General features: G+C 30.1%; 55 protein-coding genes and 3 pseudogenes (1 of these 58 running past the window's edge). 38 read left to right on the top strand and 20 right to left on the bottom strand.

The window, feature by feature from the left end:
- Positions 1-272 (top strand): annotated as a pseudogene (locus AJN60_RS00625) (autotransporter outer membrane beta-barrel domain-containing protein); the annotation flags it as partial.
- Positions 273-503: 231 nt separating this feature from the next.
- Here AJN60_RS00625 and AJN60_RS00630 read toward each other — a convergent pair.
- The gene (locus AJN60_RS00630; RefSeq protein WP_070285678.1) at positions 504-1469 is read right to left on the bottom strand and encodes a DNA polymerase III subunit delta; all 966 of its coding nucleotides are present in this window, start codon (positions 1467-1469) and stop codon (positions 504-506) included.
- Positions 1462-3396, bottom strand: a complete 1935-nt coding sequence (locus AJN60_RS00635) for an RNB domain-containing ribonuclease (RefSeq protein ID WP_070285679.1) — start codon at positions 3394-3396, stop codon at positions 1462-1464. The genes AJN60_RS00630 and AJN60_RS00635 overlap by 8 nt, the downstream gene beginning before the upstream one ends.
- A gap of 118 nt (positions 3397-3514) precedes the next feature.
- On the opposite strand from AJN60_RS00635, the gene ilvC reads away from it, so the two are divergent.
- From ilvC to AJN60_RS00660, 5 genes are read left to right on the top strand one after another with little or no spacing between them, the layout of a single operon-like run.
- A complete protein-coding gene (gene ilvC / locus AJN60_RS00640; protein ID WP_002871355.1) occupies positions 3515-4537 on the top strand; it encodes a ketol-acid reductoisomerase in 1023 nt (340 codons plus the stop codon).
- Between the two features lie 3 nt (positions 4538-4540).
- Positions 4541-5623 (top strand): divergent polysaccharide deacetylase family protein, encoded by a 1083-nt coding sequence (locus AJN60_RS00645; protein WP_070276223.1) that lies wholly within the window; start codon positions 4541-4543, stop codon positions 5621-5623.
- Positions 5613-6386: a DNA-processing protein DprA gene (locus tag AJN60_RS00650; RefSeq protein WP_070285712.1), complete on the top strand. Its 774-nt coding sequence runs from the start codon at positions 5613-5615 to the stop codon at positions 6384-6386. The genes AJN60_RS00645 and AJN60_RS00650 overlap by 11 nt, the downstream gene beginning before the upstream one ends.
- Positions 6383-6766: a Holliday junction resolvase RuvX gene (gene ruvX / locus AJN60_RS00655; protein ID WP_070243497.1), complete on the top strand. Its 384-nt coding sequence runs from the start codon at positions 6383-6385 to the stop codon at positions 6764-6766. Before AJN60_RS00650 ends, ruvX begins: the two co-directional genes overlap by 4 nt.
- Positions 6767-6794: 28 nt before the next feature.
- The gene (locus tag AJN60_RS00660; RefSeq protein ID WP_079861543.1) at positions 6795-7634 is read left to right on the top strand and encodes an RsmB/NOP family class I SAM-dependent RNA methyltransferase; all 840 of its coding nucleotides are present in this window, start codon (positions 6795-6797) and stop codon (positions 7632-7634) included.
- Between the two features lie 175 nt (positions 7635-7809).
- Here the strand turns inward: AJN60_RS00660 and msrA are convergent, their stop codons facing one another.
- Genes msrA through aspS form a run of 4 tightly spaced genes read right to left on the bottom strand, consistent with a single transcriptional unit; the run spans position 7810 to position 11202 of the window.
- Entirely contained in the window at positions 7810-8307 is a 498-nt protein-coding gene (gene msrA / locus AJN60_RS00665) for a peptide-methionine (S)-S-oxide reductase MsrA (RefSeq protein WP_070285681.1), read from the bottom strand.
- Between the two features lie 40 nt (positions 8308-8347).
- Positions 8348-8866 (bottom strand): inorganic diphosphatase, encoded by a 519-nt coding sequence (gene ppa, locus AJN60_RS00670; RefSeq protein WP_002871349.1) that lies wholly within the window; start codon positions 8864-8866, stop codon positions 8348-8350.
- A 9-nt stretch (positions 8867-8875) separates the two neighbouring features.
- On the bottom strand, positions 8876-9454 hold the full coding sequence (locus AJN60_RS00675; protein WP_002855137.1) for an adenylate kinase: 579 nt from the start codon (positions 9452-9454) through the stop codon (positions 8876-8878).
- On the bottom strand, positions 9451-11202 hold the full coding sequence (aspS, locus tag AJN60_RS00680; protein ID WP_070285713.1) for an aspartate--tRNA ligase: 1752 nt from the start codon (positions 11200-11202) through the stop codon (positions 9451-9453). Before aspS ends, AJN60_RS00675 begins: the two co-directional genes overlap by 4 nt.
- 90 nt (positions 11203-11292) lie before the next feature.
- On the opposite strand from aspS, the gene AJN60_RS00685 reads away from it, so the two are divergent.
- The 12 genes from AJN60_RS00685 to mrdA all read left to right on the top strand — a co-directional run bounded on the left by AJN60_RS00685 (position 11293) and on the right by mrdA (position 22068).
- Entirely contained in the window at positions 11293-12153 is an 861-nt protein-coding gene (locus tag AJN60_RS00685) for an NAD(+) kinase (RefSeq protein WP_070285682.1), read from the top strand.
- The gene (locus AJN60_RS00690) at positions 12153-13676 is read left to right on the top strand and encodes an AAA family ATPase (protein WP_070285683.1); all 1524 of its coding nucleotides are present in this window, start codon (positions 12153-12155) and stop codon (positions 13674-13676) included. Before AJN60_RS00685 ends, AJN60_RS00690 begins: the two co-directional genes overlap by 1 nt.
- Before the next feature lie 103 nt (positions 13677-13779).
- Complete coding sequence (gene cbrR, locus AJN60_RS00695) at positions 13780-15024, top strand: bile resistance response regulator CbrR (RefSeq protein WP_070285684.1); 1245 nt, start codon at positions 13780-13782, stop codon at positions 15022-15024.
- On the top strand, positions 15015-15830 hold the full coding sequence (locus AJN60_RS00700) for a TatD family hydrolase (RefSeq protein ID WP_070285685.1): 816 nt from the start codon (positions 15015-15017) through the stop codon (positions 15828-15830). Before cbrR ends, AJN60_RS00700 begins: the two co-directional genes overlap by 10 nt.
- Positions 15830-16948, top strand: coding sequence for a lytic transglycosylase domain-containing protein (locus AJN60_RS00705; protein WP_052858977.1), 1119 nt, complete (start codon positions 15830-15832; stop codon positions 16946-16948). Before AJN60_RS00700 ends, AJN60_RS00705 begins: the two co-directional genes overlap by 1 nt.
- On the top strand, positions 16908-17735 hold the full coding sequence (locus AJN60_RS00710; protein ID WP_070274940.1) for a septal ring lytic transglycosylase RlpA family protein: 828 nt from the start codon (positions 16908-16910) through the stop codon (positions 17733-17735). The genes AJN60_RS00705 and AJN60_RS00710 overlap by 41 nt, the downstream gene beginning before the upstream one ends.
- Positions 17736-17740: 5 nt before the next feature.
- Positions 17741-18229, top strand: coding sequence for an HAD-IIIA family hydrolase (locus AJN60_RS00715; protein WP_070285686.1), 489 nt, complete (start codon positions 17741-17743; stop codon positions 18227-18229).
- Positions 18220-18735: a hypothetical protein gene (locus AJN60_RS00720; protein WP_070285687.1), complete on the top strand. Its 516-nt coding sequence runs from the start codon at positions 18220-18222 to the stop codon at positions 18733-18735. The genes AJN60_RS00715 and AJN60_RS00720 overlap by 10 nt, the downstream gene beginning before the upstream one ends.
- The gene (locus AJN60_RS00725) at positions 18717-19178 is read left to right on the top strand and encodes an LptA/OstA family protein (protein WP_002871339.1); all 462 of its coding nucleotides are present in this window, start codon (positions 18717-18719) and stop codon (positions 19176-19178) included. Before AJN60_RS00720 ends, AJN60_RS00725 begins: the two co-directional genes overlap by 19 nt.
- The gene (gene yihA, locus AJN60_RS00730; RefSeq protein ID WP_004305491.1) at positions 19175-19771 is read left to right on the top strand and encodes a ribosome biogenesis GTP-binding protein YihA/YsxC; all 597 of its coding nucleotides are present in this window, start codon (positions 19175-19177) and stop codon (positions 19769-19771) included. The genes AJN60_RS00725 and yihA overlap by 4 nt, the downstream gene beginning before the upstream one ends.
- Positions 19768-20262 (top strand): hypothetical protein, encoded by a 495-nt coding sequence (locus tag AJN60_RS00735; protein ID WP_070274111.1) that lies wholly within the window; start codon positions 19768-19770, stop codon positions 20260-20262. Before yihA ends, AJN60_RS00735 begins: the two co-directional genes overlap by 4 nt.
- Positions 20263-22068: a penicillin-binding protein 2 gene (gene mrdA / locus AJN60_RS00740; RefSeq protein ID WP_070285688.1), complete on the top strand. Its 1806-nt coding sequence runs from the start codon at positions 20263-20265 to the stop codon at positions 22066-22068.
- A 119-nt stretch (positions 22069-22187) separates the two neighbouring features.
- On the opposite strand, the gene AJN60_RS00745 is transcribed toward mrdA, so the two are convergent.
- The 9 genes and pseudogenes from AJN60_RS00745 to AJN60_RS00795 all read right to left on the bottom strand — a co-directional run bounded on the left by AJN60_RS00745 (position 22188) and on the right by AJN60_RS00795 (position 31593).
- Entirely contained in the window at positions 22188-23978 is a 1791-nt protein-coding gene (locus AJN60_RS00745) for an aminopeptidase P family protein (RefSeq protein ID WP_070285689.1), read from the bottom strand.
- A 15-nt stretch (positions 23979-23993) separates the two neighbouring features.
- A pseudogene (locus AJN60_RS10125) lies at positions 23994-25354 on the bottom strand (peptide MFS transporter).
- A 198-nt stretch (positions 25355-25552) separates the two neighbouring features.
- Positions 25553-26101 (bottom strand): hypothetical protein, encoded by a 549-nt coding sequence (locus tag AJN60_RS00765; protein WP_052853827.1) that lies wholly within the window; start codon positions 26099-26101, stop codon positions 25553-25555.
- Positions 26094-27200, bottom strand: coding sequence for a hypothetical protein (locus tag AJN60_RS00770; RefSeq protein ID WP_079860896.1), 1107 nt, complete (start codon positions 27198-27200; stop codon positions 26094-26096). The genes AJN60_RS00765 and AJN60_RS00770 overlap by 8 nt, the downstream gene beginning before the upstream one ends.
- Positions 27187-28062: a GTPase Era gene (era, locus tag AJN60_RS00775; protein ID WP_070285691.1), complete on the bottom strand. Its 876-nt coding sequence runs from the start codon at positions 28060-28062 to the stop codon at positions 27187-27189. Before era ends, AJN60_RS00770 begins: the two co-directional genes overlap by 14 nt.
- On the bottom strand, positions 28059-29378 hold the full coding sequence (hslU, locus tag AJN60_RS00780) for an ATP-dependent protease ATPase subunit HslU (RefSeq protein ID WP_070261149.1): 1320 nt from the start codon (positions 29376-29378) through the stop codon (positions 28059-28061). The genes era and hslU overlap by 4 nt, the downstream gene beginning before the upstream one ends.
- Entirely contained in the window at positions 29375-29917 is a 543-nt protein-coding gene (gene hslV, locus AJN60_RS00785; protein WP_002776411.1) for an ATP-dependent protease subunit HslV, read from the bottom strand. The genes hslU and hslV overlap by 4 nt, the downstream gene beginning before the upstream one ends.
- Entirely contained in the window at positions 29917-30360 is a 444-nt protein-coding gene (gene rplI / locus AJN60_RS00790) for a 50S ribosomal protein L9 (protein WP_002871329.1), read from the bottom strand. The genes hslV and rplI overlap by 1 nt, the downstream gene beginning before the upstream one ends.
- Before the next feature lie 12 nt (positions 30361-30372).
- Positions 30373-31593: an argininosuccinate synthase gene (locus tag AJN60_RS00795; RefSeq protein WP_002871328.1), complete on the bottom strand. Its 1221-nt coding sequence runs from the start codon at positions 31591-31593 to the stop codon at positions 30373-30375.
- Between the two features lie 154 nt (positions 31594-31747).
- Between AJN60_RS00795 and AJN60_RS00800 the strand changes: the two genes are divergently transcribed.
- The 10 genes and pseudogenes from AJN60_RS00800 to AJN60_RS00840 all read left to right on the top strand — a co-directional run bounded on the left by AJN60_RS00800 (position 31748) and on the right by AJN60_RS00840 (position 42586).
- Complete coding sequence (locus AJN60_RS00800) at positions 31748-31993, top strand: RNA-binding S4 domain-containing protein (protein WP_002864726.1); 246 nt, start codon at positions 31748-31750, stop codon at positions 31991-31993.
- The gene (gene tsaE / locus AJN60_RS00805) at positions 31990-32397 is read left to right on the top strand and encodes a tRNA (adenosine(37)-N6)-threonylcarbamoyltransferase complex ATPase subunit type 1 TsaE (protein WP_070240536.1); all 408 of its coding nucleotides are present in this window, start codon (positions 31990-31992) and stop codon (positions 32395-32397) included. The genes AJN60_RS00800 and tsaE overlap by 4 nt, the downstream gene beginning before the upstream one ends.
- Positions 32390-33118 carry an LPS export ABC transporter ATP-binding protein gene (lptB, locus tag AJN60_RS00810; protein ID WP_002855252.1) on the top strand — a complete coding sequence of 243 codons (729 nt, stop codon included), beginning with the start codon at positions 32390-32392 and terminating at the stop codon, positions 33116-33118. The genes tsaE and lptB overlap by 8 nt, the downstream gene beginning before the upstream one ends.
- The gene (locus AJN60_RS00815) at positions 33118-34368 is read left to right on the top strand and encodes an RNA polymerase factor sigma-54 (RefSeq protein WP_044778953.1); all 1251 of its coding nucleotides are present in this window, start codon (positions 33118-33120) and stop codon (positions 34366-34368) included. Before lptB ends, AJN60_RS00815 begins: the two co-directional genes overlap by 1 nt.
- A gap of 164 nt (positions 34369-34532) precedes the next feature.
- Positions 34533-35957, top strand: a complete 1425-nt coding sequence (locus AJN60_RS00820; protein ID WP_052817342.1) for an anaerobic C4-dicarboxylate transporter — start codon at positions 34533-34535, stop codon at positions 35955-35957.
- A 141-nt stretch (positions 35958-36098) separates the two neighbouring features.
- Positions 36099-36286 (top strand): annotated as a pseudogene (kdpF, locus tag AJN60_RS09270) (K(+)-transporting ATPase subunit F).
- A 9-nt stretch (positions 36287-36295) separates the two neighbouring features.
- Positions 36296-37981, top strand: a complete 1686-nt coding sequence (gene kdpA / locus AJN60_RS00825) for a potassium-transporting ATPase subunit KdpA (RefSeq protein WP_070285692.1) — start codon at positions 36296-36298, stop codon at positions 37979-37981.
- Positions 37982-37996: 15 nt separating this feature from the next.
- Positions 37997-40042, top strand: a complete 2046-nt coding sequence (kdpB, locus tag AJN60_RS00830) for a potassium-transporting ATPase subunit KdpB (protein WP_070285693.1) — start codon at positions 37997-37999, stop codon at positions 40040-40042.
- A gap of 1 nt (position 40043) precedes the next feature.
- On the top strand, positions 40044-40652 hold the full coding sequence (kdpC, locus tag AJN60_RS00835) for a potassium-transporting ATPase subunit KdpC (RefSeq protein ID WP_052859002.1): 609 nt from the start codon (positions 40044-40046) through the stop codon (positions 40650-40652).
- A gap of 2 nt (positions 40653-40654) precedes the next feature.
- Positions 40655-42586: a sensor histidine kinase gene (locus tag AJN60_RS00840; RefSeq protein WP_070285694.1), complete on the top strand. Its 1932-nt coding sequence runs from the start codon at positions 40655-40657 to the stop codon at positions 42584-42586.
- Here AJN60_RS00840 and uvrB read toward each other — a convergent pair.
- Complete coding sequence (uvrB, locus tag AJN60_RS00845) at positions 42581-44554, bottom strand: excinuclease ABC subunit UvrB (protein WP_070285695.1); 1974 nt, start codon at positions 44552-44554, stop codon at positions 42581-42583. The two genes, AJN60_RS00840 and uvrB, sit on opposite strands and share 6 nt — an antisense overlap.
- Positions 44555-44707: 153 nt before the next feature.
- On the opposite strand from uvrB, the gene AJN60_RS00850 reads away from it, so the two are divergent.
- The 4 genes from AJN60_RS00850 to AJN60_RS00865 are packed head-to-tail and all read left to right on the top strand — an operon-like array spanning position 44708 to position 47439.
- A complete protein-coding gene (locus AJN60_RS00850; RefSeq protein ID WP_002852327.1) occupies positions 44708-44938 on the top strand; it encodes a hypothetical protein in 231 nt (76 codons plus the stop codon).
- A complete protein-coding gene (locus tag AJN60_RS00855) occupies positions 44928-45170 on the top strand; it encodes a hypothetical protein (RefSeq protein WP_002854947.1) in 243 nt (80 codons plus the stop codon). Before AJN60_RS00850 ends, AJN60_RS00855 begins: the two co-directional genes overlap by 11 nt.
- Positions 45167-45604 (top strand): prepilin-type N-terminal cleavage/methylation domain-containing protein, encoded by a 438-nt coding sequence (locus AJN60_RS00860; protein ID WP_070285696.1) that lies wholly within the window; start codon positions 45167-45169, stop codon positions 45602-45604. Before AJN60_RS00855 ends, AJN60_RS00860 begins: the two co-directional genes overlap by 4 nt.
- Entirely contained in the window at positions 45586-47439 is a 1854-nt protein-coding gene (locus AJN60_RS00865) for a primosomal protein N' (RefSeq protein WP_079861542.1), read from the top strand. The genes AJN60_RS00860 and AJN60_RS00865 overlap by 19 nt, the downstream gene beginning before the upstream one ends.
- Before the next feature lie 9 nt (positions 47440-47448).
- Here AJN60_RS00865 and AJN60_RS00870 read toward each other — a convergent pair whose 3' ends face one another.
- The gene (locus tag AJN60_RS00870) at positions 47449-48843 is read right to left on the bottom strand and encodes a DUF2972 domain-containing protein (protein WP_070285697.1); all 1395 of its coding nucleotides are present in this window, start codon (positions 48841-48843) and stop codon (positions 47449-47451) included.
- A gap of 145 nt (positions 48844-48988) precedes the next feature.
- On the opposite strand from AJN60_RS00870, the gene ispG reads away from it, so the two are divergent.
- Positions 48989-50062: a flavodoxin-dependent (E)-4-hydroxy-3-methylbut-2-enyl-diphosphate synthase gene (gene ispG / locus AJN60_RS00875; RefSeq protein WP_070285698.1), complete on the top strand. Its 1074-nt coding sequence runs from the start codon at positions 48989-48991 to the stop codon at positions 50060-50062.
- A gap of 29 nt (positions 50063-50091) precedes the next feature.
- Here ispG and flgH read toward each other — a convergent pair whose 3' ends face one another.
- Positions 50092-50790 (bottom strand): flagellar basal body L-ring protein FlgH, encoded by a 699-nt coding sequence (flgH, locus tag AJN60_RS00880; RefSeq protein WP_002861373.1) that lies wholly within the window; start codon positions 50788-50790, stop codon positions 50092-50094.
- Between the two features lie 89 nt (positions 50791-50879).
- On the opposite strand from flgH, the gene pta reads away from it, so the two are divergent.
- The 3 genes from pta (at position 50880) to AJN60_RS00895 (ending at position 54148) form a co-directional block, all read left to right on the top strand.
- Positions 50880-52385, top strand: coding sequence for a phosphate acetyltransferase (gene pta, locus AJN60_RS00885; RefSeq protein ID WP_079861541.1), 1506 nt, complete (start codon positions 50880-50882; stop codon positions 52383-52385).
- Positions 52386-52398: 13 nt separating this feature from the next.
- Complete coding sequence (locus tag AJN60_RS00890) at positions 52399-53586, top strand: acetate kinase (RefSeq protein WP_070285700.1); 1188 nt, start codon at positions 52399-52401, stop codon at positions 53584-53586.
- 70 nt (positions 53587-53656) lie between these two features.
- Complete coding sequence (locus tag AJN60_RS00895; RefSeq protein WP_002855147.1) at positions 53657-54148, top strand: hypothetical protein; 492 nt, start codon at positions 53657-53659, stop codon at positions 54146-54148.
- Here the strand turns inward: AJN60_RS00895 and AJN60_RS00900 are convergent.
- Positions 54136-55056 (bottom strand): hypothetical protein, encoded by a 921-nt coding sequence (locus AJN60_RS00900; protein WP_052949662.1) that lies wholly within the window; start codon positions 55054-55056, stop codon positions 54136-54138. The two genes, AJN60_RS00895 and AJN60_RS00900, sit on opposite strands and share 13 nt — an antisense overlap.
- Positions 55056-55994: a 16S rRNA (cytosine(1402)-N(4))-methyltransferase RsmH gene (gene rsmH, locus AJN60_RS00905; RefSeq protein ID WP_079396835.1), complete on the bottom strand. Its 939-nt coding sequence runs from the start codon at positions 55992-55994 to the stop codon at positions 55056-55058. The genes AJN60_RS00900 and rsmH overlap by 1 nt, the downstream gene beginning before the upstream one ends.
- A 158-nt stretch (positions 55995-56152) precedes the next feature.
- Here rsmH and AJN60_RS00910 point away from each other — a divergent pair, with 158 nt between their 5' ends.
- Together AJN60_RS00910 and ftsA are read left to right on the top strand one after the other, a co-directional pair.
- Entirely contained in the window at positions 56153-57643 is a 1491-nt protein-coding gene (locus tag AJN60_RS00910) for a peptidylprolyl isomerase (RefSeq protein ID WP_070285701.1), read from the top strand.
- Positions 57640-57671, top strand: the 5' portion of a protein-coding gene (gene ftsA / locus AJN60_RS00915; protein ID WP_079861540.1) for a cell division protein FtsA. The gene runs 1357 nt beyond the window's last position; the window shows 32 of its 1389 coding nt (coding positions 1-32); the start codon lies at positions 57640-57642; its stop codon lies beyond the right edge, outside the window. The genes AJN60_RS00910 and ftsA overlap by 4 nt, the downstream gene beginning before the upstream one ends.

Here is a 57671-nt window from a genome sequence, read left to right on the forward strand (position 1 = left end):
TTACTTGGTTTAGAGATTGGTTGCCTAATTTAAAAACTTCAGTAGAACTTGGAGCTAAGTTTAATATCAATCCTAAAGTAGAAGCTGAGGCTAGATTTGGAAATATAAAAGTAAGTGATGAGTTTGATTTACCAAGAATACAAAAATTTGTAAGCACTTCTTTTATCGTTCCTGTTAATGAAGCTTTCTATTTTAGTTTAAACTATAATGGAATGTTTGATAAAGATGGCAATACCCATACAGGATTTGCTCAGTTTAATTATCTTTGGTAATCTTATAAAAGATCATACCTTAGTTTAATTAGTTTACTCTCCTACTTGTTAAAAATTTCATCCTGATAATTTTAAAATTATTAGGATGGATGTTTTTAAGGTTGTTAAACTCTTTTTAGATTACAATCATTCTTTTAAAGTATTTTAAAAACTCAGCTAAGATTAACAATAAATCATTTTAAATTATTTTAAGACGATTAAAAAGAAGTGAAGAGGATTGAAGATTAAAAATTAACTTTTTAAAATCCTTGCAAGTTTAAGTAAATTTGAAATCAAAAATTCTTTTTTTACGAGTTTAGGATTGGTTTTAAGCTCGTATTCGCTTTTAAGTAAAAGAATGAAAATTTCTTTATATTGTTCGATTTTTAAACTAAAGGCTTGAGAGCTTAAATTTTGTCCCACTTGAGGGGGTGGAGTGTAGCCTAAAAGCTCTTTAAAATCAATTTTGCCATTGACTTTAGCATAAAGTGCGATTTTAAATAAACGATAAAAAGAATTATATAAAGAGTTGATTAAAGCAATTTCATTAAAATTATCTAAAATTTTTTCAAGTTCGCTTTTAAAGTCTTGTTTTTTTAAAATTTTATCAAAAAAGCTTTCAAAACTTCCTGTATTTAAACTATAGCAGTATTGTTCTATGGTTTTTTCATCTACTCTTAAACCGCTAAATTTATTAAGTTCGCTTGCAGCAAGATACAAGTTTTCATCAAAACTTGTAAAAAGAGTAAATAAAGCATTTTGAGTGATTTCAACCCTTAGTTGTTTTGCTTTTATGCTTAAAAGCTCCACGCCTTCTTTAGCTCCGTTAGCTTTAAAAAATCTTACAAAATGAGGAGAGAAAATTTTTTCTATGTCACTTTGCTTTGAACTTTCATCATAAAATTCTAAAAGAAAGAAATTGTCCGCATTGTTTTTGCAAAGTTCGACTAAAATTTTAAGATCTTTTATTGGAATTTTTTTAGAGGTTTTAATTTCTAATAATTTTTTTTCGCTAAAAAGCGATCCTGCGCTTAAAAAATCACTCGCACGAGTGAAGTTGTATTCTTCAAAAAAAAGTTTTAAAGTTTCATCGGGTTTATATTTTTCTTTTATAAATTCAGCATAAAGTTCGCTTTGAAAATTATCTGCTCCATAAAGAAAGAAAAAATTAGGTATTGAATCTTTAGAAAGCAGGGTTTGAAGCTCTTTTCTATACATTTTCTTCCTTTATAAGTCTTTGGGTGATTTTAGCATAAATTTTTGCCATAACTATATCCGCTTCCATGATTTGCACTTCAACACTTTCTAGTAAATTTACACGCGTATCATAAAGGATTATATCCGCTCCTTTGATTTCATCATCTAGTTTAGCTATGCAAACTCCATCATTTTGCACAATCAAAGCTTTAAATTTTTTGCCTATATTTTTAGCTGCCCATCTAGTAAATTTTCTATCCATAAAATCAAAAGCAACCTTATCCGCCTCTCTTTCAAGCGTACTAAGACTCTCGCAAGTGTTTTCTATGTTTAAAAGCAGATAATTAAAAAGTTTTTCATCGTTTTTTTGTTTGGCTTTTAAAAGTCTGTGTAAAATAAGATCAGAATACCTTCTTATAGGGCTTGTAAAATGTGAGTATTTATCAAAACCTAAGCCAAAATGTCCCGCATTTACGCTAGAATATTCCGCTTTTTTTTGTGCTTTGATGATGAGTTTATCTACTTCTGCTCTTAAATTTAACTCATCGGCTAAAGCTTGTATGTCGCGTATGAGCTCAGGAAGATTGGGCTTAAAATTTACATCGATGCCTAGTTCGCGTAATTCATTTAAAAGTTTATCGATTTTTCTTACATCAGCACTTAAGTGATTTCTAAAAATACCTATATCTATGAGTTTTGCTGCGGCTTTATTGGCTAAAAGCATACAATCTTCGATCAAATTATGCGAAGGCGTGTCTTTTTCAAAAACTGTGCTTTTTAGACTTAAATTTTCATCTAAATTCATTCTTAATTCTTCGGTGCGAAATTCAAAGGCATTTTTAAGACGCATTTTGCGTAAATTTTTTGTGATTTCAAAAAGCTCATAAAGCCATGAAAGTTCTTTTAAATCAGGTTTTTGTACCAAAATTTCATCAACTTCATCGTAATTAAAACGGCGTTTTGAGTTGATAATACCTTCAAAAAGTTCTTCTTTGATGACTTTATTTTCATGATTGAGCGTGATTTTAAAACAATACGCTAAGCGATCTAAATGAGGTTTTAAAGAACAGATATTTTCACTTAAAGGACGAGGTAACATAGGTATAGCAATATGTGGAAAATAAATAGAAAATCCACGATTTCTTGCTTCTTTATCTATAGCACTATAAGCATAAACATATTCGCTAACATCAGCAATAGCTACATAAATTTCTCGTTTTTGAGTGTCAAAATAAATCGCATCATCAAAATCTTTTGCATGTATAGGATCTATAGTGCAAAAAGGCAGGGCTCTTAAATCCATGCGATTTTCATACATACTCGCATCAACACTATCGCCGTTTGCTAGGGCTTCTTTGATACAAGCGTCGCTAAATTCGTTATTTTTATTAAAAAGAGCTAAGGAGATTTTTTCATCTATACTTTCATCATCAATATGCCCTAAAACTTCTATGATATTGTTATTTTCATTTTCTATTTTTAAAACTGTTCCTAAAGGTAGCGATTTTAAGGATTTTTGAGAAGCTTTTAAGGCAGTGCTTAATCCTGTTTTGATATTCATTCCAAGTACGGCTTCGCCATACCTTTTGGTGATTACTAAAGAGGTTTCATTGGCTATTTTTAGAACCAAAATTACCTTTGCACTAGGGCGTTTTTTCTTTAAAGGTAGAAGTTTTACCGCAACTATATCTTTATAGTTTGCACCTTTTAGGTTTTTGTTTTCTATCAAAAGATCTTTTTTGAAACTTTCATCAAAGCATTGTAAAAAACCTGTGCCTTTGCTCGAAATATCAAGCACCCCAAAGGCAAAACCATTGTTAAGATAGTATTTGTTTTTGTGTTCTTTGATGATGTGATTGGCTAAAAGTTCTCTTAAAATTTGTTTAAATTCATTGCTTACTTCGTGAGAGCCAATGCCATAACTAAGACTGTTTAAAAATTCTTTCACTTTTGATACTTTATGATTTTTTGTAAAATTCTTACATAAAGTTTATAAAAAAAATATGAAATTTATACTTTAATTGCTATAATAATACCTTTAATTTTTGAATTTTTAAGGAGTGAATATGGCTATTACGGTATATTATGATAAAGATTGTGATTTAAATTTAATCAAATCAAAAAAAGTAGCAATTATAGGTTTTGGCTCTCAAGGACACGCTCATGCCATGAATTTAAGGGATAATGGCGTAAATGTAATTATCGGACTTCGCGAAGGTAGTGTAAGTGCTGTTAAAGCAAAAAATGCTGGTTTTGAAGTAATGAGTGTAAGTGAGGCTTCTAAGACAGCAGATGTGATTATGATTTTAGCTCCTGATGAAATTCAAGCAGATATTTTTAATGTCGAAATAAAACCAAATTTAAGTGAAGGTAAGGCTATAGCTTTTGCACACGGTTTTAATATCCACTATGGTCAAATTGTTGTTCCAAAAGGTGTAGATGTTATTATGATAGCACCTAAAGCACCAGGACATACAGTAAGAAATGAATTTACTTTAGGAGGTGGAACTCCTTGCTTGATAGCCATCCATCAAGATGAAAGTAAAAATGCTAAAAATTTAGCCTTAAGTTATGCAAGTGCGATTGGGGGCGGACGCACAGGTATTATAGAAACAACCTTTAAAGCTGAAACAGAAACAGATCTTTTTGGTGAACAAGCCGTGCTTTGTGGTGGACTTAGTGCTTTGATTCAAGCAGGTTTTGAGACTTTAGTTGAAGCAGGTTATGAACCTGAAATGGCTTATTTTGAGTGTTTGCATGAAATGAAACTCATTGTGGATTTGATTTATCAAGGTGGTATTGCAGATATGCGTTATTCTATCTCAAATACTGCAGAATACGGCGATTACATCACAGGGCCAAAGATTATTACTGAAGAGACTAAAAAAGCGATGAAAGGTGTTTTAAAAGATATACAAAATGGTGTTTTTGCAAAAGATTTTATCTTAGAACGCCGTGCAGGTTTTGCTAGAATGCATGCAGAACGCAAAAATATGAATGATTCTTTGATAGAAAAAACAGGGCGTAATTTGCGCGCTATGATGCCTTGGATCAGTGCTAAAAAATTAGTAGATAAAGATAAGAACTAAACATTGTCAAAGAAAAAATTAGTTCAAATTCAGCGTTATTTAATCATAGCTATACTTTTTTTACTTTGTATAGCTTTAGCTTTGGGAATTTTAGTAAAATATCAAAATTCCCAAGATGTTTCTTCTGCTAAGCCGGATTATTTTGTTGATAAACAAGAAGATTTAATTTCATCAAACAAAGATCATTACGAAATTGGTATTTTTCAAGAGAGTGAGTTTGATAATAATAAATCTGTAAGTATTTTAGAGCAAAAAATTCAAGAAATTGATGATTTAAATACAAGTTTAAATGAGCAAAATTTAAGCAGTGTGGAGCAGAATTTAAGTTTAGAACAAAATCAGAGTTTAGAGCAAAATTTTATTCCAAAAGATATAAATTTAACCCAAGATCAAAATTTAACTTTTGATGAAGATATTCATTTAAATAAAATTTCTAAAAAACCAAAACTTGCTATTATTATCGATGATATGGCAAATGCAAGTCAGGTTAGAGGTTTAAAAGCTTTAAATTTAAAGTTAAATCCTTCTTTTTTTCCGCCAGATAAAAACCATAGCGAAACGCCAAAACTTGCTTTAAAATTTGATTTTTATATGGTGCATTTACCTTTAGCAGCGATTAATTACAATAAACCCGAGCTTGATACTTTAAATCCAAATGATAGCAAAGAAAGAATTTTTAAAAAAATCAAGCAAATTAAAAAAGATTTTAAGGATTTAAGATATATCAATAATCACACAGGAAGTTTATTTACAAGCAATGAAGAAGCTATGAGAAAGCTTTACGAGGCTTTAAAAAATCAAAATATATTTTTTGTAGATTCTAAAACTATAGGAAATTCTAAGGCAAATAAAATCGCTAAAGAACTCAGTATGCCTTATATACAAAGAGATGTGTTTTTGGATAATGAAGATGATGTTAATTATGTTAAAAAACAACTTCAAAGCGCAGTAAAACTTGCACAAAAAAAAGGTTTTGTTATAGCCATAGGACATCCTAGGAAAAATACTTTTAAAGCCTTAGAGCAAAGTAAGGATTTGTTAAAAGGCGTTGATCTTGTGTATTTGAGTGAAATTTATGGCAAGTGAAATTTTGCCTGATGAATTTTTGAAACTTTTTAAAGATTTAAAAAAGCCTCCTAAAAAATTACACTACAAAGGAAATTTATCTTTATTAAGACAAGATAAAATCGCTATTATAGGTTCAAGGCGTATGAGTGTTTATACGAAAAATTGTGTTTTTTCCTTAGTGAGTATGCTTAAAAATACCCATCTTTGCGTGGTAAGTGGCGGTGCTTTGGGTGTGGATATCACTGCAAGTATGGCAGCTATGCCAAATACTATAGGTATTTTTGCTAATGGTTTAGATCAAATTTATCCAAGAACTAATGAAAAAATCATTAAACAAATTTATGAAAACGCTTTAGCTTTAAGCGAATACGAAGATGATTATTTGCCAAAAAATTATGACTTTTTACTAAGAAACCGTTTGGTTATTGCTTTAAGCAAGGCTGTTGTGGTTGCACAAGCAGATATAAAAAGTGGTTCTATGCAAAGTGCAAGGCTTGCTTTAGAGCTTAATAAGCCTTTATATGTTTTACCGCAAAGACTAGGAGAAAGCACAGGGACTAATTTACTTTTAAAGGAAAATAAAGCAAAGTTAATCTGTGATTTTAAAGAATTTGTAAGTGAGTTTGCAAGTATAGATATAAATCAAGATGAATTTTTAGAGTTTTGTAAAAAAGGTGTGAGTGTTGATGAGGCTTTAAAAATTTATGGACAAAAAGTTTATGAATACGAACTTGAGGGAAAAATTTCCATAGAAGGGCTTTTTATAAGGGTTTTAGTATGAGAGCTTTGGCTTTAGATGTAGGTTTAAAACGCATAGGTGTAGCGCTTTGCGTAGATAAAAAGATCGCTTTACCTTTAGATGCAGTTTTAAGAAAAAATCGCAATCAAGCCGCTAATGAAATCAAAAATTTACTTAAAATACATGAAATTTCTTTACTCATTGTAGGCATTCCTAAGGGTGGGTCAAGTGAAGAAGAAATGACAAGACGCATTAAGCATTTTGTTTCTTTGCTTGAATTTGATAAAGAAATTTGCTTTGTAGATGAAAGCGGAACAAGTAAAGAAGCTTTAGAATACGGCGTAGCAAATACACGCAAAAAAGATGGTAAATTAGACTCTTTGGCTGCTTTTATCATGATAAAGGATTATTTTGCTCTCTAGAATAGAAAAACTTTATACCAAAGATGAAATGCAAAATATTTTATCTTCTTTTACTCAAGAAAAAAATGTTTGCGTATTTGCAAATACTTTAAAAATTAGCACTGAAGAATTAGAAAAAGAATTTTTAAAACAAAATTTAAAATTTAAAAAGATTAATGCTTATTGTTATTTGTTTGACGCCAAAGATAAAGCCATCTTAAGTTCTATGAAAGCTTTTAATGAGGCGTACTTTTATATACAAAATTATTCTTCTTATTTGTGTGCTTTAAATTTAGAGGTCAAAGCAGGGCAAAGTGTTCTTGATATGTGTGCAGCTCCGGGTGGCAAAAGTATCAATCTTGCAAATTTTATGCAAAATACAGGTTATTTAGCTTGCAATGAGATGAGTAGGGATAGATTTTTTATTTTGCAAAAAAATCTTAAAAATTACGGCGTGAATGCTAAAGTTTTTATGAAAGATGGTAAAAATATAGGCAATTTATGTCCTTTAAAATTTGATAAAATCTTACTCGATGCGCCTTGTTCAACTTTTGCTAAAATAGGTTTTGATTTAGAAAAAAGTTATAAAGAAATCAAAAATATTGCAAAAACTCAAAAAAAACTTCTACATTCTGCTTTAAAGGCATTAAAAATAGGTGGAGAGCTTGTATATAGTACTTGCACCTTTACCAAGGAAGAAAATGAAGAAGTGATAGAGAATGCTTTAAAAAGCGAGTTTAAATTAGATCTTTTAGATATTGATTTGGAAAATGTTGAGGCTAAAGCAGGGCAAAGTGAAGAATTTGCTGAAATTTCAAAATGCAGACGGATTTTACCAAGCTTAGACTATGATGGATTTTTTATAGCTAAGCTTAGGAAATTATGTTAATTAATAAAATTATTCACATTTAAATACTAATTCATAAAAAAACTTAAAAAACAATAAATAATTTTTTCTTTATTTTAAAGCTTAAAGTTCTATTTTTAACTACTTTGAAAAGAAAATCACAGCGTGAAAAGGCTGTGAATAAAGTTGAAATTTTTTTAACCTTAAAAAGATGAAATTAGTCTGATTGTATTTTTTGCAGTTTTGGAGCTATTACAGCTTGACAATATCCTTGATTGGGATTATTTGTAAAATAATGTTGATGATAGTTTTCAGCTTTGTAGTAAGTTTGCAATCTTGAAATTTTAGTAACTATTTTTTTGCTTAATATTTTTTGCTGTTCTTCGATGAAATTTTGAGCTAAAATTTTATCTTCTTCATTTTCGTAAAAGATTATTGAGCGATATTGTATACCAATATCTCCACCTTGTTTATCTATACTTGTTGGATCATGAATTTTAAAAAAGAGTGTTAAGATTTCAAGAAGAGAGATTTGTTTTTCATCATAATTTATTTTGACAACTTCTATGTTGCCATCACCATTGCACACGCTTTCATAGCTAGGATTTGGATTTCCTCCGCTATATCCAACTTCAGTATCGATTACACCTTTTAGGCGTTCAAATACAGCTTCAACACACCAAAAACAACCACCACCTAAAACGATATTTTTCATTGTGAGTTTTCCTTGAGTTTAGCCCTTTGAAGGGCTAGGATTATTTGTAGTTTTTGATTGCTTTTTCTAAAATTTCAATTGCAGCTTTTTCATCTTTGAAATCTTGTACTTTAACCCATTTGTTTGGCTCTAAAATTTTATAAGTTTCAAAGAAATTTTTGATTTTATTTAAAGTTGCTTGTGGTAAATCTGTGTAAGTTTTTATATTATCATATCTTGCATCTATTTTTGAATTTGGAACCGCAAGAAGTTTTTCATCCATTCCGCTTTCATCTTCCATGATTAAAACACCGATTAAGCGACAAGGAATCACAGCTCCAGCTTGGATAGGATATTCATTAAGTACTAAAATATCCACAGGATCACCATCATCAGCCAAAGTATTGGCAATAAAACCATAGTTTGCTGGGTAAAACATCGCGCTAGCCATAACGCGGTCTACCATGATAGCACCACTATCTTTATCGATTTCATATTTTATGTTTGAGCCGTATGGAATTTCGATTACGGCATTGATTTTATTTGGAATATCTCCGATTTTGATTTTGCTTAAATCCATTTTTTCTCCTTATATACTTTGAATTTTTTTAATCAGTTCTTTCATATCTGCGACGATAGGTTCGATAGTGCGCTCTCCATCGATAATAAAATGAAGTTTTTTCTTTTGATAAAAATCTAAAATTTCATTTAAAGGTTCTGTATAAACTTTCATTCTATTGTAAAACACTTCTTCATTATCATCTGCACCACGATTTCTGCCTAGAACTCTTTCTTTGGCAACTTCTTCGCTTACTCTTACTTCTATGACACCTTTAAGACAAATTTCATTTTGCTCACTTAAAACCTTGTCAAATTCCATCATTTGTTCTACGCTTCTTGGATAGCCATCGATGATGATAGTTTTAGTTGGAGCAGCTTTTAGTGCGCAAACTATAGTATTTACAACAACATCTAAAGGAACAAGATTGCCTTTGGAGATAAAACTATCTATAGTTTTTCCAAGCTCACTCCCACTTGCTACTTCAGCTCTTAAAAGATCTCCTGTTGAATAGTGTGTAATATTTGTCGCATCTGCTTGTGCGATTAAACTAGCATCGGTAGTTTTTCCACTACCTGGTGCACCTATGATTAAAAACAATTCTTTCATTTTATATTCTCCCTTAGTTTGATTCCTAATTCTCTCATTGCTTCATTATTAGCAGGCGATGGTGCATCTGTCATTAAGCATTGTGCTCTTTGGGTTTTTGGAAAGGCTATAACCTCTCTTATGCTGTTTGCCCCTGTAACTAGCATGATGAGTCTATCAAGTCCTATAGCGATACCTCCATGTGGTGGAGCACCAAAACTTAAAGCATCAAGTAAGAAACCAAATTTTTCTTTTTGTTGTTCTTCATCGATATTTAAAAGTTTAAATACTTTTTGCTGAATATCGTTTTTATGGATTCTTATACTACCTCCACCTAGCTCAACGCCGTTTAGTACTACATCATAAGCGATAGATGAAATTTCTTCTAAATCAGTCTCATCGATATTTTTTGGCATGGTAAAAGGATGGTGCATCGCAGAATAACTTCCGTCATCATTTTGCTCAAACATAGGAAAATCAACAACCCATAAGAATTCTAAGGCATTTGGATCTATAAGATTTAACTCGTTAGCTAAGAAAATTCTAAATCTTCCCATATAATCAAGCACGGTTTTTTTAGCTCCTGCACCGAAAAATACCACATCTCCTATTTCAAGTTCACAGCGTTTGCTGAGTTCATTTAAATCTTCTTCGCTAAAGAATTTGCAAAGTGGACCTTTAAGTCCATCTTCTTTAACTTGTATGAAAGCCAAACCCTGAGCGCCAAATTTACGCACAAATTCTTCAAATCTTTGCATTTGTCTTTTTGAAAAAATAGTATCGCCTTTTGGAACGCGTATGGCTTTGATGCGATTTTTCTTTGTATCTTTGGCGATATTTGCAAAAATTTCATTATTTGACTTAGCGAAAATATCAATAACATCAATAAATTTAAGATCAAATCTTAAATCCGGCTTATCAGAGCCATAATTCTCCATAGCTTCTTTGTATTGCATTTGTCTAAAAGGGGTTTGAATTTCTTTGCCGCAAGCTTTGAAAATATCTTTTAAAAAAGTTTCAGCTACATTGATCACATCTTTTTGTTCGCAAAAACTCATTTCAACATCAATTTGTGTGAATTCAGGTTGGCGATCAGCTCTTAAATCTTCATCTCTAAAACATTTTGCGATTTGAAAATAACGATCAAAACCGCTACACATTAAAAGTTGTTTGAAAAGCTGAGGGCTTTGTGGAAGAGCATAAAATTCACCCTGATGCACACGAGAAGGCACGAGATAATCTCTTGCACCTTCGGGAGTAGCTTTGGTAAGAATAGGGGTTTCAACTTCTAAAAATCCCATATTTGCCAAAGAATTTCTAGCTGCTATACAAGCTTTAGAACGCAGGGCAAAATTTTCATAAAGTTTAGGATTTCTTAAATCTAAAAAGCGATATTTTAAACGTAATTCTTCATTTACACTTTCATCAGCGATGGCAAAAGGAGGCACGGCGCTTTCATTTTCTATGGTAAGTTTAGAAACAACTACTTCGATTTCTCCTGTTTTTAATTTAGGATTTAAAAGTCCTTCACCACGCGGACGAATAGTACCTTCTGCAATAAGTACAAATTCATTTCTTGCATTGGAAGCGATTTCATGGGCTTCTTTGCTATCATTTGGATCGCAAACAAGTTGGATAATACCACTTCTATCTCTTAAATCTATAAAAATAACTCCACCATGATCGCGGTAGCTATTTACCCAACCGCAAAGTTTAACGCTTTGACCAACATGGGAAATTCCCAAGTCTGTATTATAATGACTTCGCAAATTTATTCCTTGAAAAAGATTTTTTAAGATAATGAGCAAAATTATAGTATTTTTATTCTTTTGCTTTGCTAAGATTTGATATAATTTTTTATGCAAAATAAAATAGATCATAAGAATATTAAAAAAATTGGACTTGTTACGCGACCCAATGTGAGTTTAGATAAGGAAATTTTAAAACTTCAATCGATTTTATCTATATATAAAGTTGAACTTGTTTTGTTTAAAGAAAGTTCTGAAATTTTAAATTTGCCAAAGTATGGATTGGATGATTTGTTTAAAATATCTGATTTTGTTATTTCTTTAGGTGGAGATGGAACTTTGATTTCTTTATGCCGTAAAGCTTGTGAATATGATAAAGCAGTTTTAGGAATTCATGCTGGACATTTAGGTTTTTTAACAGATTTTAAAGTTGATGAAGCTGAAAATTTTTTTCAAGCTTTTTTTCAAGGAGAATTTAGAATAGAAAAGCCTTATTTGTTAAGTGTTTTTTTAGAAGATAAGCAAGGAAAAATTTTAGAAAAATTGGCTTTTAATGATGTGGTTATCAGTAAAAATAATCAAGCATCTATGGCTCATATAGAAGTTTTTAGAAAAGAAAAGAAATTTAATGAATATTTTGGAGATGGGCTTATTGTTGCAACTCCTGCGGGTTCAACAGCTTATAATTTAAGTGCAAATGGACCCATAGTTTATACTTTAGCTCAAGCTTTTATCTTAACTCCTGTTTGTTCTCATTCTTTAACACAACGCCCTATTGTCTTGCCAAAAGGTTTTGAAATAGAGATTATGGCAAAGGATTGCGTACTTTGTATTGATGGGCAAGAAAATTATAAAATGAATGATTTTAAAAGTATAAAAGTGGGTTTAAGTGATAAAAATGTGGCTTTAATTCACCCAAAAAATAGGGATTATTTTCAAATTTTAAAAGAAAAATTACACTGGGGAAATTGATGATAAATAGAATTTTTATGAAAGAAAATCTTGGTTTTAAAAAGGCTGAGCTTGAAATTTCTAAAGGGCTTACCGTTTTTACAGGGCTAAGTGGAGCTGGAAAATCGGTCTTGTTTAAAGGAATTTTATCCGCATTTTCTTTGAGTGAAAGTGAGGCTAAAATTGTCGAAATAGAGCTAGATGATAAGTTAGATTTAGAAAGTTTTGGCATAGAAAGTGAAGAGGAGAATGTTTTTAAGCTTTTAAAAGAAAAAAACACAAAATATTTTATTAACAATCAAAGCATAGCGAAAAAAAGTTTGCAAAATTTAAGTAAAACTTTTATTAAGTATTTAAGCGCAAAGGAAAATAACGAATTTGGAAATGAAAAATTTTTAAATCTCTTAGATGCCTTGGAAATGCAAGAAAATACAAATTTTGTTTCCTTTTTGGAAGATTTTAAAAAAGATTTTAATGCTTATAGTCAAATTTCTAATGAGCTTAATGCAATTTTAGAAGAAGAAAAAAAAGTAGAAGAATTAAAAGAATTAGCTAGAGTGCAAATTGAAAAAATTTCAAGCATTAATCCTAAAATAGGTGAGTATGAAGAGCTTTTAATACTTAAAAAGAAGCTTTCTAAAAAAGATAAATTAGAAGAAGCTTGGAGTAAGGCAGAGCGTATTTTTGAGCTTGAAAAAGTTGTTATTGAAGCTTTAAATTTAAGCGAAGTTGATGCGAGTTTTTTTAGTGAATGTTTAAATGAATTACGCGTGATTTGTGAAAATCAAAAAATGGAAGATTTGGATTTTGATGTGGAGACACTTTTAGATCGCATTGAAAATTTATCCTATCTCATCAAGCGTTATGAAAGCATAGAAAATGCTTTAGAAGTTTTAAAACAAAAAAAACATGAACTAGAACATTATGAAAATTTAAGTTTTGAAAAAAAAGAACTTGAAAAAAAATTTCAAGAATCAAAACAAAAATTAGAAGAAAAAGCACAAATTTTAACTCAAACAAGAAAGAAAAACCTTAGAAAATTAGAAAAATGTTTAAATAATTATCTTAAAGAACTTTATATGAAAGATGCAAGTTTGACGCTTAAAGAAAGTGGAAAAATTTCAATTTTAGGCAAAGATGAGATGATGCTAGATATTAATTTAGCTCATTTAAAAAATTTAAGTTCAGGTGAATTAAATCGCTTAAGACTTGCTTTTATAGCCACAGAATGTAAAATTTTAAATGCAGGTAAAGGGATATTATTTTTAGATGAAATCGATGCAAATTTAAGTGGAAAAGAGGCTATGAGTATAGCTAAGGTTTTAGAGGAGCTTTCTAAGTTTTATCAAATTTTTGCTATTTCTCATTTACCCCAACTTTCATCTAAGGCGCATAATCATTTTTTGGTTGAAAAAAATGGTGAAGAAAGTAAGGTAAAAAAGCTTGATCAAAAAGAAAGAATTAAAGAGCTTGCTAGGATGGTAAGTGGAGAGCTTGTTAGTGATGAAGCAATCGAATTTGCTAAGACCTTGTTTAAGAATTAAGCGGATTTTTTATTTTACTATGTTAGAATATATAACTATAAAATTTCCTTTCTTTTGAAACAAATATATTAAAAATTTTAGGTATAAAGGTATTTTACACACTATGAATAAGAAAATTTTAATTATTGATGATAATAAAATGCTCGGCAAACTTTTAGCTAAAAAAATTCAAATGACTTTAGATTATGAGGTAGATATTGCTTTTGGTTTTGCTGAAGCTAAGGGATTAATGAATAATGATTATTTTTTAGCTTTTGTGGATTTATGTTTGCCAGATGCCCCAAATGGTGAAGTTGTGGATTATGTTATAGAAAAGAAAATTCCTGCTATTGTTCTTACGGCTAGTGGTGATAAAGCTACTAAAGAAAAATTTATGGATAAAGATATATTAGATTATATTTTTAAAGAAAGTGAAACTTGCATTGATGAGATTATTAGTTCTATTATAAAACTTAATCAATATGCAAAAACTAAAGTGATTTTAGCTATGAGCAAGCTACCCGAGCGTAATGAAATTAAAAAAATACTTACTCAAAGACAATTTAATGTTTTAGCTGCAGCTCATGGTGAAGAAGCAATGAGTTATTTAAATGATAATAATGATGTTAAGCTTATTATAGCAGATGTCAATATGCCAGTAATTAGCGGTTTTGAGCTTTTAACTCAAGTAAGAGAACGTTTTAGTGATGATGAATTAGGTGTGATTCTTTTGGGGGATCATAATGATTCATTTGAAGCGAATTCTTTTAAAAATGGAGTTAATGAGTATTTGTTCAAGCCTTTAAGCAAAGAAAGTTTTAATTGTCGCTTAGATCGTTGTTTATCTTACATGGATGATAAAAAATTTTTAAGCACTTATAATGTTTTAGATCCTGTATCTGGGGTTAAAAATTATAATGCTTTAATCGATGGAATAGATGATTATTTTAACGAAATAGCGACAAAAGACGAGGAATTTGCTTTTGCTTTCTTAGATATAGATAATCTTCAAATGATTAACGATGAATACGGCCGTGAAGTTGGTGATGAAGTAATTAAAATCTGTGCTAATGAAATAGTTAATGAAACTAAAGGGAGAGATCTTGTAGGTAGATATAGTGCAGAAAAAATTTGTATTTTACTTAAAAATATATCCCAAGAAAGAGCGATTAAAATCTTTTCTCGTATACGAGTAAATATAAAAAAGGCTGGTGTTTTGGTTAATTTAGATGAAATCTTTTTTACAGCTTCTATAGGCGTGGTTTTTGGAAAAAATGGAGATAAGATTGATTCTTTGGTTGATAAAGCAAGTAAAATATTGTCTCAAGCAAAAGATAATGGCAAGGATAGAGTTGAAGTATGTTCTTAAATCTTGATTTTCAAGATGGTTTAAGGATTGTTGATACGCATTGCCATCTAGACAGTGAAGCATTTAAAGATGATTTAGATGAAACTTTAAATCGTGCTTTTAAAAATGGTATAGAGAAAATCATCATACCTGGTGCTGATATAAAAGATTTACCCTATGCAGCTACAATTGCTCATAAATATAAAAATATTTTTTTTGCAGCAGGGGTGCATCCTTATGAAATTGATAATTATGATGAGAAAATTTTAAGGCAGTATTTATGCGATGAAAAGTGTGTAGCTGTAGGTGAATGTGGGCTTGATTATTTTCGTTTTAAAAGTGATCTTGCTGAAGAAATTCAAAAAGAAAAAGAAAATCAAAAAAAGATTTTTATCGCACAGCTTGAACTTGCTATTGAATTTAAAAAACCTGTTATCATCCACTCAAGAGAAGCAAATCATGATACTTATGAGATTTTACATGGGTATTCTAAGGATCTTGTAGGAGGAGTTTTACACTGCTTTAATGCAAGCGAACATTTGCTAACTCTTTTTAAAGAGGGATTTTATTTTGGTATTGGAGGAGTTTTAACTTTTAAAAATGCTAAGAAATTAGTTGAAATTTTACCTAAAATTCCAAAAGATAGACTGCTACTTGAAACTGATGCTCCATATCTTACTCCAGAGCCTTATCGCGGTAAAAGAAATGAACCTTTGTTAACTCAATTTGTAGCAAACAAAATGTGTGAAGTATTGAAATTATCAAGAAAAGAGCTTTTAGAAATTTGTTTTAATAATTCTGAAAAATTATTTTTTAAAGGTTATTGATGAAAAAAATTTTATTGTGTTTTTTAATATGTTTTAATTTTCTTTTTGCACAAATTAATACTCCTGAATTTTATGAAAGACAAATGAATGTTTTAAGAAATTTGGATATTAATCCAAGTTTTATTAGTGATTTGATTTTTGTGCAAACTCAACAAGATATAAAATCAAAACACGCTCAAACTTTAATAGATAGTATGCAAAATTTTTCAAAAGTTACTCCTATGATAAGAAAAATTTTAGCCCAGCAGGAAGTTCCTGATGAGATTTTGTATCTAGCTATGGTTGAATCAGGCTTGAAAACTCATAGTGTTTCTAATGCCAAGGCTGTAGGGGTTTGGCAATTTATGCAACCAACAGCTAGAAATTTGGGTTTAAGAATCGATGCTTATGTTGATGAAAGGCGTGATCCGGTCAAATCAACTTATGCCGCTACAAATTATTTAAAAGAGTTAAAAGAAGAATTTGGCAAATGGTATTTAGCGCTTTTAGCTTATAATTGTGGAAATGGTAAACTAAGACAAGCTATCAAGCAAGCAGGAAGTGATGATTTAAGTGTTTTATTGAACCCTGATAAGAAATATCTTTCTTTAGAAACTAGAAATTTTATAAGAAAAATTTTAACGCTTGCTTTTTTAGCCAATGATAGGGATTTTTTACTAGATAAAGATGCGTCTTTAATGAATTATGCTTTAAGCAACGAATTCGCAAAAGTTGATGTGCCTTCTTCTGCATCTTTAAAAGAAATAGCTAAAAATTTAAATATGGATCTTGCAACTTTTAAGAAATATAATCCACAATTTAAACATAATTTTACGCCTCCTGGTAAAGGGTATTATATGTATATACCACTTAATAAAGTAGCATTTTTTGATAAAAATTTTAAAGCAGAAAAACTTGCGAAGGTTGATACAACTATACCTATGACAAGAACTTATATTGTTAAGTCTGGTGACTCTTTATATAAAATAGCAAAAAATTATAATATAAGTGTTGATGAAATTCGAGAATTCAATAAAATAGCAAAAAATCATCTTAGTATTAATCAAAAATTAATTATACCAATCAAGGAGAATAAAAATGCAAATAAAAACAATTACACTAAAGTTGTCAGCCGTTAGTTTAGGGGCTTTATTTTTTAGTGGTTGTTTAGGCACTAGTTTTTTTTCTAGCTTGGATAATGCTCAAGTGTATTATCCTTCAAATGATTTTAAAAGCAGTCCTAGTTCTTCAGGGACTAAAGGAACGATGAAGCCTTATACTATCAATGGTAAAACTTATTATCCTACTGTTGTAGCAGTAGGCGAAACTGCTGATGGTATTGCGAGTTGGTATGGGCCAGGCTTTCACGGCAAGAAAACCTCTAATGGCGAAACCTATAATCAAAATGCTTTAACCGCGGCTCATAAAACTTTACCTATGAATACCATCTTAAAAGTAACCAATCTAAATAACAATCGTCAAGTTACCGTTCGTGTGAATGATAGAGGTCCTTTTGTGAATAATCGTATTATAGATTTATCAAAAGGAGCTGCTAGTCAAATTGATATGATTGCTTCAGGAACAGCTCCAGTAAGGCTTGAGGTTATAGGGTTTGGATCAAGTAATTCGGGTAATAATATTGTACATTCTAATGTAAACTATGGAAATAGTGGAGAGATTGCAAATAATGGACAAATTTATGAAGGTGGAAATTTCATGGTTCAAATTGGAGCCTTTAAAAACCCAGCTGGGGCACAAACGATAGCAGCAAAATATAAAACTTATAGAACTTATAGCTCTACTATACGCACAAGCTCAGTGGATGGATTAAATCGCGTTTTCTTAACAGGCTTTAGAAGTGAAGATGAAGCAAGGGATTTTGCTGCAAGTGGTGCATTTGCAGGTGCATTTGTTGTAAGAGAGTAGAAATTATGACAGAATTGATTTTTTTGGATGTAGATGGCTGTTTAACTGATGGGAAGATTATTTATACTTCTAATGGAGAATTTATTAAAGAATTTGATGTAAAAGATGGAGCGGCTATCGAGGCTTGGCTAAAGCTTGGTAAAAAAATTGCTATTATTACAGGTAGAAATTGTCCTTGTGTTGAAAAAAGAGCTAAAGATTTAAAAATAGAAATTTTATATCAAGGCATCAAGGATAAGTTAGCTTGTGCAAAAGAAATTTTACAAAAACTTCATTTAGATTTTTCTCAGTGTGCGGCTATTGGAGATTATTTTAACGATAAGGCTTTGCTTGAAAGTGTAGGACTTAGTTTTAAGCCAAAAGATGGTCATAAAAATTTAAATGTAGACATAGTGCTTAGCAAAAAAGGTGGTAAGGCTGCTGTAGCACAGATGATAGAAATTTTAGTAGAAAAAAATCATCTAGAAGAAGAATGGAATAAGCTTTGGCTATAAAAATTTTTGGAATTTTAATTGCTCTTTTTACAATTACTTTTACGATTTTAAGTTTGCAAGATCCATATTCTTTGAATTTGCAAACTAATGCTTTAAATTTTAAAAATATTGAGGCTAAAAATTTGAAAGCTTATGAGAGTAATACTAGTACAATTAAGGCATATTATAAGGCAAATTCTTGGGTGAGATATGCAGATAGAGATGAATTTAATGATTTTATTACTTTAAATTTAGATTTTAATCTTAGTGCAAATCGTTTAGAGTTTTTCAATAAAGATATGAGCAAGGTTTTATTTGAAGGAAATGTTACTTATATAGGTACTAATAATGTCAAAATTATTTCTCAAGAGGTAGAATACCAACCTAAGGATAAAATTTTATATACAAATACTGATTTTAAAGCTCTAATTAATGGAAGTATTATTAATGGAAATACTTTAAACTATGATGTAAAAAACAAAATTTTAAATATCCAAGGAGTAAACGCGTGGTTGCAAGACAAATAATTTTATTGTTAGCTTGTGTAAGTGTAACTTGGGCAACTCAAATTGAAGTAAAAGCTTTAAATTTTTATTCAGATGAAAATAAGGGTGAAAGTATTCTTAGTGGAAATGTAGAAGTAATTAGGGGTGATGATATTTTAAATTCTGAAAAATTGATTATTTATACGGATAAAAATCGCAAACCTATTCGTTATGAAGCAATGCAAAATGCTACGTTTAAGATTGTTTTAAAGGGTAAAACTTATAAAGGTAGTGGAGATAAATTTATTTATAATGTTATTAAAGATACTTACGAGATTAATGGTCATGCTTATATAAATGAGCTTGGAAGTAATCAAAAACTTTTTGGTGATAAAATAATAGTCGATAGAAAAGCTAATATTTATCGAGTGGAGAGTAAGGATCAAAAACCTGCTCGTTTTGTGTTTGATCTTAAAGACAAATGATAATTAGTGCTAAATTTATCACTTCTTTAGTGAAATTTGATGAGAAATTGAGCTCAAATTTTAGTGAAGTAGCATTTTTGGGGCGTTCCAATGTCGGAAAAAGTTCTTTAATCAATTCTTTGTGTAAACAAAAAAATTTAGCCAAAAGTTCGGCAACTCCTGGAAAAACTCAGCTTATAAATTTTTTCCAAGTAACTTGCAAAAGAAATGAAGAAAAATTTAATATCAATTTTATCGATTTACCAGGGTTTGGTTATGCAAAGGTTTCTAAAAATTTAAAAGCAATATGGAATCAAAACTTAGATGAATTTTTAAAATTAAGAACCTCGATAAAGTTATTTATACATTTAATCGACTCAAGACATACTCATTTAGAGATCGATGTAAATTTAAATGACTATTTGAAAAGATTTTTACGACCTGATCAAAAAATTTTAAAAGTTTTTACCAAATGCGATAAATTAAATCAAAGTGAAAAAGCTAAGTTAAAAAATGAATTTAAAGATTCTATTTTAGTTTCAAATTTGAATAAAATTGGCCTTGATTCTTTAGAAGATATTATTATCAATCAAACTTTAGGTCTTGATAAATGAGAAGAAATTTAAGTGCTTATAAAGCAAAATTTAATGGATCTTATGTCTTTTTAGGATTTTTTTTTCTAATTTATCAGATTCTTGGTTCGACTTTTGTATATACTCCGTTACTTTATGGGATTTTTTTCTGTTATATGTTTTGCTTGCTAGAAGAGAGAGAAAGGACTTTTTCAAAGCTTGATTTTAGATGGTATTTTTCTTTATTTTTTTTATTTTTTACTGATATAACTTATAATTTTTTTATTTTTTCATCTTGGCTGGCGTTTTTTATTTTTTATTATCTTTGTGCGGATTGGATTAAGACAAATTTAAAAATTGGTAAATTTATCCCTGTTGTTTTTGTGCTTTGTGCTTACGGCATTATTTTGTTTTTGGATATGATATTGTCTTATATTGGAGATGAAAAAATTAAAATTTTAGGATGGGCGTATATTGTTTCAGTTTTTATAGAATGTTGTTTAGCTTATGTGTTTTTTAAAGGCAAAATTTAAATGAGAATGCGTTTAGTTGTTGGATTTATACTATTGTTTTTTATATTTTTATTAAGTCGTGTGTATTATTTGAGTATAAAATCAAATGTATATTATGAAGAACTTGCTAAACAAAATGCCATAAAAACTGAATTTTTAGCACCTGTTAGGGGTCAAATTACAGATAGAAATGGAACTTTATTGGCTATTAATGATTTGGGTTTTAGTATTTCTATTAAACCTTATTTAAGTATTAAAAAGTCAAATAAAGGAATTCTAGATAAAGAACTATCTGAACTTGCAAATTTATTTCATGATTTAAATGCTAGTAAATTAGCAGAAATTTATAAGAGAAATGATTCTTACTATAATCAAGATTTTATTAAAGTTGTAGATTTTATACCCTACGATGAGATTATTCCGCATTATTCAGAGTTAAATCTTAATAAAACAATAAAAATAGATCCTGTTGTAAAAAGAAAATATCCTTTTGGAAAATTGGCTTCGCATATTATTGGGTATGTAGGTAAGGCAAATTTGCAAGATGTTCAAGAAAATGAAATAGCAAAACTTTCTAACTATACGGGAAAAAGCGGTATAGAACGCTATTATAATGATATTTTACAAGGAGAAAAAGGAACTAGGGTTTATAAGGTTAATGCCTTAAATCAAGAAGTAGAACAGCTTTCTTACACTCCTGCTATGTCTAATGATATAGAACTTACGATAGATATAGAGCTTCAGTCTTATTTAACTTCATTGTTTGAAGGGAATGCTGGAGCTGCTATAATTATGAATGTAAATGATGGATCTATTTTAGCTGCAGGGAGTTTCCCTGAATATGATCTTAATCCTTTTGTAACAGGGATTTCTTTTAAGGATTGGGATGAGCTTTCAAATAGTCTTGATCATCCTTTTACAAATAAACTTATAAATGGATATTATCCTCCAGGTTCTGTTGTAAAAATGGGAGTAGGGCTTTCTTTTTTAAATTCTAAAAATATTAGCCCGTCGACTCAATATGTTTGCAATGGAAGCATTGAGCTTGGAGGCAGGTTTTTTAGATGTTGGAATCGATCGGGCCATGGACCTGTGGATTTAAAACATGCGATAAAATATAGTTGTGATGTTTATTTTTATAATGGCAGTTTGCAAGTTGGAATCGATCAAATAAGTGAAACTTTATCTCGCATTGGTTTTGGAGCGAAAACAGGGGTAGATTTACCTAGTGAATTTGTAGGGACTTTACCTAGCAAAGAATGGAAGATGCAAAGATATAGACAATCTTGGTTTCAAGGTGATACTTTAAATACAGCTATAGGTCAAGGTAATTTTCTTGCAACACCTATGCAAATTGCTAGATATACAGCTCAAATCGCAAAAGGTGGAGAGGTTATACCTCATTTTTTAAAAAGTATAGAAAATAATAATACAACTATAGAAAATCAAATGGATGAAAATAAAAAAGAAATTTTTACTTTATTTGAAAAGAGTCAATTGCCTTATATAAGAGATGCAATGTATGCTGTTGCCAATGAGCAAGGAGGAACCTCTTATCGTTATTTGCATAATCTTGATGTGAAAGTTGCAGCAAAAACAGGAACTGCTCAGGTTGTGGGATTTTCACAAACAGATAAAAATAGGGTCGATGAAAAACAATTTGAGTATTATACTAGATCTCATACGTGGCTTACTTCTTATGCTCCTTATTCTAAGCCAAAATATGTAGTTACCGTTCTTTTGGAGCATGGTGGGAGAAATATTACTTCAGGGGCAACTGTAGCTAAAATTTATCAAAAAATGATTGATCTTGGATATTTTAAATAATTTTTAGTTGTAAATTGAGTTTTTCAAAAAAACTTTTTTAGCAATTGGTTTAAAAATCTTGTATTAAATAAATTATAAGTTTAATACAAGGAAAATTTATCTATATTAACAAAAGTATCTTAAAAGATGGCTTTTGTTCTTTTTTCAAGCCAAACTAGAGCTTTTGGATAATCATCTAGCTTAGGAGAAAGTTTTTCAAATACTTCTTTGTGATAATTGTTTAACCATTCTTTTTCTTTTTCATCTAACATTTTTATATCAATACAAGATATTTCAAAAGGACAAAGGGTAACAGGTTTAAAGTATAAAAACTCTCCAAAATCTTTATTTTTAGGATTTTCTACTTTGGTATGAATAACTAAATTTTCAAGTCTTATGCCCCATTTACCTACTTTATAAATACCTGGCTCTATGGAGGTTAGCATACCTTCTTTGGCTTTTGTTTTTTCAAGCACAGGGGATAAATAAGATAAAACTTGTGGACCTTCATGGACATTTAAAAAATATCCCACGCCATGTCCTGTGCCATGTATATAGTCAATTTGTTCTTTCCATAAAGGTACGCGTGTGATTGCATCAAGTAGAGGCATAGCTATATCTTTTGGAAAAATTGCACTGGAAATGGCAATATGTGCTTTTAAAACCAAGGTATAGTCATGAATTTGTTCCGCATTAGCCTTTCCTATAGGTACAACGCGTGTAATATCTGTTGTGCCGTTTTTATATTGTCCACCAGAATCAATAAGTAAAAGCCCATCTTTTTTAAGATAAGCAAAACTCTCTTTTGTGGCTTTATAATGTGGATATGCTGCATTTTCGTTAAAGCCTGCTATAGTGGCAAAACTATCACTTATGTAGTACTTGCTTTGTGCTCTAAATTCGCTTGCTTTAACATCTATGTCTAATTCGCTTATTAATTCTTTATTTTCTATTGCTTCTTCAAGCCAAGCAAAAAATTTACATAAAGCCACTCCATCTTCTATCATAGCATCTTGTATATGCGCTATTTCTTTTGTATTTTTAGCTGCTTTTAAGTGAGTGCTTGGATTAATTTCTTGAATGATTTTTACGCTTTTGTCTAAAGAATTTATGAGTAAAGCGGTCATTTTTGAAGGTTCAATAAGCAAATTTGTATTTGCAAGTTTTTCAAGCTCCATGATGATTTCATCATAATTTTTAAGCCAAAACCCATCTAAATTTAATTTTTTTTCAAGTTCTGAATTTACTTTTTTCTGATCAACAAAAAGCAAAGCTTTGTCTTCCAAGATTAGCAAATGACTTAAAAATACAGGATTATAATTTACATCATTCCCTCTTAAATTTGTAAGCCAAGCTATATCATCAAGGCTGGAGATTAAATGAGAAGTAGCATTTAAATTTTTCATTTTTTGACGCACTAATGCTAATTTTTCTTTTCTTGAGTAAGAGCAGTATTCTAGTTCGTGTTCATAAATTTTTTCTTGTGGTAAAGTGGGACGATCTTTCCAAAGTGGACTTATCAAATCTATATGTTTTAAATTTGCCTTGCAATTAATCTGTAAATCTTTTTGTAAAGATAAAGGTAAAAGTGCAAAATCGATGCCTAAAATTTGATCTTCGCTTAAATTTTTTTCCAACCATTTGGTAAAAGTATTTTTAGCATCTTGCTTTTGTAAAAGTATACCGCTACCTTCTAATTCCTTTTGTGCTTGAAGCCAATATCTTCCATCTACCCACAAAAAGCCCTCTTCTTGTGTGATAAGAACTGTTCCAACAGAACCCTTAAAGCCACTGATAAAGATTCTATTTTTGTAATATTCTGGTAAATATTCGCTCAAATGCGGATCTGCACTTAAGATGAGATAGGCGTCAATATTATTTTCTTTCATTAATCTTCTAAGTTCTAATACTCTTTGTTTGTAAATACTCATATTTTCTCCTTAATATTAATTTTTTAGTATTTTATTGATAGGTTTTTTGAGTATAAGTAAAATTATAACAGCACCAAGTAATATCCACATATATTGGTAAAATAAATTTGGCAAATAAGCTATATTTTCTTCACTTGCTTTACCACCTATGAATCCAGCTAAAGCATTGCCTAATGCACTTGCTACAAACCAAAGTCCCATGACTTGATTTTCGATTAAATCAGGGGTAATCTCAGCCATTATAGAGAGTCCAATAGGAGACATGCATAGTTCCACAAGTGTTAAAAGAATATACTTATAATAATCCAAGCCATGGATATTGGTAAACCATTGTTGCTTATTAGACTTTGTGAAGCAAAGGTCATTATCATAAAACCAATACCGGCAAATAATATTTCTAAAGTAAATTTTCCAATGGAAGAAAAATATATATTTTTTTCTCTAAAAATATCTAAATATAACTTGCTATAGGAGTAAGTATGATGATAAAAATTGGATTAAAAGATTGAAACCAGTTTGTTGGAATTTTCTATCAAAAATATTTCTATTTGTAAAATCTTGCGTAAAAAAGATTATTTTGTCAAAAGTACTCCAAAAAAGTGGCTGCAAAGAATAAAACAATTAAAATTGTTAATTGTTATTTTAAGGCTTTAAAAACAAAAAGATATATGAAATAAATTTACCAAACATAGCAAAAAGTTTTTTTGATAGTATCATGAGATTAATATCTATAAGATTAATAAAAATTAGAAAAAATCCAATAATACTTAACAGGCTTATACTTTAGCATAAGAGTTAAATTTTTACTTTTTTAAATGGTTGTTCCCAGTTTTGCTTTAAGGTACAATTTTTATGAAATTCTTCAAGCTCAGGGATAGCTTTAAAATATAAAATAAGCAAAGAGATTAGCATATCTACCCCCCCCCTATGCAAAATCCTAAATGATAATTCCATTTTGCTTGAACAAAACCACATATAAGAGGAGCAATGAATGCTCCAATGTTAATTCCTATTATAAAAAATCGTATAGCCAGTATCACATCTTGTATCATTTTGTTTGTATAACATTCCAACTGTTACAGAAGCGCTAGTTTTAAAAAATCCACGATAAAAGTAAGCCCTAAGAAAAACATAGGTGTGCTTAAAATAGATAAGGCTATGCTAATATGTCCTAAAGCTATAATAAAAGAACCTAAAAATAAAGCCTTTTTTGCCCTAAATAATTATCAGTAATCCAGCCTCCAGAAAGTGCTGCTAAATACAAGCATCCTGCAAAAATGCCATAAATTGCCGAGGCGTATTCAGTACTTATTCCAAGTCCACCTTTGCTTATGGTTGTTGCCATAAAAAGCAAATCTTTCCCAAAGTTCTACCATTGATAGAGAGAATAAAGGCTTGGGATGACCTAGGAAATTTGTATTAAGTTTTTGTATTTCTTGCTTAGTCACTTCCCAATACCTTTCTTTTTTTATGCTTAAAATATTTTAACTAATAGCAATAGAAAAATAATTAAATTCCAATATTTTTAAATATTTTTTTATAATAATATTTAAAAATATAATATTTTAATATTATTATAAATTAACAAATTTAAACATTAAATCAAGCTTTAATTTTAAACCCTGTGTATTGTATAGTTTTATTTTATCAATTTTTAAAGCTATAGGAAGATTTTCTAAATTTTGTATAAAATTGAGTAAGTCTTTAAAGTTGCCATTTAAACTTAGAGAAACATAATTATAGTGGATAAAATTTTTGTTTTCTTGGGAAAATTTTATTTCATTAATGATTAAATTTTTGGATAAATTATTGATTTTTTTATTGAAAAAATCTTTATCATAAGAAAATAAATGTAATTTTTCTTTATAGTATTTTAATTTTTCTTCCTCTGTTTTTATCTGTTTTGTTAGCTTTGTCTCTATTTCTTTAAGATGTGAATTTTCTATTTTTGCTTCATTTAATGCAAGGTAATTATGTTCTACTAATGTTTTTTGAAAAATATCTTCCAAAAAGTGATCGTGAATTTTAAAAGCTAAAAACAAAGCACAAAGGCAGATAAAAGAAATAAAAAGAAATTTTTCCCTAGGATTTAAATTTTGCAAAAATACTTCTATTTTATTCATGTATGACTTCTAATATGATATTCAATGTTTCTTCATTTTTATCAAGGAATTTAAAAGTAGAATTTAGATTTTCTAATGCTCTTTTAAAGTGGTTTTCATCGATAAAAGAAAGAATGATTTTTGTTTGTTCAAATTCAAGATTTGTGATTTTAAGTTCATTGGAATTAAGCCATGATATGATTTGATTTAGAATGATTGCCTTATTTTTATCTAAATTGATTTCTTTTGTTACGGTGGATAAAATATGAAATTGTTGTTGTGTAGATGATATTTTATTGGAAAGAGTAAAGTTTAAATCTTGTATGTTTGTTAATAATTTTTGCTTATCTTGTTTTAGTTTAGAAATTTCTTCTTGTATGATAAAATTTTTATTTTGAATTTCCTTATTTTGTTTGTACTCTATAAAATCTTTAAATAATAAAATCATCATGCTAAGACTAAAGCTAAAAATAAATATTAATATAATTTTAAAAGAAATAGATATTTTTATTTTATTATGCTTGATAAAATTACAATTTTGATCTAGATTTTTTATACTATATGAACTTAATTTCAATAAACTATTTTTATCAAGAATATCATTTAGATTTAAACATTTTATTTGAGATGAGAAGTAATGTTTGATTGTATCCAAATCCTGATAAAGTAGCAATTTGCTTTCATAGTGTTTTAAAAGTTCTGTAAATCGATTTTGTTTAAAAAATAAATCCATATTACCTGGGTTGAAATTTTCGATTTTTTTAAGATTGATAAATTTTCCTTCTTGGTAAAAATATAAATATAAAGTTTGATCATATAAATTTAAAACACAATAATCACTTTCTTCAATCAATCTTTCATCAAATAAAGCTTGAAAAATTAAAGGTTCAGGAAAGCAAAAACGACTTTTTCTCAATTTACAAACAGGTGCTAAAAAACAATGATAAATTTCACTATGTTTAAAAAAAGCTATTTGATAGTCAAAGGGTTTGCTTAGCTTAAAATCTGCGGTTAAATTGTTAAAAAGTTCGTCTTCTTTGGATATTCCTGTTCTTTGAGCATAAAGCAAATCTGTAGATTTTATAAAATTTATTTTATTTAATGAATTAATTTTCATCATTTAAAAGTTTTTTTAAAAATTCTTCATCTTTTTGCCAGTTTTTTTTCACTGTTACGAAAAGCTTTAAAAGTACTTTTTTTTGTGCAAGTTTTGAAATTTTAAAGCGTGCATCTTTGCCTATTCTTTTTAAAGTTACCCCTTCTTTTCCTATAAGCATACCCTTGTGAGAGTTTGTATCGGTGATGATATTGGCTTCTAGGATTAAAAGATTAGGTGTATCTTTAGTGCGATGGATAAGCACTTCACTGCTATAAGGAAGCTCATCGCTTAAATTTTCATAAATACTTTCAAGTATGAAATCTCTATAAAGTTCTTTTTCGCTACTCGCACTTAAAAATTCAGGATCATAAAAATATTCATGTTCGTCAAGATATTTTACTATCTCATCTAACAAGCCTTTTTTATAGCTTTTTTTCTTAGAAGAATAAGGAATGATAGCCTTAAAATGTTGGCTAAATTTTGCATATTCGCTAAGTTTTTTTAAAAGTGTAGCATTGTCGGTTAAATCTACTTTATTTAAAGTGATGATATGTGGTACTTGTAGGTTTAGACTAAGAAAATTTTCATAGTCTTTTGTACTATCAAAAACACTCGCCACAAATAAAATCACATCACAATCCCCCATGGATTTAATGGCACTTTGGACAAGCAGTTGATTAAGCCTAGCACTGCTTTCGTGAAGTCCTGGGGTATCGATGAAAATGATTTGATTTTTTTCATGCATCACTATGGCTTTGATTTTACGTCTTGTGGCGTTTTGTTTGTGAGAAACTAGGGCGATTTTTTCTTCTAATAAGGAATTGATTAAAGTACTTTTTCCTGCATTAGTACGCCCTATGATACTAACAAAGCCACTTTTCACAAAATATACCTTGCAAGATCTTTATTTTCTATGATATCTCCGAGTTTTTCTTCTACCATTTTTTTATCCACTACGAATTTTTTACCTGCATACTCATCAGCTTCAAAGCTTAAATCTTCAAGTAATTTTTCTATCACAGTATGCAAGCGTCTAGCACCTATATCTTGCATTTCTTCATTGGCTCTTGAAGCTATTTTTGCTATTTCTTTAATGGCTTCATCATCAAATTCAAGTTCTAAATTTTCAGTTTTTAAAAGCTGAGAGTATTGTTTTAAAAGTGAATTTTTAGGGCGTGTTAAAATTTCATAAAGAGCTTTATCATCAAGACTATCTAATTCCACTCTTAAAGGAAAGCGTCCCTGAAGTTCAGGGATAAGATCACTTGGTTTGCTAAGATGAAAAGCCCCTGCAGCGATAAAAAGAATATGATCGGTTTTTAAAGTACCTATTTTTGTTTGTACATTTGATCCCTCGACTATAGGAAGTAAGTCTCTTTGCACCCCTTCTTTACTTGGATCTTGGCGGTTTGAATTTCCGCTTGAAACAGCGATTTTATCGATTTCATCAATAAAAATAATACCTTCATTTTCCGCTCTTTTTAAGGCTTCGCTTTTGATACTTTCTTGATCTAGGATTTTTTCTCCTGCTTCGTTTTTTAAAGCATTTTTAGCGTCTTTGATTTTCATTTCTTTTTTGACTTTTTTACTGCCAACGCCTATAACCTTAACTATATCTTGCATTGCACCCATTTCAGGAGGTAGGTTAGGATTGGTATCAAACATATTTTGTGAAATTTCTATCTCTATGGTGCTTTCATCAAGATCGCCATTTCTTAGTTTAGTTCTCATTTTTTCAAGACTGTTTTTATATTCTTCTTGTTTTTCATCGCTGATACCCTTTGGTAAAGGTGGTAAAAGTTTTTCTAAAATTTTATTTTCTATAAATTCATCGATTTTATCTTTGTTTTTTTCTCTTTGCTCATTTTTTACCAAATTTAAAGCTGCATTGGCAAGATCTCTTACCATGCTTTCCACATCACGACCTACAAAACCTACTTCAGTATATTTACTCGCTTCGATTTTGATGAAAGGAAAGCCCATCATTTTAGCTAAACGCCTAGCGATTTCTGTTTTTCCCACACCTGTAGAACCTATCATTAAGATATTTTTAGGCACGATATCATCTTGCAACTCAGGTCTAAGTTGCATTCTGCGGTAGCGATTTCTTAAAGCTATAGCTATGATTTTTTTAGCTTTTTTTTGTCCTATAACATAATCATCTAAAAATTTAACGATTTCTTTTGGAGTTAGATTCATTTCTCATCCTCGATTACATAAGTTTTGATATTGGTATTGGTATAAATGCAAATTTCACCTGCGATTTGAAGACTTGATTTTACAAGTTCTTCTTCATCTAAATTGGCATGCTTTGCTAAGGCTCTAGCAGCTGAAAGTGCATAGTTTCCACCACTTCCTATGGCTGCGATTTGCCCATCTTCAGGTTCGACCACATCGCCTGTACCAGAAAGTAGAAAAATGTGATTTCTATCAAGTACAAGCATCATGGCTTCAAGTTTTCTTAGGTATTTGTCTTTTCTCCATTCTTTAGAAAAGTCAATTGCTGCTTTTAAAAGATCGCCTTTAGAACTTTGAAGGAGATTTTCAAACATATCAAAAAGATTAAAAGCGTCAGCTGTTGATCCTGCAAAACCTGCTAAAACTTTGCCATTGTTGAGTTTTCTAATCTTTACAGCATTACCTTTTAGCACCGTATTTCCAAAGCTTACTTGTCCATCTCCGCCAATTACGGATTTATTTTTACCTTTGTAAGCTAAAATCGTTGTTGCGTGAAACATTATTCTGCCTTTATATTTATGTTAAATTTAGCATGGATTGCGTGTCCAAGTTTTACGCTTACTTCGTGAATTCCTAAACTTTTTAAGGTGTCGCATTCTAAACTTTTTTTATCGATTTCTATATGGCTTTGTTCTTTTAGGGCGTGAGCGATTTCATCTTTGGTTACGCCACCAAACAAACTTCCATTTGCACCTACGGGTTTTGAAATTTCAAGAGTGATTTTGCTAAGTTCTTCTTTGAGTTTTTCTAAATTTGCGATTTCAAAGCGTAAATTTTCAGCCTCTTTTTTCTTGTCGCTTTCGTATTTTCTTAAAACTTCATTAGTAGCTGCTTTAGCAAAGCCTTTAGCGATTAAGAAATTTTGTCCGTAGCCGTCTTTTACTTCTTTTATTTCTCCTGCTTTTCCAAGTGTTTTTACATCTTTGATTAATAATACTTTCATTTTATTCCTTTATTAAAATTTTCTTCCATTTTTTCCTGCAATGATAAAACGCAAAGCATTAAGCTTGATAAAGCCTGCTGCGTCTTTTTGATTATACACTTCATCTTCTTCAAAAGTACAATAAGCTGCGTTAAACAAGCTATCGTTCGCACTTTCACGTCCTATAACCATCACATTGCCTTTATAAAGCTCGAGTTTTACTCTGCCATTGGCGTGAATTTGAGACTCATCGATTAAGGCTTGAAGCATCATTCTTTCAGGCGAGAACCAATAGCCATTATAAATTAAACTTGCGTATTTTGGCATGAGTTCATCTTTTAAGTGTGCTGCTTCTCTATCAAGCGTGATGCTTTCAAGCGCTCTGTGTGCTTTTAAAAGTATAGTACCGCCTGGAGTTTCGTAACAACCACGACTTTTCATTCCTACATAGCGATTTTCTACTATATCAAGGCGTCCTATACCGTGTTTGCAGCCTAGTTCGTTAAGTTTGGTTAAAAGTCCTGCAGGACTTAGTTTTTCTCCATTTATCGTTACTAAATCTCCCTTTTGGAAATCAAGTTCTATAATTTCACTTTCATTTGGAGCGTCTTTTGGGCTTTTACTCCATCTCCACATATCTTCTTGGGGTGCGTGTGCAGGATCTTCTAAAACAAGTCCTTCATAAGAAATATGAAGTAAATTTGCGTCCATAGAATAAGGAGATTTTCCTTTTTTCTTAGAAATATCAATACCGTGTTTTTGTGCATAAGCAAGGAGTTTTTCACGACTGTTTAAATCCCACTCACGCCATGGAGCGATGATTTTTAAATCGGGATTAAAAGCAAGATAACCAAGTTCAAAACGCACTTGATCATTTCCTTTGCCTGTGGCGCCATGACTTACCGCATCAGCACCTGTTTGCAGGGCAATTTGTGCTTGAGTTTTTGCTATAAGTGGTCTTGCTATACTTGTTCCTAAAAGATATTCTCCTTCATAAATCGCATTGGCTCTAAACATAGGAAATACATAATCTTTAACAAATTCATCTCTTAAATCTTTAATGAAAATATTTTCTTCTTTTATGCCTAAAGAAAGGGCTTTTTTTCTTGCAGGTTCAAGTTCTTCGCCTTGACCAATATCTGCTGTAAAAGTTACAACTTCGCAATTATACTCATCTTGAAGCCATTTTAAAATAATGCTCGTATCAAGCCCTCCAGAATACGCTAAAACTACTTTTTTTACTTCATTTTTCATAAGATATCCTTTGTTAAAATAGATTTGAAAATTATAAAATTGTATCCAAATTTCATTAAAGAAAAGTTTTTACTTGCTATTTTCTTAAAAAATAAAGCAAAGGCGTAAGCAAATTTTGTTCCAAAAATTGATTTTTTTTGCTAAAATTGCTTTTATGAGAGTAGATAAATTTTTAAACGTAGTTAATATCACGAAAAGAAGAGCTATTTCTGAAGATATGTGTAAAAGTGGTGTAGTAGGGATTAATGGCGTTATTGTTAAAGCAAGTAAAGAGGTTAAGGTGGGTGATATTATCACTTTACATTTTACTGAATACACTCAAAAATATAAAGTACTAGCTCTACCTAGTACGAAAAGCATTCCTAAAAACGCGCAAAATGAATATGTGGTAAAATTATGAAAGAATTTATTTTAGCAAAAGATGAGATCAAAACGATGCTTCAAATAATGCCTAAAGAAGGTGTTGTTTTGCTTCAAGGAGATTTGGCTAGCGGAAAAACAAGCTTGGTGCAAGCTTGGGTTAAATTTCTTGGTCTTGATGCAAGGGTAGATTCTCCAACTTTTTCCACTATGCAAAAATATGAAAATCATGATATTTGCATTTATCATTATGATATTTATCAAGAAGGTTTAGAAGGACTTTTAGCAAATGGTTTATTTGAAAATTTTTTTGAAAAAGGTTTGCATTTGGTTGAATGGGGTTGTGAAAATTTGAAAAAAACTTTAATGAAATTTGGAATTTCTACTATCCAGATTAAAATTAGCATTAAAGATAATAAAAGAAAGTATGAAATTTATGAGTAAATTAGAAATTGTAAATTTAGAAAAAATTATTAAAAAAACTAAGATTATACATGGAATTTCTTTAGAGGTTAATAGCGGAGAGGTTGTAGGACTTTTAGGGCCAAATGGCGCAGGAAAAACGACAACTTTTTATATGATATGTGGACTTATTTCCCCAAGCAGTGGAAAAGTTCTTTTAGACGGTTTAGATGTGACAAAAGATCCTTTAAACAAAAGAGCTAGATCAGGGATAGGTTATTTACCTCAAGAAAGTAGTATTTTTAAGGATTTAAGTGTAGAAGATAACCTGCTTTTAGCGGCTCAGATTTTTTATAAAGATAAAAAAATTTTACATGATAAAGTTGAGCAAATGCTTGAACTCTTAAGTATAGAGCCTATTCGTTTAAGGAAAGGTTTAAGTTTAAGTGGAGGTGAAAGAAGGCGTTGTGAGATCGCTAGAAGCTTGATGTGCGAACCTAAGTTTTTGCTTCTTGATGAGCCTTTTGCAGGTGTTGATCCTATAGCAGTGGCTGAAATTCAAACTTTAATTAAAGAGCTTAAAAGATTGGGGATTGGGGTTTTAATTACCGATCATAATGTGCGTGAGACTTTGGCTATTTGTGATAGAGCTTATGTTATAAGATCAGGTTCTTTACTTGCTAGTGGGAATGCTGATGAAATTGCAACCAATAAAGACGTGAAAAAGTATTATTTAGGAGCGGAGTTTAAACTCCTTGATTGATGTTAAAGCAAAAAATCACTCAAGCACCCAAGACTAAAATTTCTCAAACTTTACGCTCTTGGTTGCCGATTTTACAAGCAAACATAGAGGATTTAAAAGAAAATTTAGATAAATTTGCTGAGGATAATCCTTTCTTAAATGTTCAAGATTCGATACAAACTCATGATAAGGGTAAGAATTATTTTGATTCATTTTATAAACATAATGTAAATTCGGCTTTTGTGGATAGTAAAGGACTTGCCAAAAAAAGTGTTTATGAGCTTTTAAAAGAACAGATTCTTCCTCCTTTGTTTCCTACAAACAAATCTCAAGAACTTGCAAAAAAAATTATAGAATGCTTAAATGAGGAAGGATATTTTGAATACGATGAAGAATTTTTAAAAGAGTATTCCTTAGAAGAAATTGAGCGAGTAAGAACAAGATTTAAATTTTTAGATCCTGTAGGAGTGGGAGCTAAAGATTATAAAGAAGCATTTTTATTTGCTCTTGAAAATATGGAATTAGATGAAGATATTGATGAATTTTGTAGAATGTTGATTATGGATTTTGAAAATATACAAAACTATACCAAAGAGCCTTTATATAAAGAAGCATTAGCTGTACTTAAGCGTTTTAGCACTCCTCCTTTTTTGGAATATTTTGAAGATTCTCGTATAATTGTTCCTGATATTTTTGTTTATAAAGAAAATGGTGAAATTAAAGTAAAAATCAATGATGATTATTATCCTGAAATTTCAATCCAAACTGATGGTTTAGAGCATGATTTTTTAAGTCATTACATCAAAGAAGCAAAAAATTTAGTCGATGCTCTAGCGATGAGAAAAGCTACTCTTTATAAAATAGGGCTTATGATAGTAGAATATCAATATGATTTTTTCATGGGAAAAGAGATAAAACCTATGACTTTTAAGGATTTAGCACTTGATTTAGAACGTAATGCTTCGACTATATCAAGAGCTGTGGCAAATAAATATTTAAGTTGTGAAAGAGGACTTATTCCCTTGCGTGATTTTTTTGCTTTTGCTCTTGATGAAGAGGGAGAGACTTCAAATGTAGGTGTTAAAGAATTTGTGGCAAATTTAGTAAAGAATGAAGATCGCAATAAACCTTTAAGCGATAGTAAAATTTTAGAATTAATCAAAGAAGAATTTAAGGTCGATATCGGACGAAGAACTATTACAAAATATCGCAAACATCTTAATATAGCAAGCTCTACAGATAGAAAAAAAATATATGAACTTGAAGGATAAAATTCTATCAATCTATCAAACCCATTACGCTTGTGTTTTATATTTAAATTTAATTTAAATAATTTAAAAAATTGTTATTTTTATTTTTATAAATATTATTCTTTAATTTAAAAATGTGATACAATAATAACTGTTTTTAAATATCAATTTTCAAAGGAGTTAAAATGGACTTTTTAACAAGCCTTAGTGAGGGAGGGCAATTTGCAATCCAAATCATTATCGTTTTAATTTGTCTTTTTTACGGTGCAAAAAAAGGCGGTATAGCGCTTGGTTTACTTGGTGGTATAGGTATTTTAATGCTTGTATTTGCTTTTCATATAAAGCCTGGAAAACCAGCCATAGATGTTATGCTTACAATTTTAGCGGTGGTGGTTGCGAGTGCAACTTTGCAAGCAAGCGGTGGTTTGGATGTTATGCTTCAAATAGCAGAAAGAATTTTAAGACGCAATCCTAAGTTTTTAACAATATTAGCGCCTTTTGTAACCTGCTTTTTGACTATACTTTGTGGAACAGGACATGTGGTTTATACTATTATGCCTATTATTTATGATATAGCGATTAAAAATGGTATTCGCCCTGAGCGTCCAATGGCAGCAGCTTCTATATCATCACAAATGGGTATTATTGCATCTCCTGTATCTGTGGCTGTTGTGAGTTTGACTGCTTTGCTTTTAAATGCTAATCATAAATTAGCAGGTTTTGATGGTTATATCAATCTTCTTCAAATTACTATACCTAGTACATTATTTGGTGTATTGTGTATAGGAATTTTTTCTTGGTTTAGAGGAAAAGATTTGGATAAAGATGAAGTATTTCAAGAAAAACTTAAAGATCCTGAATTTAAAAAATATGTTTATGGGGATTCTAAAACACTTTTAGGTGTTAAACTTCCAAAAAGCAATTGGGTTGCAATGTGGATTTTCTTAGGAGCTATTGCTTTAGTAGCTTTATTGGGTGTATTTGATTTCTTGCGTCCAAACTGGGGACAAGTTGTAAAAAATGGCATTCCTCAAGTAGATGCTTTAGGCAATCCTAAAATGGATGTTTTATCCATGGTTTCAGTTATTCAGATGTTTATGCTTTTAGCAGGTTCTTTGATTATCATCTTTACTAAAACAGATGCAAAGAAAATCGGCTCTAATGAAATTTTTAAATCAGGTATGATAGCACTTGTTGCGGTTTTTGGAATTTCTTGGATGGCTGATACTATGTTTGCAGTTCATACTCCTATGATGAAAGCAGCGCTTGGAGATATAGTAAAAGAGTATCCTTGGACTTATGCTGTAATGCTTCTTTTAATTTCAAAATTTGTAAACTCTCAAGCAGCGGCTATTTCGGCTTTTGTTCCTTTGGCTTTAGGAATTGGTGTTGAACCTGGTGTAATTGTTGCTTTTGCGGCTGCTTGTTATGGGTATTATATTTTACCAACCTATCCAAGCGATTTAGCTACTATACAATTTGACAGATCAGGTACTACTCACATCGGTAAATTTGTTATCAATCATAGTTTTATTTTACCAGGTCTTATAGGTGTAATCACTTCTTGTATAGCAGGATATTTTATTGCTATGGCAGCGGGTTATCTTTAACAATTTTTAGCAGGATTTTTCCTGCTAAATTCTTCATTTGTCTTTTTATTTAATATAGATAAAAATTATAAATAAATCATAAAATTAGTATTAATCAAAATATAAGCTTAACAAGGATAGAATAAATCCTATTTTGAATCAATGAGAAAGGGCTATCCTATGGATGTTATCTTTGCTTTGCTTCTGCTTTTAGCTTTTGGTAGTTTATGGTTTTTTATCCGTTTTTGTGAAATTCAAACTAGGACACGCGGATGATATTTTTACTAGTTTTAAGCTTAATACTTGCTCTTTATTTATTTTATGCTCTATTGTATCCTGAAAAATTTTAAAGGAAAAATATGCTAGAAATTTTAATAACACTGATTATAGCTTTTATATTAGCTTTAATTTTTGGAAATTATCTTTATAAAATTGCAAGCTGTAAAAAAACTATTTTTGATTTTATTTTTAATCCAATTGATAACTTAATTTATAAAATTTGTGCGATTGATAGAAAAAATATGACTTGGCAAAAATATTCTTTGCATTTAATTGCTTTTAATGCCTTAGTGGCTATTTTTTCTTTCGTGATTTTTTATTTGCAAGATAAACTTTTTTTAAATCCCAATTCGATAAATTCTATGAAAGGGGATTTGAATTTAAATACTGTAATTAGTTTTATTACAAATACAAACCTTCAGCATTATAGTGGAGAGAGTGCTTTAAGTTTGCTTTCGCAAAATACAGGCATTTTACTTGCTATGTTTGTTTCAAGTGCAAGTGGATATTCTGCTTGTATGGCTTTTTGTCGTGCTTTATGTGGCATGCAAATGGGAAATTTTTATGAAGATTTTACGCGTATTATTACGCGTTTGATGTTGCCTTTAAGTTTTATTTTGGCTGTAATTTTTATCTCTGAAGGCGTAGTGCAAAACTATCACGCAAATTTTAGCGTGCTTACTTTAGAAAATAAATTTCAAAGTATTGCCACAGGTCCTGTTGCAGCTCTTGAGTCTATAAAACATTTAGGGACAAATGGGGGTGGTTTTTTTGGTGCTAATTCAAGCATGCCTTTTGAAAATCCTACTTCACTTACAAATTTTTTACAAATTTTATCCATGATGCTTATTCCTAGTGCCTGTGTTGTAGCTTTTGGATTGATGGTTTATCATAGAAAAGAAAGACAAGGTTTTGCTCTTATGGGAAAAGAAGGGGGAGTTATTTTTGGTGCAATGGGGATTATTTTTATCATTTCTTTGCTTTTAATTTATTTTAGCGAAAAAATGTCAAATCCAAATTTGGATTCTTTGGGTTTAAATGCAAATTTGGGAAATTTAGAAGGTAAAGAAATAAGATTTGGCACAGATGGTTCGAGTTTATTTAGTGCTGTAACTACTGCTTTTACTACAGGAAGCGTCAATAATATGCACGATAGTTTAAATCCTTTAAGCATCAGTGCTACTTTGTTAAATATGATGTTAAATGTAGCTTTTGGTGGCGAAGGAGTAGGGCTTATGAATATGATTATTTATGTGCTTTTAACCGTGTTTATTTGTGCATTAATGATAGGCAGAACTCCAGAATTCTTGGGTAAAAAAATAGAAAGCGCACAAATGAAGCTTATAGCTTTGGTAATTCTTATCCATCCTTTATTAATCCTTGTTTTAAGTGCATTAGCTGTTGTTTTTGCAAAAGATAGTATAAGCAATCCTAGCTTTCATGGCTTGGCTCAAATTTTGTATGAATTTAGTTCTTCGGCAGCAAATAATGGTTCAGGACTTGAAGGTTTAAAAGATGATAATTTATTTTGGAATTTAAGTACAGCTTTTGCTATGTTTTGTGGGCGTTATTTGGTTTTAATAGCTCAGCTTGCTATAGCTGGATCGCTTTTGGCTAAAAATACACAAGAAAATACTGCAAATTCTTTAAAAACGGATAATTTAACTTTTATGTTTGTGCTTGTTTGTATTATATATATTTTTGCTGCACTTACTTTTTTTCCAGTGCTTACTTTATCAAGCGTTGCAGAATATTTATCTTTATAGCATTAAGGAGAGTCAATGTCTAAAAAACAAAATAAACTCATTACAAAAGAAATTTTAAATAATGCCATAAAGGGAGCATTTTTAAAATTTGATCCACGCTTTATGATAAAAAATCCTGTTATGTTTATGGTGGAAGTTGGATTGATTCTTACTTTGATTTTAAGTATTTTTCCTACTTTGTTTAATGGAAATTCTGATGAAAGAATTTATAACATCTTAATCACTTTTATTTTATTTGTAACCTTGCTTTTTGCAAATTTTGCAGAAAGTATTGCAGAAGGAAGGGGTAAAGCCCAAGCAGCTACCTTAAGACAAAGTAAAAAGGATTCTAAAGCTAGACGCATAAAAAGTGATGGCAGTGAAGAAATGCTTAATTCTAGCGAGTTAAAAATAGGTGATATAGTTTTAGTTAAAGCAGGTGAACTTATACCTAATGATGGAGAAATTATAGAAGGTGCTGCAAGTGTTGATGAATCAGCTATTACAGGTGAAAGTGCTCCTGTTATGCGTGAAGCGGGCGGTGATTTTTCTTCTGTTACAGGTGGGACTACGGTTTTAACTGATTTTTTAAAGATTAAAATTTTAGTTGGAGCTGGGGAAAGTTTTTTAGATAAAATGATCAATCTTGTAGAAGGTGCTGCGCGTCAAAAAACTCCAAATGAAATTGCTCTTAATACTCTTTTAATTGTGCTTAGTTTGAGTTTTCTAGTAGTGGTTGTAAGTTTATATCCTTTTATGCAATTTTTAGGCGTGAGTTTGCCTATTTCGTGGTTAGTAGCATTGCTTGTATGTCTTATTCCTACAACTATAGGGGGGCTTTTATCAGCTATAGGAATAGCAGGTATGGACAGGGTAACGCGTTTTAATGTGATCGCACTTTCAGGCAAGGCTGTTGAAAGTTGTGGTGATGTTGATACTATGATTTTGGATAAAACAGGAACGATTACTTTTGGAAACCGTTTGGCAAATGAATTTTATGAAGTCCAAGGTATAAGTAAAGAAGAAATGATTAAAGCTTGTGTTTTATCCTCTTTAAAAGATGAAACTCCAGAAGGTAAAAGCATAGTTGCATTGGCTCAAAAAGTGGGTTATGAATTAGAAGGTAATGATATTAAAGAATTTATCGAATTTAGCGCTCAAAATAGAATGAGCGGTGTGGATTTACAAGATAATACAAAAATTCGTAAAGGTGCTTTTGATGCTATAAGGGCTTATATAAGCGAAATGAATGGAAAAATTCCTAGTGATTTAGAAACTAAGGTAATGGAAATTTCAAATCTTGGTGGCACTCCTTTGGTAGTGTGTAAAAATGAAAAAATTTTAGGAGTAATTTATCTAAAGGATACAGTAAAACCAGGACTTAAAGAGCGCTTTGATGAGCTTAGAAAAATGGGCATAAAAACTTTAATGTGTACCGGAGATAATCCTTTAACAGCAGCTACTATAGCTAAAGAAGCAGGGCTTGATGGATTTATAGCAGAATGCAAGCCTGAAGATAAAATAGAAGCCATTAAAAAAGAACAAGCTCAAGGTAAGATAGTAGCCATGACAGGAGATGGAACCAATGATGCTCCAGCTCTTGCGCAAGCTGATGTAGGTATAGCTATGAACTCAGGAACTCAAGCAGCCAAAGAAGCAGCCAATATGATAGATCTTGATTCTAATCCTACTAAAATTTTAGAAGTAGTTGAAATAGGAAAAGGTTTGCTTATTACTAGAGGTAGTCTTACAACTTTTAGTATGGCAAATGATATTGCTAAGTATTTTGCTATTTTACCTGCTATGTTTAGTGTGGTTTTACCTCAAATGCAAATTTTAAATATTATGCATTTGGCTACCCCGCAAAGTGCTATTTTATCAGCACTTATTTTTAATGCTATTATTATACCTTTGCTCATACCTATTGCTATGCGTGGAGTTAAATTTAAGCCTATGAAAAGCGAGCATTTGCTTTTAAGAAATTTGAGTATTTATGGTTTAGGTGGTATGATAGCACCTTTTATAGGGATAAAAATAATTGATATTCCTACAGCTTGGATACTTAGAATTTTAGGAGTGTGATATGCTTAGAACTTTGCTTAGTTTTTTTGTGGTAATGCTAATATTGTGTACTCTTATTTATCCTTTTGCTTTAAATACAGTTGCAAAATTTATTTTTCCTTATCAATCAAGTGGAAGTTTAGTGGATAAAGAAGGTCGTCCAACTTTGGATATAAGTAAAGCGGTAGGTTCAAAGCTTTTGGGTCAAGATTTTAATAAGCCTTATTTTCTACATTCAAGAGCATCTGTATTAAATTACAATACAAGTGATACAAATGAAAGCAGTGTAAGTTCAGGTGGATTTAATTATGCTATGTCAAATCCTGCTTTAAAAGAGCGTGTGCAAAAAGATTTGCAAAAATTTTTAGATGAAAATCCGCAAATTACAAAAGAACAAATTCCTTTGGATTTATTAAGCGCTTCAGGATCAGGTCTTGATCCTCATATCAGTCTTCAAGCAGCCCTAGTGCAAATTCCTAGGATAAGTCAATCTTCAAAAATCACCAAAGAAGAATTAGAAAAAATCATTCAAGAAAATACAGAGTCTAAATTTTTAGGGATTTTTGGGGAAGAAAAGGTTAATGTTTTAGCCGTTAATATAGCTATTGTTAAAGCCATGAAAAAAGAATAAACATGCAAAGACAAAGTCCTGAACAAATTCTTAAAAAACTTGAGGTTAAAGCCAAGGAAGAAGAAAAAAACAAACTTGCAAAATTAAAAATCTTCTTAGGTTATGCTGCAGGTTCTGGAAAAACTTATGCTATGTTAAGTGAAGCTAGAACTTTAAGGGATAATGGAGTTGATGTTGTTTTAGGCTATATAGAGCCTCACGATAGACCTGAAACAATGGCTTTAACACAAGGTTTTGAAAGTATAGCTAATCTTGAAATTCCTTATAAAAATATAGTATTAAAAGAGTTTGATTTAGACACTACCCTTAAGAGAAAACCTGCTTTGGTTTTAGTAGATGAGCTTGCGCACACTAATGCTAAAGGCTTGCGTAATGAAAAGCGTTTTCAAGATATAGAAGAGCTTCTAAAAGCAGGGATTGATGTTTATACTACTTTAAATATACAACATTTAGAAAGTTTAAATGATTTAGTCGCTAATATCAGTAAGATAGAAGTTAAAGAGCGTATTCCTGATCGTATTTTTGATGAGGCTGATCAGGTTGAACTTGTTGATATTGAACCTAATAAGCTTTTAAAAAGAATGCAAGATGGTAAAATTTATAAGGAAAAACAAGCTAAACTAGCACTTGAAAATTTCTTTCGCCAAGAAAGACTTATAGCTTTGCGTGAGATTGCCTTAAGAAGACTTGCTTCAAGAGTGAATTTAAGAGCAAGTGAACAAAGGCTTATTAATGATGATTTAGCTTATCATACTGGAGAGCATATTTTAGTTTGTATTAATGCTTCAAATGCAAAGGTTATTCGTGCAGCTGCAAGACTTGCTTTAGCTTTTCATGCTAAATTGAGTGCGCTTTATATAAAAAATCCCAATATTAAAGAAGAAAAAGCCTTAGAAGAAAATATAGAACTAGCTAAAAGTTTTAATGCTGAAATCATTAGCGTATATGATGATGATATAGCAAGACAAATTGCAGAGTATTCAAGCCTTAGCAATGTTTCTAAAATTGTTTTAGGTAAAAATAAAGATAAAAAAAAGTTTAAAGAAGAGATTTTTGAAGCTGTTGCTAAAAAAGCACCCAATATTGATTTATATCTTGTCAATGAAAATCAAATTTCTACTTCTAAAATACCAAGTAAAAAAGGTTTTGATTTTTTAGGTTTTTTAAAAATCACAGGAGTTTTGCTTTTAGCAACTTTTATAGCTTTTGTATTTCATAAATTTAATACTCAGCCAAGTAATATAGTTATGATTTTTATTTTAGCAGTTTTTGCTTCTTCTTTTATTTCTGATAATAAAATTTTCGCCTTTTATTCTTCTTTAGTAAGTGTCTTAATTTATAATTTTTTCTTTTTAGAACCTATTTTTAGTCTTAAAGTTCATGATAGTGGAAATATTATTACTTTTACAACTATGTTTATAGTTGGATTTTTAACAGCTGTTTTTACTAGAAGATTAAAATTGCAATCTAAAGAACTCACTAAAAGAGCTTATAGAACAGCTATTTTGCTTGAAAATAGTGAAAAGTTAGCAAGAGTGAAAAGCAAACAAGAGCTTTGGGAACAACTTGGAAATCAAGCTTTAAAATTATTAAATTTACCTATTATTATTTATCCTATAAATAAAAACAATATTTTATCGAAACCTTTGTTGTTTTTTAACGATGATAAGCAAATGTTAAAAAATTGTTTTAGTGCTGATGAGATTGCTATTGCTCAATGGGTTGCAACAAATAAAGAAAGAGCAGGTGTTTGTACAAATACCCTGCCTAATGCTAATGCTATGTATTTACCTATAGAAGATGGGGAAAAAACTAAAGGGGTTATAGGTATAGTTTTAAAAGAAAAACGTCCCTTGCAAGACTTTCAGTATGAAATTTTAAGTGCTTTACTTAATGAGGCAGGAGTTAGAACAAGGGATATATTTTTATTATAAATCCCTTAATTTATTAATCTCATCTCTAATTGCGGCAGCTTTTTCAAACTCAAGTGCTTTTGCTGCTTCAAGCATTTGCTTTCTTAATTCTTTGACAAGTTTTGCTCTTTCGCTAGCTGGCATTTTTTCTAGTTTTTTACCTTTGCGATAAATTTCGCCTAAATCCTCTTCATTTTTCAAACTTTCTTCAATATGGCGTTTGACTGAAGTTGGGGTAATATTGTATTTTTTATTATAAGCCATTTGAAGTTTGCGGCGTTCATTGGTGGTATCCATAGCTTCTTGCATGGATTTTGTGATTTTTTTGCAAAAAAGCAAAACCTTACCATTGACATTTCTAGCTGCTCTTCCCATGGTTTGGATTAAACTTGTAGTACTTCTTAAAAAACCTTCCTTATCTGCATCCATAATGGCAATGAGTGAAACTTCAGGCAAATCAAGTCCTTCTCTAAGTAAGTTAATGCCAATTAGCATATCAAAAGCACCGCTTCTTAAACCTCTTATGATTTCATTGCGTTCTATAGCATCGATATCTGAGTGCATGTATTTGACTTTTATACCAAGTTCTAAATAATACCTTGTAAGTTCTTCAGCGAGTTTTTTAGTTAGCACAGTCACTAAAACACGTTCATTCCTTTGTATGACTTTTTTAGCTTCATCAAATAAAATCTCAACCTGATTATCACTATCTTTTAATTCTATCAAAGGATCAAGCAGTCCTGTAGGACGCATGATTTGATGAAAGATATTTTCTTTACTCAGTTCAAGTTCTAAAGGTGCAGGTGTGGCTGAAACAAAAAGAAATTGGCAATTTTTATGGATAAATTCATCAAACATTAAAGGACGATTATCCAAGGCTGAAGGCAAACGAAAACCATAATCCACCAAGGTTTGTTTTCTGCTTCTATCTCCTGCAAACATACCTCTAAATTGCGGTAAAGATACATGACTTTCATCGACTATAACAAGAAATTTTCTATCTTTAATCGCAAAATAATCAAAAAGTGTATAAGGAGTATCGCCTTCTTTAAGTCCTGTTAAATGCCTTGCATAATTTTCAACGCCTTTACACATTCCTGTGCTTGTAAGCATCTCAAGATCAAATTCAACCCTTTGTTTAAGGCGTTGATATTCTACGAGTTTATTTTCATGTTCAAAATAAGCAAGGCGTTCGTTAAGTTCTGCTTTGATGTCTTTTATCGCTTGTTTTAGTCTTGTTTCGCCCACGCTAAACTGGCTTGTAGGATAGAGTATGAAGCGTTTTAAATCTTTGCCTTTTTTATTTTCTAAAACATTGTAATGATACATAGCATCAAGCTCATCACCAAAAAATTCAAGCCTTACTACTTCATCTTCATAATAAGCTGGATAAATATCTATAATATCTCCTTGAACTCTAAAATCCGCACGATCAAAAAAATTATCATTTCTTTTATAACCCATATCTACAAGTTTTTTTAAAAGTTCTTTTTGTGAAATTTGCATACCTAGTTCAAAGATTAAAACCATACCTATGTATTCATTTGGATTACCAAGTCCATAATTTGCTGAAACACTAGCTATGCAAACTACATCTTCATAACTTAAAAGTGAAGCAGTAGCACTCAGTCTTAAACGCTCTAAGTCTTCATTAGTAGAGCTGTCTTTTTCTATGAAAACATCAGTGCGTGGGATATAGGCTTCAGGTTGATAATAATCATAATAAGATATAAAATATTCCACATGATTTTTAGAAAAAAAGCCTTTAAATTCGCTATAAAGTTGTGCGCAAAGGCTTTTGTTGTGACTCATGATAAGAGTGGGTATATTAAGTTCTTTAATGATATTTGCCATGGTAAAGGTTTTTCCACTTCCTGTAACGCCTAGTAAGGTTTGATATTTGTTGCCTTTTTTTATACTTTTTACTATGCCTTTTATGGCTTCTTGTTGATCGGGACTGGGTTTAAATTCGCTGGTAAGTTCTAACATTTTTCTACTTTATTTTTATTTTTGAAAAAATTTTAAAAGAAAATGCTTTAATTAAAAATTAATTGACAATAAAAACCTAAATTTAAATTTTTTTCTGCTACAATATCAAATAATATTTTCCATAAATTACAAATTTCTTAAGAAGGCAAAAATATGTTTGATGAAAAAATAATCAATACTATGACAGATAAAGTAAATGAATTAATTGAAAAATATAACGAAGTTTGCGAAGCCAATGAGGCTTTAAGAAATGAGCTTGTAAGCGTTAAAGCACAAAATGAAGCAAAAAGTAATCAAATCATGCGTTTAGAAGAAGAACTTAAATCTCGCAATATAGAAAGCGAAGATATTTATAAGAAAATAGAGGCTGTTCTTGGCAGATAATCTAAAACAAGTCATTGTTAATGTCAATGCAAAAGATTTCATTGTTAAGTGCAGTGAAGAATTTGCAAATTTTTTAGAAGATGATATCGCTTTGATTTCTGGCGGTACTAAAAAAATAGAACTTAAACGCTTTGTAGATGCGTTTGTTAAAAAAAGTTATGAAAATTATATTTTAGAAAGAGAACTTAAGAAACTAATAAAAGCAATCAATGAAGAACTCCCGACAAAATGAATAAAGCTTTTACTTTGCTTGAGCTTGTTTTTGTGATTTTGATTTTGGGAATTTTATCAAGCTTATCTTTATCTTTTATCGATACTACAAAAGATGAGGTTAAAATTTTAAAATTAAAAATGGACTATGAAATGCTAAGCTCAGCTCTTGCTTTAATGCGTAGTCAAATGAGACTTAAAAATTTAAATTTTCCAGAAATTTTAGATAATGCGCAAAACAATCAAGCCAAAGAAAAACTCTTTTATTGTTTAAATGATTGTGATTATTCTTTGCTTGATACGCCTATTTATTCTGATTTTAAATCTTGGATAAAAATAGGTAAAAATCACTATAGATTTGCATTAAACGCCAAAGAGATGATTGAATTTATTTATGATTCTAAAGAAGGTTTGTTAAAGTGTATAGGAAGTTCTAGATGCAAAGATTTGATATAAGATATTATGAACTTGCAATTTGTGGTTTGTATTTGGATAATTTAACTTTTCATAGTTTTGATGAAATCAAACCTTTAACACAAGTATTAGTGGATTTAAAAACTAAAAAAAACCTTAAAGCTATCGTGCTTAAAGAATGTCAAAAACCTGATTTTAAAACCGTAGAAATTAAAGAAATTACAGGGTATTTTCTAACTCCTTTGCAGTTTGAATTGGTAAATTTTATTGTTTATTATTATGCTTCAAAACTTGGTTTTGTTTTGGGATTTTTTGAAACTAGTCCTAAGTATGAATGTCAAAAAATGTTTTTTAAAGATACCCCTAAGCTAAGCAATCAACAACAAAATGCCTTAAGTTTTCTTCAAAAAGAAAATAATTCTTTGCTTTTTGCTGATACAGGTAGTGGAAAGACCGAAATTTATATTTCTTTGATAAAAGAGTGTTTGGAACAAGGTAAACAAGCTTTGCTTTTGATGCCAGAAATCGCACTCACTCCACAAATGCAAAAGCGTTTGGAGGTGTATTTTAAGGATAATTTTTTCTTGTGGCATTCTAAAATTTCAAAGAAAAAAAAGCAAGAATATTTAGAGCGTTTTTGCAAGGGAGAAGTGCTTTTAGTAGCGGGTGCAAGATCGGCTTTGTTTTTGCCTTTTAGAAATTTAGGACTTATTGTAGTAGATGAAGAACATGATAATTCTTATAAGGCTTCTAATCAGCCTTTTATCAATGCAAGAGATTTAGCACTTTTTTTGGGTCAAAAAAATAATATTAAAGTGGTTTTAGGTTCTGCAACCCCATCTTTAACGAGTTTTTACAAACAAAAAAGTTTTAGACTAAAAGGAACTTTTTTTGAGAGTAAAAAGCATTTTTTATATGATGAAAATGAGCTTGGTATAACGCCTATGCTTTTAAGTGAATTAGAAAAAAGTTTAAAACATCAAAAACAAGCTATAGTGTTTTTACCTACAAGGGCTAATTTTAGGCAAATCATTTGCAAGGATTGTGGGGAAACGATAAAATGTCCTTTTTGTTCTATTGCTATGAGTATGCATAAAAAGAAAAATGTTTTAAAATGTCATTATTGTAATTATACTTCTTTAATAGAGCAAAATTGTCCAAGTTGCAAAGGAGAAATGTTAGAAGCTAGAAAAATGGGGACTGCTGAACTTTTAGAGCTTTTGCAAAATACTTTGCCTTTAGCAAAAATAGCAAAATTTGATAGCGATGAAATCACAAGCGTTAAAAAGCTTAATACTATTTTAAAAGACTTTAATGAAAATAAGATCGATATACTTATTGGCACCTCTATGCTTGCTAAAGGCCATGATTATCATAGTGTGGATTTGAGTGTGATTTTAGGGCTTGATGAGTATTTGTTGCGTCCTAGTTTTAGAGCGAGTGAAGAAACTTTAGCTTTAGCTATGCAAGTTGCTGGTAGAGCAGGGCGTAAAGGCGAAGCAAGAGTACTTTTGCAAACAAAAAATAGAGCTTTTTTTGAAAGGTATATAGAGGATTATGATGCTTTTTTGAAAGATGAGTTAGAAAATAGAAAAGATCTTTATCCTCCATTTAAACGCCTTTTAAGAGTTCTTATAGAAGATAAAGATCAGCAATCCTCACAAAAGCTCTGCGAAAAACTTGCCTATCAATTTAAAAATATCAAACAGGTAGAATTGGTGGGCTATGGAATTTGTGGAGTTGAAATGCTACATGGAAAATATCGTTTTTATTTATTACTTAGAAGTGAAAATCATAAAGTTTTAGTGGCAATTGAAAATTATATTTTACAATTTAAAAATGTAAGTGCAGATATTGATCCTATTGATTTTGTGTAAGTAAGATAATTATTTATCTTTGTATATCTTTTCAAATTCTTTATAATATTTCCAAGAATCAATAATATGAGGATGTGTTTGTTTTAAATGATTTAGTTCATTTTCAAATATATTAAAAAAAGTGTAAATAAGTGATTTATTTTTTATAAAATAATCTATTACATCTTTTTCTTTCATCATTTTTGATTCTGTTTCATCTATGGTTATTTTAATTTGATATAAAAAATCATACAAATAATGTTTAATTGTTGAAAATAAAAGATTGTTTTGTTCTAATTGCTTAAAATCATTTTTATCAATATATACACCCATATCATTACATAGGTCGTTTTTTATAATTTCTTGTATTATGTCTATTTTTTCATGATTGATATGTTTTCTGTCTAAAATTATGGGAATGCTAGAAGTTTTATCAATATTGACATTTTTATTATTTTTAGGAGTATTAAGATAAAAGGTGTTATTAATATCTTTAGAATTTGCATAAAGTGTAATAGGAAAAAGATAGCGAATATAACCTCTAAATTCTTTAATTTTAAATAAATCTAATTTATCTTTATGGGGGGGGGTAAAATTAAAATTCATAGCAAGTAAATTCATAGTATCGTAGGCCTTTGATTGACGGATTTCTTCCATATCAAGATAGTATACTTTGTCTTTGTTAAAATATTTTAATAAATAAGAGATGATAAAAACTCCTTGTTGTAGTTCGTTTATATCGATTTTAATTTTATGATTTTGATGAGCAAGATAGTCAATATAATAACGCCAATCATAAGTTAGATTAAATTCAGAGGGATAGTTTCTTGAAACTTTATTCCAATCTCTTCCCCAGTTATGCTTTAAAATTCCTATTGGATCGCGAACTCCGCAAATAATTTTAGAGTTAAAATCCAATAAAGATAGATATTTATCAAAATAAGGTAGATTAATTTCTGATATATTAATAGCATATTGAGTAATCGTATTGTCATTTAGACACATGTAATTAAGACAATATCTTTCTTTGGCATCAGGCGGTAAAACCCAGGAGGCAAAACAAGTTACATCGCAACATTGATTAAGGTATCTTAAAAATGCTGCTGCTCCAACGCCATGTGGAGAAATATAGATAAATTTATAGTGTTTAGGTAGGGGTAAATTTAAATCCCAAGCTAATTCTGCACAATGTCGACTAGCATCTATTTCTATAAAATTAGGATTGATTAAAGGTGGATAAGGATGTTTTATTGATAAATATCTATTCTTAAATTCGCTAGAATTGAGCCAAGTGCAAATTGTTTCAATATTTTCCAAAACAAAGGTAAAAAATTTTTCATTATTCGAATTTTTTAAAGCTTGTAAAAGAATTTGAGCTAGGGTTGGAGTTAGGTTATTTTTTATATAGAGTAAAAGATTTTGCATATAACCTCTTTTAATTGTATTTAATTTATATATAATTCATAAATATTTAAATATTATGAAATTTAAATATATTATCAAAAATAAACTTTAATTAAAGCAATAAAAAGTTAAAATTTGATATTAAAATTTTTCAAAGAGTGAAGTTATGGAGTATAAAAGATTTAAAACCAGACAAATCAAAGTAGGAGATGTTTTAATAGGCGGTGATGCACCCATTTCAGTTCAATCTATGCTTTTTACTAAGACAAGAGATATAGAAGGTTCTTTAGAGCAAATTAATCGTCTTTATTTTGCAGGAGCAAATATAGTGCGTTTGGCGTGCTTGGATATGGCCGATGCAAGGGCTTTAAAAGAGATTAAAGCTAAAAGTCCTTTGCCTTTAATCGTAGATATTCATTTTAATCATAATTTGGCTGTATATTGTACTGAATTTATCGATGGAGTGCGTATAAATCCTGGCAATATAGGCTCTAAAGAAAATATCAAAGAAGTGGTAAAAGCATGTAAAGAACGGGGTATCCCTATACGCATCGGTGTAAACCACGGCTCCATAGAAAAACAATTTAGCGATAAATTTGGCTATGGTGTCGATGCTATGCTAGAAAGTGCGATGTATAATATCAAGCTTTTAGAGGATTTAGACTTTTTTGATATTAAAATTTCCATGAAGACTTCAGATGCTCAAAAAACTATAGAAGCTTATGAGAGATTAAGACCGCTTTGTGATTATCCTTTTCACTTAGGGGTAACTGAAGCAGGAACTAAATTTCATAGCACTGTAAAAAGTTCTATAGCTTTAGGAAATTTACTTCTTAAAGGTATAGGCGATACTATGCGTGTTTCTATGACGGGTGAGCTTGAAGAGGAAATTCGTGTAGCAAGAGCGATTTTGCAAGATAGTGGAGTGCAAAAAAGTGGAGTAAATATCATCTCATGTCCAACTTGCGGTAGGATTCAAAGTGATTTGTTAAGCGCGATTAAAATCGTAGAAGAAAAAACCAAGCATATAAAAGAACCTTTAAATATCAGTGTCATGGGTTGTGTAGTAAATGCTTTAGGTGAAGCTAAGGGCGCTGATGTGGCTATAGCCTTTGGGAAAAATCAAGGACTTGTTATAAGACATGGTGAAGTTGTAGCTAAATTAAAAGAAAGTGAACTTGTAGATAGATTTTTAGCTGAAGTTGAAGATGAGGTTAAAAGTAGGTCTGTAAAAGAATAAAAGCCAAGAAGCAAGGTTTAACCTTGCTTTTAGAATGGCCATATCGCTTCTATAACTTTGCTACCCCAAGGTTTTCTTGTGCTTCTATCCACTTCACCTTCTGTTTTATAAAGAATTTTAGCATCTGCTATATATTTACTATCTATAGTATTGTCTTGACCGATGTCATAAGGACGAATAACACCGCTTAATTGTATGATTTGTTTCTCTCCGTTGATTAAAAGCTCTCTTGAGCCTTCAATAAAATAATTACCATTCGATAAAATTTTAATTACACGCGTTGAAATTGTAGTATTGAAACTTTCATTTCTGCTTTGTGAGCCTGTTCCTGTGTACTTGTTTGAACTATTGGTTTGAAAGCCTATATTAGAATAAGCATTGACTTTATTAAGAGCATTAGCTACCACTCCTGAACTTCCTGTTAAAGCACCTCCGCCTAAATTTGAGGTATTAGTTCTACTTGTTGCTTTATTAGCTTGTGTGCTTTGAGTGGTACTTTCTTGTATAACAACTGTAACTAAATCATTTACATTCATAGCTTTTTTATCTGAAAATAAAGGATTATCCCCTTTGCCAAAAAGTGATCCTGGTGCACTTTCTACATTATTACTTTGTTTTGGTGCAAGTTCTTCTACATAAGCAGGTGGTTTCATTGAAATTTGCGGATCAACCGTTGCAGAACAACCAAAAAATGCAAACGGTAACACATAAAATAAAACTTTTTTCATTTTCGTCCTTTAAAATATGAATTTTTATTTTTCTTTGTTAAAATTAGAAAAAGCAAAGAGTGTTCCACATTTATAAATTTAAGGAGAAAATGATGGCAAATCTTTATTTGATGAGATCTAGAAGTGATGAGTTAAATACTATTATTAGTACAAATTTGCTTAAAAATTATAGCAAAATTTACAAAAATATCGCAATTTATTGCCCTGTAATATACATACATCGCGTCCCTGTTTTGCAAGGTTGGTTGGAAGAATTTAATATCAATCAAACTGTAAAAAGCGCTTATGGTTTTACCTTTAGAGAGGCAATGGAGGAATTTAGCAAAGATCCTCATAATTTTTTTAATGTTATTTTAGAAGAATATGAAGAGTTAAAACGCAAATACGATTTTGTGCTTGTAAATAGCTTTTGCGAATTTGGAATACTTGATGGATTTGATCTTAGTATAAAATTGGCTAAAAATCTTAATACCCCTATCGCTGCTATTATTAATGATGAAGATAAACTTATAGCTCAAAAATATTTCGATCATGCCCTAGATGGTCGTAATTATGTTTTGATTAATGAAAATTTTAATTTTGAAGAAGTGCAAAAGCTTGAAGAGTATGATTTTATAACTCCGCATCGTTTTAAATATGAATTGATTAAACAAAGCGTAAAAAATAAAAAAACTGTTGTTTTGCCAGAAAGTAATGATGAGAGAATTTTAAAAGCTGCTGAAATTTTATTAAAAAGTAAAGTTGTTGATCTTATTTTATTGGGTGATGAGGAAAAAATCAAACAAGATGCTGCTAGATTAAGTCTTGATTTAAGCACTATAAAAATTATAAATCCGCTCAATTCAGAATATAATCAAGAATTTACTTCCATTCTTTACGAGGCAAGAAAATCTAAAGGAATGAGTTTAGAAGAGGCTAAGATGCTAGTTCAGGATAAAACTTATTTTGGAACTTTGCTTATACATACTGGAAAAGCTGATGCTATGGTTAGTGGAGCATCAACTACTACGGCTGAAACGATTCGCCCTGCATTACAGCTTATTAAAACCAAAGAAGGTATTAGTTCTGTTTCGGGAATTTTCTTTATGGGGCTTGAAGATCAAGTTTTAGCTTTTGCTGATTGTGCTGTAAATCCAAGTCCAACTGCTGAACAGCTTGCAACTAGTGCTTATGTAAGTGCTATGACTGCTAAATCTTTTGGACTTGAACCAAAAATAGCTTTGCTTTCTTATTCTAGTGGTGATAGTGGTAAGGGAGAAAGCGTAGATCTTGTAAAAGAAGCATTAAAGATTGCCAAAGAAAAATACCCTGAGTTAAATATAGATGGTCCTATGCAGTTTGATTGCGCTTATGATCCAAAGACTGCAGCAAAGAAAATGCCAAATTCTAAGATAGCAGGCCATGCAAATGTATATATTTTTCCTGATCTTAATGCAGCAAATATTTGTTACAAAGCAGTTCAAAGAACTGCTAATGCTTTAGCAATCGGTCCTATTTTGCAAGGTCTTAAAAAACCTGTTAATGATTTAAGTCGTGGATGTTTGGTAGATGATATTGTAGATACTGTAATTTTAAGTGCAATACAAGCTCAATAGAAAGGAATGATAAATGAAAATTTTAGTTTTAAATTCAGGTTCTTCATCGATTAAATTTAAATTTTTTGATAATAAAGTCGTTAAAGCGAGTGGCTTAGTAGAAAAAATTGGAGAGCAAAATTCAAAGGTTGTATTAAAAAATGTTTTAAATAATGAAAGTTTTGAAAGAGAATTAACAATAAATAATCACGAAGAAGGACTTAGTATAGTCAATGAACTTTTTAAAGAATCAGGAATTTTAGCAGATTTAAATGCTCTTGATGGCTGTGGTCATCGTATAGTTCACGGGGGAAGAAATTTAAGTGAGCATTGTTTAGTAGATGACTATGTTCTTAAAGAAATAGATAGGGTTAGTATTTTTGCTCCTTTGCATAATCCTGCCCATTTAGCAGGTATAAAAACAATGATCAAAGCTGCACCTAGTGTTGCTAATGCAGCTATTTTTGATACAGCTTTTCATCGCACTATGCCTGATTTTGCTTATATGTATGCTTTGCCTTATGATTTTTATGATAAGCATAATATTAGAAGATATGGTTTTCATGGGACTTCTCATGCTTATGTTAGTTCTAGAGCGGCGAAATTTCTTCAAAAAGATCAAAATGAATTAAATGTCATCTCTGCTCATCTTGGAAATGGTGCAAGTGTATGTGCTATAGAAAAAGGTAAGAGTATGGATACTTCTATGGGCTTTACTCCACTTGAAGGACTTATTATGGGAACGCGTTGTGGAGATTTAGACCCTGCTATTTTACCTTTTATTAGTCATCTTAAGGGTTTAACTATAGAAGAAATAGATACACTGATGAATAAAAAAAGTGGAGTATATGGAATTTGCGGTTATAATGATTTTAGAGATATAGAAAGAGAGATAGAACAAGGTAATGATAAAGCACGCTTGGCTCTTGATATGTTTTGTTATCGTCTTGTTAAATATATAGGATCCTACTTTGCTGTGTTGCCAAAAACCGATGCTATTATTTTTACAGGTGGTATAGGAGAAAATGATAGTTTGGTTCGACAAAAAGTATGCGAGAGATTAGCTCATCTTGGTATCGAGTTAGATTTTGAACTTAACAAACAAAGGATTTCGGGCGAAAGAATGATAAATCATGCAAATTCTAAAGTTAAAGTGCTTGTTATTCCTACAGATGAAGAATTAGAAATCGCTAGAATTACAGAAGAATTAATAAGCAATTGAAAGAGGTTTATATTTAGTAAAAATTAATTTTGTTTAGATAAAATTTTAATTAAAAAATAAAGCATGGATTATGAAAAAATTTAAAGAATTTAGCCTTCGTTTTTTATTTAAAGTATCAGAACAACCTGTTTTAGTGAAGGATTTATTAGAGGCAAATGCACTTTTTAATGACGGTATGCTTGTAGATCCTTCTAAGCTAAATTTTAATTTCAAAATTCTAAATTCTTATATTTATTTTGGTGTTTTTTGTGCTGTGGTTTTGTTGCCATTGCTTTTAATTACTCATTATTTTTTAACAAAACTTGACTTTCATATAAGCATAGTGAGTGCTGTTATGGTTACTGCTTGTGTATTTATAGGATATGATATTTTTAAAGTTTATACTCGTAAAATAATCTCAAAAAAAATAATACAAAAAGCCTGGGCTTTGCATTTCCCTTATTTTGCTTATGAAAAATACTCTATAATGGCAGGTGAAATTTATAAGGAAGCCTTAAAAGAGGAAATTCCAAAAGCAAATTTAGAGCAGTATGTTTTAGATAAGATTATTCATTCTAAATAGTCTAAAATTTGATTTTGGAATCGCATATTTTCAAGCCTTCTTTTTAAATCTTTATTTTCTTCGTTTAAAACGCTTTCTTCTGTTCTTAATGTAGCAATTTCTCTACTAAGATAATAAATTTGATTTCTAATATAAATTTGTGGAGCAAATAAAAATAACGCAAAACTAACAAGTAAAGCTGCAAAAAGAAGATGATTGAAATTTAGGTTTCTATCTTCTTTGGTGGCATTAGAGAAGCCTTCTAATAAAACATTTTTTGCCTTTTGAGCATCTTCATCATTTTGTTGTTTTTCTTGGGCTTGATTAGATGGTTTTGGAAGTTCTTGTTTATTTTCTTGTGGTGTTATCTTTTTTTGTAAATTTTCCAAACTTTGTTTAATATCGGGTTGTTTTTCTATAGTTTGGGAGTTTTGTATTTTAGGTTCAGTTTTTTGAATTTTTTCTATAGATTTTATAGATTCTTTTTTTTCCTTTTTATCTTGGATAGGATTTTGATCATTTTTTGTTTGAATTTTTGGTTTAGTTTGAATATTTTTTATCTCGTTTATTTTTTTTCTTCCAAATGAAAAAATTTTTTTAGTTTTTTTATTTTCTTCTTTTTTTCTTTCTTTCATTTTGGAAAAAATTTTTTTAGCAAGAGATTGCTTTTCTTCTAATTTAACATTGATCAGATCTTCTTTTAAATATATATTTGATTTTTTAGTATGTTTTGACTCATACTCTTCATCGAGTTCTTCTAAGAATTTATTAGGAGTCTTTTTTTTAAAACGACGTCTTAAAATATCATCGCTAGAAATTTCATTTCTTAAGTCATCATCAAGCGGTTTGCCTTGATTTATGGCGCGAGAAAATTTCAGCATTTTTTGGCGTATGTTTTGGCGTTCTTTTATAAAATCATCTTCTAGCATTATTTATTGTCCAAATTATTAAAATAAAAAGCCCGCATTTTAGCACAACTAGAGCGAGAATTTTTTAAAAGTTCTTCCTTGCTTGCACTTATAGCTTTTTTGGTTATTATTTGCCCTAGGCTATGGTTATTTCCACATTCGCAACGCATTATTTTTTCATCACAAATGCAGTTTTTTGACCATTTTTTGAAAAAATTTTTTACTATTCTATCTTCCAAAGAATGAAAACTAATGATTGCTAAAATGCAATTTTTTGGTTTTAAATTTTCTAAATGCCCAAGAAAATCTTTAAGCACTTTAAGTTCTTGATTTACTTCTATTCTAATGGCTTGAAATGCTAAAGTGGCTTTGGAAATTTTTCTATGATTTTGTTTGCCTTTTCCTATGATTTGATAAAGTTCCTTGGCGCTTTTGATTGGATTTTTACTTCTTTCTAGGCAAATTTTTTCAGCAATAAAATGTGCATCGTGCAATTCTCCATAATCTTTAAAAATGGAAGTTAATTGCTCTTTTGTATAAGTATTAATAATCTCATAAGCCGATATTTTGGAGTTTTGATTCATTCTCATATCCAAAAAGTCAGAATTTACACTAAAACCTCTTTCGTTATTATCGAGTTGAAATGAAGAAACTCCAATGTCTGCTAAAATGCCTCTTAATTCTTCTTTATGTGAAATTTTTTCTAAAACTTCACTAAAATTACTTTGTATAAAAGTTATCCTATTGTGAAAATCTTTAAGACGTTTTTTAGAAAATTCTAAAGCTTGTTGATCTTGATCACAAGCAATGAATTTAAGATCAGGATGATTTTTAAGCAAAGCTTCACTATGTCCGCCAAATCCTAAAGTGCAGTCTAAAAAATAACCTGTTTTAAGATTTTTAAAAATCTCTTGAACTTCATTAAGCAAAACTGGGATATGAGGAATTTCCAAAATCAATCCTAATAAATTTTTATAAACTATAATTATAACTAAATTTCATTGTAAAAATCATAAAATTTAAAGAACAAATATTTTTTGGTAAAAATTTTATAATTAAACTCCACTTAAACACTTCTACGATACAATATCTAGTTTAAATTTAATCAAGGAATGATATGCTTACTTGGATGCAACATCACAAAAAATATCTTGTTGTTACTATATGGGTTAGTACTATAGCTTTTGTTGGCGCTGGCTTTTTAGGTTGGGGTGCTTATGATTTTAATCTCAATAGAAGTTCGAGTGTTGCAACTGTAGGAAATGAAAAGATAGGTTTTAGCGAATTTGATACTAGATATAGACAGATTTTAAGTTATTATAATCAAATTAGCAATGGTGCTTTAACTCCAGAAAATGCTGAGCAACTAGGCATTAAAAATATAGCTTTAAGTTCTCTTGTTGAAGATAAGCTTTTGTTAAATTTTGCTAAAGATTTGGGTATTGGCATAAACGAGAATGAAATTTTACAAAAACTTGCAAATACTAGAGAATTTCAAGATTCTACAGGGGATTTTAACAAAACAATTTATTATGAACTTTTAAATGCCAATAATTTAACTCCAAAAGATTATGAAACACAACTTGCAAATGAAGTAATTACCGATAAACTTAATCAAATTTTTAATATTCCTAGCAAAGATGAGGAATTAAAAATGTTAGCTTCTAGTTATTTTATGCAAGATGCTTTAAGTATTGCAAAAATTGATTATGACAAAAAAAATATTAAGATTAATGAAGAGGATTTAAAAAAGCTTTGGAATGAACATAAAGAAGATTATAAAACTAAAAAAATATATGAAATTTCAACTTATTTTTTGCCAGTTAGCAATGAGAAAATTGACGACAAAGAATTAGAAAAATTTTACAATCAAGATGAAAATAAACTAAAATATAAAGATTTTGCAGGTAAAGTGATGGATTTTCAGTCTGCTAAAAATGAAGTTGCTAAAGATTACGCCTTAATGCAACTAAAGAATGTGGCTAATGCTAAATTTTTAGATTTAAAAAATGGGAAAGATAATTTTCAAAAAGATCAAAATATTAGTGAATCTGATGTTTATTATCCAATTGATCTTTTGAATAAAGCTAAAAATGGAGATGTTTTACGACCAGCACCTTATAATAACGGATATATCATAGTTAAACTAAATAAAGTAGATCCTATAAGAAATAAAACTTTTGAAGAAGCTAGAGAAGAAGTTTTACCTATGTATTTAGGCGAACAAGCTAGAAAAAATTTAGAAGAAAAAGCCAAAAATAGTTTAGTAAATTTTAAAGGCGATGATATAGGCTTTGTAAGTCGAGATAGTTCTCGCGAGAGTGTAAAGCTTAGTGATAAGATATTAAATGATTCTGAATTTGCTTATTTTTTAATGAATGTATTTAATGCTGATCAAAATACTTCTTATGTGGTCATTAACGACAATAAAGCAATATTATATAAAATAAATAAACAAAAATTAGATATGAACTCCGATAAATTTGAACAATACAAAACTATGCTTGAGCAAAATTTGCAAAATTTAAAAGCAAATGAGCTTAAGCAAGAACTTATTGATGAACTTAAAAAGATATATCCAATAAAAATTTATTATAAAGGGAATTGATTTTGAATATATTAGGAATTGACTTAGG

Source organism: Campylobacter sp. BCW_4323, from assembly GCF_001763115.1.
Taxonomy (GTDB): Bacteria; Campylobacterota; Campylobacteria; order Campylobacterales; family Campylobacteraceae; genus Campylobacter_D; species Campylobacter_D jejuni.

What these genes read in the sequence shown, in the direction of transcription:
- AJN60_RS00745 (WP_070285689.1), bottom strand. Translation starts at nt 23,978, where the DNA reads ATGAGTATTTACAAACAAAGAGTATTAGAACTTAGAAGATTAATGAAA.
- AJN60_RS00870 (WP_070285697.1), bottom strand. Translation starts at nt 48,843, where the DNA reads ATGCAAAATCTTTTACTCTATATAAAAAATAACCTAACTCCAACCCTA.
- ispG (WP_070285698.1), top strand. Translation starts at nt 48,989, where the DNA reads ATGGAGTATAAAAGATTTAAAACCAGACAAATCAAAGTAGGAGATGTT.
- tsaE (WP_070240536.1), top strand. Translation starts at nt 31,990, where the DNA reads ATGAAAGAATTTATTTTAGCAAAAGATGAGATCAAAACGATGCTTCAA.
- AJN60_RS00710 (WP_070274940.1), top strand. Translation starts at nt 16,908, where the DNA reads ATGCAAATAAAAACAATTACACTAAAGTTGTCAGCCGTTAGTTTAGGG.
- ruvX (WP_070243497.1), top strand. Translation starts at nt 6,383, where the DNA reads ATGAGAGCTTTGGCTTTAGATGTAGGTTTAAAACGCATAGGTGTAGCG.
- AJN60_RS00840 (WP_070285694.1), top strand. Translation starts at nt 40,655, where the DNA reads ATGCAAAGACAAAGTCCTGAACAAATTCTTAAAAAACTTGAGGTTAAA.
- kdpC (WP_052859002.1), top strand. Translation starts at nt 40,044, where the DNA reads ATGCTTAGAACTTTGCTTAGTTTTTTTGTGGTAATGCTAATATTGTGT.
- ppa (WP_002871349.1), bottom strand. Translation starts at nt 8,866, where the DNA reads ATGGATTTAAGCAAAATCAAAATCGGAGATATTCCAAATAAAATCAAT.
- AJN60_RS00705 (WP_052858977.1), top strand. Translation starts at nt 15,830, where the DNA reads ATGAAAAAAATTTTATTGTGTTTTTTAATATGTTTTAATTTTCTTTTT.
- cbrR (WP_070285684.1), top strand. Translation starts at nt 13,780, where the DNA reads ATGAATAAGAAAATTTTAATTATTGATGATAATAAAATGCTCGGCAAA.
- uvrB (WP_070285695.1), bottom strand. Translation starts at nt 44,554, where the DNA reads ATGTTAGAACTTACCAGCGAATTTAAACCCAGTCCCGATCAACAAGAA.
- AJN60_RS00660 (WP_079861543.1), top strand. Translation starts at nt 6,795, where the DNA reads ATGCAAAATATTTTATCTTCTTTTACTCAAGAAAAAAATGTTTGCGTA.
- mrdA (WP_070285688.1), top strand. Translation starts at nt 20,263, where the DNA reads ATGAGAATGCGTTTAGTTGTTGGATTTATACTATTGTTTTTTATATTT.
- AJN60_RS00860 (WP_070285696.1), top strand. Translation starts at nt 45,167, where the DNA reads ATGAATAAAGCTTTTACTTTGCTTGAGCTTGTTTTTGTGATTTTGATT.
- yihA (WP_004305491.1), top strand. Translation starts at nt 19,175, where the DNA reads ATGATAATTAGTGCTAAATTTATCACTTCTTTAGTGAAATTTGATGAG.
- AJN60_RS00630 (WP_070285678.1), bottom strand. Translation starts at nt 1,469, where the DNA reads ATGTATAGAAAAGAGCTTCAAACCCTGCTTTCTAAAGATTCAATACCT.
- pta (WP_079861541.1), top strand. Translation starts at nt 50,880, where the DNA reads ATGATGGCAAATCTTTATTTGATGAGATCTAGAAGTGATGAGTTAAAT.
- AJN60_RS00910 (WP_070285701.1), top strand. Translation starts at nt 56,153, where the DNA reads ATGCTTACTTGGATGCAACATCACAAAAAATATCTTGTTGTTACTATA.
- AJN60_RS00815 (WP_044778953.1), top strand. Translation starts at nt 33,118, where the DNA reads ATGTTAAAGCAAAAAATCACTCAAGCACCCAAGACTAAAATTTCTCAA.
- flgH (WP_002861373.1), bottom strand. Translation starts at nt 50,790, where the DNA reads ATGAAAAAAGTTTTATTTTATGTGTTACCGTTTGCATTTTTTGGTTGT.
- msrA (WP_070285681.1), bottom strand. Translation starts at nt 8,307, where the DNA reads ATGAAAAATATCGTTTTAGGTGGTGGTTGTTTTTGGTGTGTTGAAGCT.
- AJN60_RS00900 (WP_052949662.1), bottom strand. Translation starts at nt 55,056, where the DNA reads ATGCTAGAAGATGATTTTATAAAAGAACGCCAAAACATACGCCAAAAA.
- AJN60_RS00865 (WP_079861542.1), top strand. Translation starts at nt 45,586, where the DNA reads ATGCAAAGATTTGATATAAGATATTATGAACTTGCAATTTGTGGTTTG.
- AJN60_RS00700 (WP_070285685.1), top strand. Translation starts at nt 15,015, where the DNA reads ATGTTCTTAAATCTTGATTTTCAAGATGGTTTAAGGATTGTTGATACG.
- AJN60_RS00895 (WP_002855147.1), top strand. Translation starts at nt 53,657, where the DNA reads ATGAAAAAATTTAAAGAATTTAGCCTTCGTTTTTTATTTAAAGTATCA.
- AJN60_RS00765 (WP_052853827.1), bottom strand. Translation starts at nt 26,101, where the DNA reads ATGAATAAAATAGAAGTATTTTTGCAAAATTTAAATCCTAGGGAAAAA.
- ilvC (WP_002871355.1), top strand. Translation starts at nt 3,515, where the DNA reads ATGGCTATTACGGTATATTATGATAAAGATTGTGATTTAAATTTAATC.
- AJN60_RS00770 (WP_079860896.1), bottom strand. Translation starts at nt 27,200, where the DNA reads ATGATGAAAATTAATTCATTAAATAAAATAAATTTTATAAAATCTACA.
- AJN60_RS00690 (WP_070285683.1), top strand. Translation starts at nt 12,153, where the DNA reads ATGATAAATAGAATTTTTATGAAAGAAAATCTTGGTTTTAAAAAGGCT.
- rplI (WP_002871329.1), bottom strand. Translation starts at nt 30,360, where the DNA reads ATGAAAGTATTATTAATCAAAGATGTAAAAACACTTGGAAAAGCAGGA.
- AJN60_RS00820 (WP_052817342.1), top strand. Translation starts at nt 34,533, where the DNA reads ATGGACTTTTTAACAAGCCTTAGTGAGGGAGGGCAATTTGCAATCCAA.
- AJN60_RS00650 (WP_070285712.1), top strand. Translation starts at nt 5,613, where the DNA reads ATGGCAAGTGAAATTTTGCCTGATGAATTTTTGAAACTTTTTAAAGAT.
- lptB (WP_002855252.1), top strand. Translation starts at nt 32,390, where the DNA reads ATGAGTAAATTAGAAATTGTAAATTTAGAAAAAATTATTAAAAAAACT.
- hslV (WP_002776411.1), bottom strand. Translation starts at nt 29,917, where the DNA reads ATGTTTCACGCAACAACGATTTTAGCTTACAAAGGTAAAAATAAATCC.
- AJN60_RS00795 (WP_002871328.1), bottom strand. Translation starts at nt 31,593, where the DNA reads ATGAAAAATGAAGTAAAAAAAGTAGTTTTAGCGTATTCTGGAGGGCTT.
- AJN60_RS00800 (WP_002864726.1), top strand. Translation starts at nt 31,748, where the DNA reads ATGAGAGTAGATAAATTTTTAAACGTAGTTAATATCACGAAAAGAAGA.
- AJN60_RS00715 (WP_070285686.1), top strand. Translation starts at nt 17,741, where the DNA reads ATGACAGAATTGATTTTTTTGGATGTAGATGGCTGTTTAACTGATGGG.
- AJN60_RS00735 (WP_070274111.1), top strand. Translation starts at nt 19,768, where the DNA reads ATGAGAAGAAATTTAAGTGCTTATAAAGCAAAATTTAATGGATCTTAT.
- kdpB (WP_070285693.1), top strand. Translation starts at nt 37,997, where the DNA reads ATGTCTAAAAAACAAAATAAACTCATTACAAAAGAAATTTTAAATAAT.
- AJN60_RS00890 (WP_070285700.1), top strand. Translation starts at nt 52,399, where the DNA reads ATGAAAATTTTAGTTTTAAATTCAGGTTCTTCATCGATTAAATTTAAA.
- hslU (WP_070261149.1), bottom strand. Translation starts at nt 29,378, where the DNA reads ATGAATCTAACTCCAAAAGAAATCGTTAAATTTTTAGATGATTATGTT.
- AJN60_RS00850 (WP_002852327.1), top strand. Translation starts at nt 44,708, where the DNA reads ATGTTTGATGAAAAAATAATCAATACTATGACAGATAAAGTAAATGAA.
- AJN60_RS00675 (WP_002855137.1), bottom strand. Translation starts at nt 9,454, where the DNA reads ATGAAAGAATTGTTTTTAATCATAGGTGCACCAGGTAGTGGAAAAACT.
- AJN60_RS00685 (WP_070285682.1), top strand. Translation starts at nt 11,293, where the DNA reads ATGCAAAATAAAATAGATCATAAGAATATTAAAAAAATTGGACTTGTT.
- kdpA (WP_070285692.1), top strand. Translation starts at nt 36,296, where the DNA reads ATGCTAGAAATTTTAATAACACTGATTATAGCTTTTATATTAGCTTTA.